The 57,671-nt window shown below is 42.6% G+C and carries 52 protein-coding genes and 1 pseudogene (1 of these 53 running past the window's edge); 39 read left to right on the forward strand and 14 right to left on the reverse strand.

Going from position 1 to position 57,671, the window contains the following annotated elements:
• The first annotated feature begins 462 nt into the window (after window positions 1–462).
• Window positions 463–2,460 (forward strand): methyl-accepting chemotaxis protein, encoded by a 1,998-nt coding sequence (locus AACW90_RS09450; RefSeq protein WP_390233567.1) that lies wholly within the window; start codon window positions 463–465, stop codon window positions 2,458–2,460.
• A gap of 101 nt (window positions 2,461–2,561) precedes the next feature.
• Here the strand turns inward: AACW90_RS09450 and AACW90_RS09455 are convergent, their stop codons facing one another.
• Together AACW90_RS09455 and AACW90_RS09460 are read right to left on the reverse strand one after the other, a co-directional pair.
• Window positions 2,562–3,101 carry a DUF3332 family protein gene (locus AACW90_RS09455; protein ID WP_390233570.1) on the reverse strand — a complete coding sequence of 180 codons (540 nt, stop codon included), beginning with the start codon at window positions 3,099–3,101 and terminating at the stop codon, window positions 2,562–2,564.
• A 226-nt stretch (window positions 3,102–3,327) separates the two neighbouring features.
• On the reverse strand, window positions 3,328–3,927 hold the full coding sequence (locus AACW90_RS09460) for a TetR/AcrR family transcriptional regulator (RefSeq protein ID WP_390233573.1): 600 nt from the start codon (window positions 3,925–3,927) through the stop codon (window positions 3,328–3,330).
• Window positions 3,928–4,248: 321 nt separating this feature from the next.
• Here AACW90_RS09460 and AACW90_RS09465 point away from each other — a divergent pair, with 321 nt between their 5' ends.
• A complete protein-coding gene (locus AACW90_RS09465) occupies window positions 4,249–5,619 on the forward strand; it encodes an MATE family efflux transporter (RefSeq protein WP_390233574.1) in 1,371 nt (456 codons plus the stop codon).
• Between the two features lie 270 nt (window positions 5,620–5,889).
• Window positions 5,890–7,575, forward strand: coding sequence for a GGDEF domain-containing protein (locus tag AACW90_RS09470; protein ID WP_390233576.1), 1,686 nt, complete (start codon window positions 5,890–5,892; stop codon window positions 7,573–7,575).
• Here the strand turns inward: AACW90_RS09470 and AACW90_RS09475 are convergent.
• Both AACW90_RS09475 and AACW90_RS09480 read right to left on the reverse strand, forming a co-directional pair.
• Complete coding sequence (locus tag AACW90_RS09475; protein ID WP_390233579.1) at window positions 7,544–7,888, reverse strand: DUF202 domain-containing protein; 345 nt, start codon at window positions 7,886–7,888, stop codon at window positions 7,544–7,546. The two genes, AACW90_RS09470 and AACW90_RS09475, sit on opposite strands and share 32 nt — an antisense overlap.
• Window positions 7,885–8,253: a YidH family protein gene (locus AACW90_RS09480; RefSeq protein ID WP_390233582.1), complete on the reverse strand. Its 369-nt coding sequence runs from the start codon at window positions 8,251–8,253 to the stop codon at window positions 7,885–7,887. The genes AACW90_RS09475 and AACW90_RS09480 overlap by 4 nt, the downstream gene beginning before the upstream one ends.
• 347 nt (window positions 8,254–8,600) lie before the next feature.
• On the opposite strand from AACW90_RS09480, the gene AACW90_RS09485 reads away from it, so the two are divergent.
• Window positions 8,601–10,250, forward strand: a complete 1,650-nt coding sequence (locus AACW90_RS09485; protein WP_390233584.1) for a putative bifunctional diguanylate cyclase/phosphodiesterase — start codon at window positions 8,601–8,603, stop codon at window positions 10,248–10,250.
• 54 nt (window positions 10,251–10,304) lie between these two features.
• On the opposite strand, the gene AACW90_RS09490 is transcribed toward AACW90_RS09485, so the two are convergent.
• Window positions 10,305–11,111: a Cof-type HAD-IIB family hydrolase gene (locus AACW90_RS09490; protein ID WP_390233586.1), complete on the reverse strand. Its 807-nt coding sequence runs from the start codon at window positions 11,109–11,111 to the stop codon at window positions 10,305–10,307.
• Window positions 11,112–11,386: 275 nt separating this feature from the next.
• Between AACW90_RS09490 and AACW90_RS09495 the strand changes: the two genes are divergently transcribed.
• From AACW90_RS09495 to AACW90_RS09520, 6 genes and pseudogenes are all read left to right on the forward strand, one after another.
• A complete protein-coding gene (locus tag AACW90_RS09495) occupies window positions 11,387–12,604 on the forward strand; it encodes a 4Fe-4S binding protein (protein WP_390233587.1) in 1,218 nt (405 codons plus the stop codon).
• Between the two features lie 198 nt (window positions 12,605–12,802).
• On the forward strand, window positions 12,803–13,660 hold the full coding sequence (yghU, locus tag AACW90_RS09500) for a glutathione-dependent disulfide-bond oxidoreductase (RefSeq protein ID WP_390233589.1): 858 nt from the start codon (window positions 12,803–12,805) through the stop codon (window positions 13,658–13,660).
• 384 nt (window positions 13,661–14,044) lie between these two features.
• Window positions 14,045–14,515 (forward strand): annotated as a pseudogene (locus AACW90_RS09505) (TVP38/TMEM64 family protein); the annotation flags it as partial.
• Between the two features lie 120 nt (window positions 14,516–14,635).
• Window positions 14,636–16,132: a dihydrolipoyl dehydrogenase family protein gene (locus AACW90_RS09510; protein ID WP_390234315.1), complete on the forward strand. Its 1,497-nt coding sequence runs from the start codon at window positions 14,636–14,638 to the stop codon at window positions 16,130–16,132.
• Between the two features lie 131 nt (window positions 16,133–16,263).
• Window positions 16,264–16,938, forward strand: a complete 675-nt coding sequence (locus tag AACW90_RS09515; RefSeq protein WP_390233592.1) for a hypothetical protein — start codon at window positions 16,264–16,266, stop codon at window positions 16,936–16,938.
• Between the two features lie 44 nt (window positions 16,939–16,982).
• On the forward strand, window positions 16,983–17,444 hold the full coding sequence (locus AACW90_RS09520) for a hypothetical protein (protein WP_390233593.1): 462 nt from the start codon (window positions 16,983–16,985) through the stop codon (window positions 17,442–17,444).
• Between the two features lie 128 nt (window positions 17,445–17,572).
• Here AACW90_RS09520 and AACW90_RS09525 read toward each other — a convergent pair whose 3' ends face one another.
• The 6 genes from AACW90_RS09525 to AACW90_RS09550 form a co-directional block, all read right to left on the reverse strand.
• On the reverse strand, window positions 17,573–18,805 hold the full coding sequence (locus AACW90_RS09525) for a multidrug effflux MFS transporter (protein WP_390233595.1): 1,233 nt from the start codon (window positions 18,803–18,805) through the stop codon (window positions 17,573–17,575).
• Between the two features lie 186 nt (window positions 18,806–18,991).
• The gene (locus tag AACW90_RS09530; protein ID WP_390233597.1) at window positions 18,992–19,636 is read right to left on the reverse strand and encodes a DsbA family oxidoreductase; all 645 of its coding nucleotides are present in this window, start codon (window positions 19,634–19,636) and stop codon (window positions 18,992–18,994) included.
• 148 nt (window positions 19,637–19,784) lie between these two features.
• Window positions 19,785–20,840 (reverse strand): alcohol dehydrogenase family protein, encoded by a 1,056-nt coding sequence (locus AACW90_RS09535; RefSeq protein ID WP_390233600.1) that lies wholly within the window; start codon window positions 20,838–20,840, stop codon window positions 19,785–19,787.
• A gap of 51 nt (window positions 20,841–20,891) precedes the next feature.
• Entirely contained in the window at window positions 20,892–21,401 is a 510-nt protein-coding gene (locus AACW90_RS09540; RefSeq protein ID WP_390233602.1) for a TetR/AcrR family transcriptional regulator, read from the reverse strand.
• Window positions 21,402–21,507: 106 nt separating this feature from the next.
• Window positions 21,508–22,380, reverse strand: a complete 873-nt coding sequence (locus AACW90_RS09545) for a DMT family transporter (protein ID WP_390233605.1) — start codon at window positions 22,378–22,380, stop codon at window positions 21,508–21,510.
• 255 nt (window positions 22,381–22,635) lie between these two features.
• A complete protein-coding gene (locus AACW90_RS09550; RefSeq protein ID WP_390233607.1) occupies window positions 22,636–23,523 on the reverse strand; it encodes a LysR family transcriptional regulator in 888 nt (295 codons plus the stop codon).
• 172 nt (window positions 23,524–23,695) lie between these two features.
• Between AACW90_RS09550 and AACW90_RS09555 the strand changes: the two genes are divergently transcribed.
• The 3 genes from AACW90_RS09555 (at window position 23,696) to AACW90_RS09565 (ending at window position 26,385) form a co-directional block, all read left to right on the forward strand.
• The gene (locus tag AACW90_RS09555) at window positions 23,696–24,238 is read left to right on the forward strand and encodes a carboxymuconolactone decarboxylase family protein (RefSeq protein WP_390233609.1); all 543 of its coding nucleotides are present in this window, start codon (window positions 23,696–23,698) and stop codon (window positions 24,236–24,238) included.
• An 89-nt stretch (window positions 24,239–24,327) separates the two neighbouring features.
• On the forward strand, window positions 24,328–25,896 hold the full coding sequence (locus AACW90_RS09560; RefSeq protein ID WP_390233611.1) for a 2Fe-2S iron-sulfur cluster-binding protein: 1,569 nt from the start codon (window positions 24,328–24,330) through the stop codon (window positions 25,894–25,896).
• Between the two features lie 30 nt (window positions 25,897–25,926).
• Entirely contained in the window at window positions 25,927–26,385 is a 459-nt protein-coding gene (locus tag AACW90_RS09565) for an HPP family protein (RefSeq protein WP_390233614.1), read from the forward strand.
• On the opposite strand, the gene AACW90_RS09570 is transcribed toward AACW90_RS09565, so the two are convergent.
• Together AACW90_RS09570 and AACW90_RS09575 are read right to left on the reverse strand one after the other, a co-directional pair.
• Complete coding sequence (locus tag AACW90_RS09570; RefSeq protein ID WP_390233617.1) at window positions 26,382–27,245, reverse strand: hypothetical protein; 864 nt, start codon at window positions 27,243–27,245, stop codon at window positions 26,382–26,384. The two genes, AACW90_RS09565 and AACW90_RS09570, sit on opposite strands and share 4 nt — an antisense overlap.
• 119 nt (window positions 27,246–27,364) lie before the next feature.
• On the reverse strand, window positions 27,365–27,958 hold the full coding sequence (locus AACW90_RS09575) for a 2-hydroxychromene-2-carboxylate isomerase (protein ID WP_390233618.1): 594 nt from the start codon (window positions 27,956–27,958) through the stop codon (window positions 27,365–27,367).
• Window positions 27,959–28,117: 159 nt separating this feature from the next.
• Between AACW90_RS09575 and AACW90_RS09580 the strand changes: the two genes are divergently transcribed.
• Window positions 28,118–28,873: an AraC family transcriptional regulator gene (locus tag AACW90_RS09580; RefSeq protein WP_390233620.1), complete on the forward strand. Its 756-nt coding sequence runs from the start codon at window positions 28,118–28,120 to the stop codon at window positions 28,871–28,873.
• Between the two features lie 27 nt (window positions 28,874–28,900).
• Here the strand turns inward: AACW90_RS09580 and AACW90_RS09585 are convergent, their stop codons facing one another.
• Window positions 28,901–30,079, reverse strand: a complete 1,179-nt coding sequence (locus AACW90_RS09585; RefSeq protein ID WP_390233623.1) for a multidrug effflux MFS transporter — start codon at window positions 30,077–30,079, stop codon at window positions 28,901–28,903.
• 152 nt (window positions 30,080–30,231) lie between these two features.
• On the opposite strand from AACW90_RS09585, the gene AACW90_RS09590 reads away from it, so the two are divergent.
• The 25 genes from AACW90_RS09590 to AACW90_RS09710 form a co-directional block, all read left to right on the forward strand.
• On the forward strand, window positions 30,232–30,741 hold the full coding sequence (locus tag AACW90_RS09590) for a MarR family winged helix-turn-helix transcriptional regulator (RefSeq protein WP_390233625.1): 510 nt from the start codon (window positions 30,232–30,234) through the stop codon (window positions 30,739–30,741).
• A gap of 24 nt (window positions 30,742–30,765) precedes the next feature.
• Window positions 30,766–32,097: a D-serine ammonia-lyase gene (gene dsdA, locus AACW90_RS09595; RefSeq protein ID WP_390233626.1), complete on the forward strand. Its 1,332-nt coding sequence runs from the start codon at window positions 30,766–30,768 to the stop codon at window positions 32,095–32,097.
• Window positions 32,098–32,337: 240 nt separating this feature from the next.
• Complete coding sequence (locus tag AACW90_RS09600; protein WP_390233628.1) at window positions 32,338–34,359, forward strand: hypothetical protein; 2,022 nt, start codon at window positions 32,338–32,340, stop codon at window positions 34,357–34,359.
• A 141-nt stretch (window positions 34,360–34,500) separates the two neighbouring features.
• Window positions 34,501–34,980, forward strand: a complete 480-nt coding sequence (locus tag AACW90_RS09605; RefSeq protein ID WP_390233630.1) for a hypothetical protein — start codon at window positions 34,501–34,503, stop codon at window positions 34,978–34,980.
• A gap of 105 nt (window positions 34,981–35,085) precedes the next feature.
• On the forward strand, window positions 35,086–35,904 hold the full coding sequence (locus AACW90_RS09610) for an FTR1 family iron permease (protein ID WP_390233632.1): 819 nt from the start codon (window positions 35,086–35,088) through the stop codon (window positions 35,902–35,904).
• The gene (locus AACW90_RS09615) at window positions 35,901–37,322 is read left to right on the forward strand and encodes an FAD-dependent oxidoreductase (protein ID WP_390233634.1); all 1,422 of its coding nucleotides are present in this window, start codon (window positions 35,901–35,903) and stop codon (window positions 37,320–37,322) included. Before AACW90_RS09610 ends, AACW90_RS09615 begins: the two co-directional genes overlap by 4 nt.
• A 54-nt stretch (window positions 37,323–37,376) precedes the next feature.
• Window positions 37,377–37,973, forward strand: a complete 597-nt coding sequence (locus tag AACW90_RS09620; RefSeq protein WP_390233636.1) for a hypothetical protein — start codon at window positions 37,377–37,379, stop codon at window positions 37,971–37,973.
• A gap of 23 nt (window positions 37,974–37,996) precedes the next feature.
• Window positions 37,997–39,355, forward strand: coding sequence for a hypothetical protein (locus tag AACW90_RS09625; protein WP_390233637.1), 1,359 nt, complete (start codon window positions 37,997–37,999; stop codon window positions 39,353–39,355).
• Between the two features lie 33 nt (window positions 39,356–39,388).
• On the forward strand, window positions 39,389–42,307 hold the full coding sequence (locus tag AACW90_RS09630; protein ID WP_390233638.1) for a multiheme c-type cytochrome: 2,919 nt from the start codon (window positions 39,389–39,391) through the stop codon (window positions 42,305–42,307).
• 44 nt (window positions 42,308–42,351) lie between these two features.
• Window positions 42,352–43,251: a helix-turn-helix domain-containing protein gene (locus AACW90_RS09635; protein WP_390233640.1), complete on the forward strand. Its 900-nt coding sequence runs from the start codon at window positions 42,352–42,354 to the stop codon at window positions 43,249–43,251.
• Window positions 43,252–43,407: 156 nt separating this feature from the next.
• The gene (locus AACW90_RS09640; RefSeq protein WP_390233642.1) at window positions 43,408–45,582 is read left to right on the forward strand and encodes a TonB-dependent siderophore receptor; all 2,175 of its coding nucleotides are present in this window, start codon (window positions 43,408–43,410) and stop codon (window positions 45,580–45,582) included.
• Between the two features lie 56 nt (window positions 45,583–45,638).
• Entirely contained in the window at window positions 45,639–46,373 is a 735-nt protein-coding gene (locus AACW90_RS09645; protein ID WP_390233645.1) for a siderophore ferric iron reductase, read from the forward strand.
• Window positions 46,361–47,128, forward strand: a complete 768-nt coding sequence (locus tag AACW90_RS09650) for an ABC transporter ATP-binding protein (RefSeq protein ID WP_390233647.1) — start codon at window positions 46,361–46,363, stop codon at window positions 47,126–47,128. The genes AACW90_RS09645 and AACW90_RS09650 overlap by 13 nt, the downstream gene beginning before the upstream one ends.
• Window positions 47,122–48,069: an iron-siderophore ABC transporter substrate-binding protein gene (locus AACW90_RS09655; RefSeq protein ID WP_390233649.1), complete on the forward strand. Its 948-nt coding sequence runs from the start codon at window positions 47,122–47,124 to the stop codon at window positions 48,067–48,069. The genes AACW90_RS09650 and AACW90_RS09655 overlap by 7 nt, the downstream gene beginning before the upstream one ends.
• Window positions 48,070–48,071: 2 nt before the next feature.
• Window positions 48,072–50,066, forward strand: coding sequence for a Fe(3+)-hydroxamate ABC transporter permease FhuB (gene fhuB, locus AACW90_RS09660; protein ID WP_390233651.1), 1,995 nt, complete (start codon window positions 48,072–48,074; stop codon window positions 50,064–50,066).
• Window positions 50,067–50,093: 27 nt separating this feature from the next.
• Window positions 50,094–50,852, forward strand: coding sequence for a DUF3450 domain-containing protein (locus tag AACW90_RS09665; protein ID WP_390233652.1), 759 nt, complete (start codon window positions 50,094–50,096; stop codon window positions 50,850–50,852).
• Entirely contained in the window at window positions 50,849–52,165 is a 1,317-nt protein-coding gene (locus AACW90_RS09670; RefSeq protein ID WP_390233655.1) for a MotA/TolQ/ExbB proton channel family protein, read from the forward strand. The genes AACW90_RS09665 and AACW90_RS09670 overlap by 4 nt, the downstream gene beginning before the upstream one ends.
• Window positions 52,166–52,176: 11 nt before the next feature.
• Window positions 52,177–52,710, forward strand: a complete 534-nt coding sequence (locus tag AACW90_RS09675; protein WP_390233658.1) for a MotA/TolQ/ExbB proton channel family protein — start codon at window positions 52,177–52,179, stop codon at window positions 52,708–52,710.
• Window positions 52,707–53,111, forward strand: coding sequence for an ExbD/TolR family protein (locus AACW90_RS09680; protein WP_390233661.1), 405 nt, complete (start codon window positions 52,707–52,709; stop codon window positions 53,109–53,111). The genes AACW90_RS09675 and AACW90_RS09680 overlap by 4 nt, the downstream gene beginning before the upstream one ends.
• A complete protein-coding gene (locus tag AACW90_RS09685; protein ID WP_390233664.1) occupies window positions 53,112–53,786 on the forward strand; it encodes an energy transducer TonB in 675 nt (224 codons plus the stop codon).
• The gene (locus AACW90_RS09690; protein ID WP_390233666.1) at window positions 53,786–54,964 is read left to right on the forward strand and encodes a tetratricopeptide repeat protein; all 1,179 of its coding nucleotides are present in this window, start codon (window positions 53,786–53,788) and stop codon (window positions 54,962–54,964) included. Before AACW90_RS09685 ends, AACW90_RS09690 begins: the two co-directional genes overlap by 1 nt.
• 92 nt (window positions 54,965–55,056) lie before the next feature.
• On the forward strand, window positions 55,057–55,506 hold the full coding sequence (locus tag AACW90_RS09695; protein ID WP_390233669.1) for a hemerythrin domain-containing protein: 450 nt from the start codon (window positions 55,057–55,059) through the stop codon (window positions 55,504–55,506).
• Between the two features lie 7 nt (window positions 55,507–55,513).
• Window positions 55,514–55,828 carry a DUF2249 domain-containing protein gene (locus AACW90_RS09700; RefSeq protein WP_390233670.1) on the forward strand — a complete coding sequence of 105 codons (315 nt, stop codon included), beginning with the start codon at window positions 55,514–55,516 and terminating at the stop codon, window positions 55,826–55,828.
• Window positions 55,809–57,095, forward strand: a complete 1,287-nt coding sequence (locus tag AACW90_RS09705; protein WP_390233672.1) for a hypothetical protein — start codon at window positions 55,809–55,811, stop codon at window positions 57,093–57,095. Before AACW90_RS09700 ends, AACW90_RS09705 begins: the two co-directional genes overlap by 20 nt.
• Before the next feature lie 105 nt (window positions 57,096–57,200).
• A protein-coding gene (locus tag AACW90_RS09710; protein WP_195705308.1) for a DEAD/DEAH box helicase crosses the window boundary here: on the forward strand, window positions 57,201–57,671 show its beginning. Its footprint extends 723 nt past the window's final position; only the first 471 of its 1,194 coding nucleotides appear in the window; the start codon lies at window positions 57,201–57,203; its stop codon lies beyond the right edge, outside the window.

Raw genomic sequence — 57,671 nt, forward strand, 5'->3', positions numbered from 1 at the left:
TGTGTTCTTTGACTCATGATACAGGTCTCATTCCAAGGCATAAGCTTCTCCTCTATGAAGCTTACACATTAACACCTGTTACCCATGTGCCCGGTCAGATCTGTTACCTATGTGGGCGGTCAATACCAAACCCACCCAGATTCCCGTTTTCACGGGAATGACGACGAATACTTTTTCTTAAGTGAATGGCATTACTATAGGGAGAGGTTCTTATTTCCCAATTTATGTCATTGTATTTTCATACTTGAGCTGATGTAAAGTAGTGTCTCATCTCGGTTAATATGCTTTTGGTCGCACTACTGGTTAGATCAGTGCGCAATTCCTTATTAATGCTACCAAAATCAATTATTTCTCTTCATTCATTAATCTGTAATAGTTATAATATAAAGCTCAATAAACTAGAAAAATGTCAACTTAGTAGTTTAATAGGCCCTATATTTATACTAAAAGCAGATAATAATAATGAGTTCAATCGCAAAAAAAGTAACACTGTCAGTGTTAGGGTTACTTGTTGGAATTTCAATTGTAACGTCGTATATATGGACAAGTAAGCGTGCGGAGCAGATTGAAACTGAAGTATTACAAGAAGTACGATTAATCACTGACCAAACCTCGAGTGCTATCCATGAGTTTTTTAGAGAGCGTTCGCGAGTCGTTAGCTCTTTACAAGCCTCGCCATTTATAACCAACTGGTTTGCCGACTATACTGTACGTGGTTCTAATATTGATGGTGACCCAATCTACAATAGTATTGTTGAGCAATTTAAAGCAATCTCTGCCCATGACTCTATGATCAAATCCGTTTTTTTTGCTCCGGCAAATACTTTTGAATATTTTGATCTTAATGGACGATATAATGACGCTAGCTATTATACAAGTAAGCGTCCGTGGTGGTTTGAGGCACTAAACAAAGATAGATTATTTATTACTAAACCTGAAATTGATGCCAATGATGGCAGTATTGTTACGTCGATTAAGACGGTAGTTAAAACGTCAGATGATAAATTGGTTGGCGTACTCGGCATTGATATTTTAGGTTCATCAATTAAAAATGACCTGATAGATAAAATGAAATACAACCAATTAGGTCATGGTTTCTTGTTCACAGATGACGGACAAATCATTTCATTTCCCGATTCGAATAAAAATCTGGATATGAGTAAATTGCCTACTCTTGATCAAATTGATCAGTTAGTACCAAATTCCGAAGGTTTTTCTAGTCTGTTAAAGCAAATAGGAACCAATGACGAAAGTGTCGCTACCGTTGTTTACAAAAATCAAGAATATATTGTTTTGGTAGAATCATTATCCGATTCGACGATAGATCTAGAATGGAATCTGGGATTTATGGTGCAAAAAAATACGATTACTGATCCTGTTCAAGAAACATTGATGTATTCGATTGGTACCTTAATAATTATATTAACTCTGGCTTGCTCTATAATAGTTTGGCTCATAAATAGGTTGTTAACGAAACCATTGAGTCAGATCGTCAACGCTATGGATGATATTGCAGTAGGTGAGGGGGACTTGACTAAGCGTTTAGATGAAACTCGATCTGATGAGCTTGGTGTATTAAGTCGTTCATTTAATATATTTGTTGAGAAACTTCAAAATTCGATTACCCGGTTAAATACAGCCTCGGTTAGTATGCATAACTCGTCGCAGGCATTAAGCAACAATGCAGTTAACACGCTGGACGAAATCCGAGAACAGCAGTCACAAGCTCATTTAGCGGCTTCTGCAATGACAGAAATGTCGGCCAGTGCCAAAGAGGTAAGTTACAGTGCTGACCAAGTAGCTAACTTGTCTCAGTCAACTGCCGATACAGCAAACAACGGAGCAAAAATTGTTTTGGACGCAGCAAACTCAATGAAAGTTTTGTCCAAGCAGCTTCGTGATGCCAGTAAAACAGTAGAAGACGTACGCTCAGATAGTGAAAAAATTGGTTCAGTACTTGAAGTTATTCGTAGTATTGCAGATCAAACCAACCTATTGGCGCTCAACGCAGCCATTGAAGCTGCGAGAGCGGGAGAGCAAGGAAGAGGCTTTGCTGTTGTTGCCGATGAAGTCAGATCGCTTGCATCAAGAACTCAAGAGTCTACCGCGGAGATTCAAGATATTATTGCCAGTTTACAGCAGCGATCTGAAACTGCGAGTAGTGCAATGACAAAGTGTTGTTCGGATTCTGAAGAAACAATGGTCAGAGTTCAGTCAGCTGAAGAGACGCTTGTCTCCATTGATGGATATATTGCCGAGCTTAATGACTCAATAGGCTTGATTTCTAGTGCCGCAGGCCAGCAGGCAGTGGCAGCAGATGAGGTTAGTATTAATGTCAATATGATGTCTGATATCTCTTGTAAAACACTAGAGTATTCGGTGGCAACGACTGATTCTGCGGAAGATCTTAATAAACTGGGTGTGGAAGTAAACCAAGTACTTTCTCAGTTTAAGGTGTAAGTAATATTTAATTAATTTGGCGTTTAGGGAATACTATCTACATAATCAAATCGACTTATGCTACCACTTTTAAAAAGTGCAGCATGAGTCGATTATTTATTTTACGCGTTACTATTATTCATACTTTTAAGTTCTGAGATCGTAGTTTGTGAGACCAATTCGCCGTCAATATAGTAGCTTACATTGTCCCCATCTTTGATGCCAGTTAGCATCGCTTCGTCACCATTGGTATAAACAATATCCATCTGCACGGTATTGTTGTCGATCTTAATCATTTTACCAGATTCAATTGTGCGATTATTAGAAAGAGGTGCGACAGGTGCGTCTTTTAAACTATCGTTTAGGTCGTCGTTTACTTTGAAATGTGTGTCTGCCTTAGAGTCAAATATGTGTGGAGACCCTGACATAGGATTTGTTCCTGTCCAAAACTCCAATGAGTTAAGTACGACATAGTCAGCAGCCATGGAGATACCATAGACAGGTGCCAATAAAAAGTTCACACCAGCGCGGGCATAGCGGTTGTCCACTACTTCAACATTAAATTTCATGACTTTACCTGTAACGGCATTGCTACCAACACATCCTGTGAGAGCCGAAGCCAATAGTGTTAGTCCGACTACCTTAAGTGCAATTTTTTTCATATGGATACCTGTATTTGTTAAGAATCTGTTCCGTTGGAATAGGTGTAGTATCCAGATTTTAAAAATTCAGTTTTACCATTTTACGCCACGTCGTATAAAAGTTTTTAAAGCAAAAAACGCCTGTGATCACACAGGCGTTTTATTATCAATATGTCCCTTTGGAGATCTGAGCACTAACTAACATCGCATTCTTCTTTGCTAATTTCTCAGTTATTAACAATGGTGTTTATGAGCAAGATTGACTAAACGGTCCGTTGCTAAACAGATCATCGATCATTTCATCACCGGCTGCTAAGTTGTTACTGGCACGGACATAAGTTCTTAACCCTATGATCTGTACCTGTACATAACGAGCGAGTTTCGCAGGATCATTTGATTTATCAAGTTCACCCTTGTCTATTGCGCTTTGGATGATGTCAGTAAATTTAGATTCAACGGCGGCCATTTTCTCTTTGGCTTGGTTTAACAAATCTTCGTGTTCGTCGGTGAGCTCTGCGATTGTTTTTACGAGCATACACATGCCGCTTGGTGCTGTGCTTTGACATCCGATAACGATATTTCTAACAAAATGCTTAAGTGCTTCAAGTGGGGAGTCGAACTCTTCTAAATACTGCTGTAGTTGAGTACCACTGACATCGGCATAGTGTTGAATGGCCTCTTTAAATAAGTTCTCTTTGCTTCCAAAACTTGCGTAGATACTACCGGGACGGAGGTCAACAACATCCTGTAAGTTTCGCATTGAGGTACCGTGAAAGCCTTTTTCCCAATATAGGTTGGTTGCTTTATCTATAACATCTTCTCTATTGAACTTAGCGTACTTACTCATGATATAAAACCTCTCTCCAAAGGTATGAACGACCGTTCATGATACCGCGGACAATCGATGAAATCTATATTAAAACTAAGGTTATTCATAAGTATATAGTTGGAGTCTATGTCCGACACCTTGCAAGCTTATGTCACTAACACATTCGAGCTCTTTTGGTTTTCATGAAATACGCGTCATAGAAAAATATATTTACTTAATGTTTTTGAATTTGTTGTAGTTAATAGTGATTTTTCTGTATTAATAATATCTGATTCATGTGGGCTCAATATCTTTTGTGTTACTATATGACGTAAGTGAAGTCTGAGTAAGCAAGCTTTAATGACGTTATCAAAAAAGTATATTAAAAGTAATTTTTCATTGGCTTGGCCATTGGCGTTAAACGCACTATTAATGCAGTCGATGTTACTGATCGATACATTTTTGGTTTCTCCATTGGGAGAGGAATCAGTCGCTGCGATGGGGGTAGCAACAACAATTGTTGCATTTGTGCTTGGTATTCAAATGGCATTGGCAAATGGTACACAGATGATTTTAAGTCGTGCTTTTGGTAGTGGGCGACCGACAAGTTTGAGTAATGCTTATTTTGGTGGATTGGTCATTGCGATTAGCTTTGCGGCTGTATTTATGTCATTGATTCTTATCTTTGGTAGTGAACTGATTGCAATGATAGTTGATTCTGAGTCATTGATATCACAAGCGAAAAGTTACTTAAATTTCTCCGTTTACATCATTCTTTTTACAGCGGTAACCCAAACAATCATTACGCTGTTTAACAGTACTGGAAAAACATCTGTCCCATTTAAAGGTTATTTGATTGAACTGCCTATTAACTGCGCATTATCCTATATGTTTATCTATCAGTTTGATATGGGGGTTTCGGGAGCGGCGCTTGGAAGTTTATCTGCGATCATGCTGAGAACGAGCTACCTTATTTACTCAGTCGTTTCGGATGACCACATAAGTTTAAAGATACCCGATGATATTCGTGTTTTTGTTAATACTACTCGGCATCATTTACATGAAATCCTCCCATTTGCAGCGAATATCACCATTCTTGCTATTGGTGTTACTATCTATCAGTTGATGTTCTCTCAATTGAATATTAACGAGTATGTAGCGATTACACTTTTGTATCCATGGATTCGAACCGGGAGTCAATTCATTACTTCTTGGTCTCATGCTTCAGCTATCTTAATTAGCCAGAAGATAGGGGCCAGTAAACTTGAGGATCTAAAAGAGTCGGTAGACACAAGCATTGATGTTGCCGTTGGTATATCGAGCGTTAGTTGTTTGTTCTTCCTATGTCTTCATTATACATTCAGCTACATCTATCCTGATCTTACTACAGAGACCTACTTGGCAATGTCGTTGATAGCCCCTCTGTATATTCTCCTTCCTCTTATACGTGGTTACAATACTGTCCATGGCAATATTCTTCGAGCGGTTGGAAAAACTAAGTCCGTCTTCAAAATAAACTTCATTGGTCAGTGGATTGTTTCACTGCCATTGCTTGCCATTATTATCTTCCTTTTTGATGGTTCCATTTTCTGGGCGTTTGCTATCCAACCTTTTGAAGAGCTTATTAAAGCGTTACCATTTAGAATATTGGCTAGAAAGACAGTGCTTGAATTCGATATGGAAATGGCTAAAAAAATGGATTACGACTCGTTTTCTGAACACAAATATTAAGAAACTGCTAAACTACATCACATATTCAATGATTATAACGTCATTATTTTCATTATGGTATTTTTGAAAGTATGCGTAAATTATTTTCATATTGATCGATGATATTCCTACTGCTCTCTGAGGCAAGTTTCAATATCTTAAAAAGCCATGTTCAGTTTTTTTGATCTGTGGGTTTTAAAACCATCTTTAATTGACTACACTCTTAAAAATTAAAATAAATATGACTATACTGCTGCATTTTATTTTTTATAGGGCTCAAATTTAATAAAAATGGATAATTTTACGTTACTTGTAACACTGTTTATTGTCGCTGGTGTTAATACGTTGTTTACTTTCGGCAATTCAAAAAATGCAGGTAGTGCTGTATCAAAGGAATGGCGACGCTCTGCGGTTTTGTTACTAATCGGATTCAGCTTTATGTTGGCTCAGTCTAGTTGGCCTAAGTTGATCTCCATTGTTATTGCTAATTATCTGCTCATTCTTGGGTTTTATTTTCAAATATACGCTGCCTTTTGCTTTGAATTTAGAAAGAGTGTTGTCTCCAAGCGTTTTCTTTTTTCAATTACCGTTGTCTATACAGTATATTTTTTCTATTTCACCTACATAGATTTTAATACTGCGTATAGAATTATCTTTATCTCCAGTCTATTAACGTTATTTTATGGCTATGCCATGGTTAAAATGCGACGATTTTGGAAGGATAAAAATAATGTTCCTAGAACCCAAGAGGTTTATTATTTGTTCTGCGCCGGGCTTTTATTCCATGTCGCGCGAACGGTTGTTACGATTATTGAGTTTGGCAAAGTAAATTCTCTGTTTGATAAAAATACCATGACGACCATCACATTTCTTTTCCTGGTAATGTTTAACTTGATTTTTTTAGTTGGGATGTTTAAAGCGACGATCAGAGAGAAGAACTTTTATATCAATAGAGAGAAAGAGAAACTCAACCATTTATTCGACTTTCTTAGTGATACGGCTAAAAACCTCAAACTGGAAGATCTATACCCTGCGATAGAGGATGTACTGAGAAAATCATTCAAGGTGAACACGGCTGCCATATTTTTGAAAGACGAAGGTAAAGATAGCCACTCGATGAGTTACGTATTTAATGACCTAAATTTATCACTTGATGAGGTGACCAGTTTTAATAAAGGAGAAGGGCTGTCAGGTAAAGCGATGGAAGAAGATAGGGTTCTCATTATTGATATTGAAACGTATCCGAATCGCCGTCTTGCGGACATTTATAAGGCGCATGATGTCACTCACATGGTGAGCATCCCGTTAAAAACAGCGGAGGGAATCATTGGGGCAATTACCGTTGTCTATACCAATAGCCTAAAAAACCAGGACGTTCTTGATAGTGAGTTTTTCTATTATTTGGGTGAACAGATTGGTTTAGTGGTGCAAAACGCACTGTTATATAAGAAGTTAACGGAACTTGCTGACACGGATTCTATGACCGGCTTATTGAATCGTCGCAAGATGCAGGAGATGTTTACCCTCGAACTTAAAAAGATGAAGCGAAGCAAAGAGAGGTTAACGGTTGCTATCTTTGATCTCGATAATTTCAAAAGTGTTAATGACAACTATGGGCACGAATGTGGTGATAGAGTGCTTAAAAATGCATCGAAGATATTTGTTAAGGAATGCCGAGAAACCGATCATGTTTGTCGCTGGGGAGGAGAGGAGTTCCTGTGTCTTTTCGTTGCAAGTGATATAGCGTCGGGATTATCGGTGACTGAGCGAATTAGAAAGGTGTTTGAAAAGCAGAACTACCCTTGTCTAGATAGAGCTAATGTTACGATTAGTGCTGGTGTTGCGGAGTATCAAGAAGGGATGACAATGGACCATTTAATTGCAGATGCAGATAAAGCACTTTATGAAGCAAAAAGAAAAGGTCGAAATAGAATAGAGGCATCTACTATAGATAATATGGTGAATAGAAATATCTAAACAGGATAGATGCGGCATAGATCAATGCAGACACAGCAATCACAACACTCAATACCTTCTTCGCTTTAATCTCTCTATCTTCGACTGCTTCATCATATCGGAGCAATTGGGTAAATCGTTTTCGGCTATAATAAAGGCCGATAAAAGCAAACGTGAGCAGTATAAAACCATTCACCATCAATATTAAGTTATCGCCATGTTTGCCGACTCGGATCAATAATGCCCCGAGACCAAACATCAACATATGAGTACGCAGCCATGACATCGACGTCCGTTCAGGCTGCAAGCCAGGATCTCTCTCGTTGTGATTCATAGTGCGATAGTTAACACAATGGTGACGGTGAGAAATAACATTACTGCACTAATAAGCTTTAAGAAACCAGTGTAGGGCAAGGCACTTTTATTGCGCATGGCTTTCTCATTTGAAGACCACCTTTTGTAAGCAAATACCGCAAGCAAACCGGAACATAGACACAAAAATATCGACAGCAAAATACGTACGGAAGGGTTTGCTAATTCAGGTGTGAGTTGGTCTATCGCTATCGCACCAGCCAAAAGCGCGAGTGCGGTTCTTATCCAAGCTAGGTAGGTGCGTTCATTTGCCAAAGAAAATCGATAGTCTGGCGCTTCGCCTAAGCGTCGCCAGTTTGTCTTTGATGCTTTGCGTTTACTATTCATAATGTTTGAAAATAGGTCAATGTTGTTGGAGTTGAAAATAGGCGTCAGTAATAATATCCCTTATATAGTAGCATCTACAACGGGTATTGTGATAATACATTGTAATATAAAGATAAAAATCATCGACGTTTTGATTCTCTAATCAGCGTATAATAATGAATAAAATTAGAAAATTTACCGCCCAAGATAAAAATATAAATTGAACTCTTGAAGAGTTTGTCTTAGTTTTAAATAGGTAGAGAGTAGAACTGTAGACAATGGCAGTAGAATAATATGTTAAATACCTCCGAGCTATTCTATGGTGGTAGACAAATAAGATCTCTCCTTATAAAACTCAGAAGGCGTGAATGAACGATATAGAACACATGTTGCTGCCTGTTTTGGTGGTAGAACAAGGTCTGGTTGCTTCGTGCAATGATGTATTCACAGAACAAGTTGGCCATAGCGAGTTAGATATCGCAGGGACGGAACTTCAAGATATCATTACATTGACCGATCAAAGTGCCCTACAATATGGCTCTGTAGGCCAACTTTTAGCCAGTGCAAACCTAAACGAAAATGGCTTACTTGTGTCTGCAACGGTAAAAAATACCTATTTTTATCCTATACCTGTGCAATTACATTGCAAAGTTTGTGAAGGCACGAGTGATTCATATAGCATTTCTTTTCGTATACTTCAAAACCGATCTGTCGACCCTGTTACTGGTCTATCAAATGGCTGGGCAATCGCTTCTCGATCAGAGCATTTACTGACCAGTCAAGATGTCAAAAAAAACAACTTCGCACTCATATTCTTAAATGTGGATAATTTTTCTACCATTAACTTTCGCTATGGTTTTGACATTGGTGACGACTATCTATTAGTGCTTGCCAAAAGAATACAAGACGTTGTTGAAAGCGACAATCTAGTCGCTCGCTTCAATAATGCCAAGTTTGGAATTTTAGTAGAAAATCGAGATGAACTGTCTAATGAAGCGTTTAATGCCTACCTTAGCTCCATTTGTGAGAGGCTTTGTCGTTTGGCGGATAAACCACTGACGTTGTTAAGAGGCATCGAGGTTAGTAAGTCTTTCAGTATCGGTGTGAGTGAGCATAGTGTTCGTTATAATAGCTTTCACGCCGTAGAGATTGCCGCCGAAACCGCGATGCTAGAAGCCAAAAAATATAGCGAATCAAAAATTCAGTTTTCCACGTCTCAAACCTTGGGCGATATACTTTCTCATAAGCTCATTATTGATGCTCTGCCGAGTGCAATTGAAAACGACAAAATAAAGATACATTATCAACCACAATATGAGATCGCGTCAGAGAAGCTTATCGGTTTCGAGGCGCTATCGCGTTGGCAGCATGATGTACTTGGAAATATTGCACCAGATGTTTTTGTCACAATTGCTGAAGAGATAGGACTGCACTTTGACTTTGACCTGTGGGTTTTCAAAAAGGTTTGTTCTCAGATAATTTCTTGGAGAGAACAAGGATTACAGCCTCCTAAAATAGCTATCAATATCTCGTTTAAAACACTCGAAATGACAACATTCGCAGACCGATTGAAAATGATTATAGATCAGACTCAATGTCCCACCGAGTTGGTAGAAATTGAAATCACGGAAACGGCTTCTGCTAAAAATTTGGTGTCCTTAAATGACAATATTGTTCGTGTTAAAGCGTTAGGAATTAGTATCGCTATTGATGATTTTGGTGCCGGGTATTCGTCCCTAAGTATGATACGAGAGTTTCATCAGTCATTAGACAAACTTAAATTGGACCGTTCATTAATTCAGAATGTCTGTAATACAGAAGTTGATAGAGAGTTTGTCAAACAAATCATCAAGATGAGTCAGGTACTTGATGTGGAAATTTTGGCCGAAGGTGTGGAAGAAAAAGCGCAAAATGACCTGTTGAAAAAACTCGATTGTGGTTATGCTCAAGGCTATTACTATGCTAAGCCGCTTTCAAAACTAGACGCAGAGCAGTTGATGTTTAAATTAACCAATTAAACCAGCCTTTAAGGTCAATAGATTTTGGCTTAATTGGTTACGCTTAGGCCTATGTTATTTACACCCTTGTAGGTATTCGTTAATCACGGTTAAAACCCCAGACTCTTGGTTGCTTGGTGCACGGTAGCGAGCATATTGCTTCACTTTCTCATGTGCATTTTCCATCGCGTAAGAGTGGTAACTTGCTTGAAGCATCTCAACGTCGTTAAAGTAATCGCCGAAACTCATCGTTTCTTCAAAGCTAAAACCAAGCGTATTTTGGAGATGTTCAATTGCGGCTCCTTTCGAAGCAACAGCATTCATGACATCAAGCCAGATTTTTGCGCTGACAACCACTTTATGGTCATGGCCGAATTTGCTGTTAATTATCGGATAGAGGTGTTCTTCCGACCCGCCGAAGTGGCAGATGGCGACTTTAATGAATTCGTCTTCAACAGAGAGTAAATCGTCAACAAATTCACAGCGATGATAGTATTTCTGTATTTCTTTGATGGCTTGTGGTGATGTGGTCTCTACGTAAGCAGACTTCTTACCACACAACACGATATGCGTATCTTCAATAGAGCGTGCTTGATTGATAATCTCTTCAACCGAGGGCTTGTCGATGGTGCAGCTATAAAGTTCCTCGCCGCGATGCATCACTAAGGTTCCATTCTCTGCAATAAACATCATGTCATGATTGGCAGGGTAGAATGTCTCTATCAAGCTGTAGTATTGGCGTCCTGATGCGGCGGCGAAAATAATGCCTTGGTCTGTTAGTATTTGATAAATATCGAAAAATTTTGGATCTAGTTTACCCATGTCGTTGAGTAAAGTGCCGTCCATATCGGCGGCAATAAATTTGATACTGTGTTGTGACATTAATGAATATCCACGTTAAGGTAAAAGTAGTGAGGGCCGAAGTTGAATGAAGGTATTGAAACAAGAACTTGAAAAAAATACTACTCTTTCTTGCTTGTTCCAAAATTCTCGGCGATTTTCTACCGCTGTCAAATGAAGAATAACTAATATCGAAGGTGCTCACGGATTTGACTTCAGCGACCATTCCTTTCTGTTCTAGACGGCAATTTATAAGTATCCTAGCCGTAATTACCGAAACATCTACATACGATGTTGTATCTCGTACGAGTTGAATTATGTCTATTTTAGAATCCGTTATCTTAATGAGCGGTTTGATTTTTTGTTTAAATTTACTGTACTGGAGTAAGCAGACGTGGGGCATGATCCTCACTATTCTTATGCTATTTGGTGCTCTGGCGGCGACGCTTTATTGGCCATTAATGTTGGGCGCGGCTATCGGGCTTGTTTCGGTGATAGCATTACATCGATTTCAACCAGAATTAGCACGTGGTGAGACCCGTGAAAACACCTTAAGAGATTGGATACAACATCTCATGTCTCTGTCTATGTTGTTGATTGGAATTCAGTATGTGGTTTATTACGCGTTGTTAGGTAATGGTGTCACTGTTGGTTTGACTCGACCAGATGTGGTGGATGCGTTTTTACCCATTGCAGGTGGCCTTGAGTTAAAAGCCATCATCATGCTAGGTCTGTGGGACCAAAATCATCCAGCCGCAGCGGTAATGTTATTTACCGTATTGATTAGTGGCGTGTTGTGTAAACGCGCTTTTTGCGGGTGGATCTGTCCGCTTGGTCATGCAGGCACCTATCTATATCAACTGCGTACTCGCTACCTTAAGGGTAAGTTTTTGCCACCAAGTTGGGTCGACTGGCCACTAAGAATGGTGAAATACTTGCTGCTTGTTGGGTTGCTTTATATCATCGTTCTCGCTATGCCAAGCAATGCTCTGCCTCATTATCTCAATGGCTACTATCAAAAAATAGCCGATCTCAAAATGGGCATGTTTTTTATCACACCAAGCCTGATTGAAGGGATATTGATTGGTTTGGTTTTGGCCTTAGTTGCATGGCAAGACAGAGCCTTTTGTCGATATTTATGTCCGTATGGCGCGGTGTTAGGTTTATTGAGTTTCTTTAGTCCGCTCAAAGTGAGAAGGGATACAGCGCATTGTTTAAATGAGACCAAAGGGATGGACTGTGATAAGTGCACACGAGCCTGTCCGGCAAGAATTAAGGTTCATACTGTAGAAACCGTTCGTACTGATGAGTGTCAGGCTTGCATGCGTTGTGTCAGCGCTTGTCCTCAGAAAAAGGCGTTGGGAGTAAGGCTGCCAACAGGCAAGAATGTTACCTCACGCGGCGTTTTGATACTTCTTTTACTCTTGATGTTTGGTATTCCATTACTCGCCTATCTTGGTGGCTTTTGGCATAGCCAAGTGAGCGACGAAACTCGAATGGAGTTGATGAAATACATTCATCAGATCAACCATTAATATTATGAATCCTTCTTCCTTCTCTATGATTCTAATCATTTATCTTCCTGTAGGAATAAATAAGAAACGTCAATTTGTACCAAAATGAACAATCGTTCAAATAAGTCTTGAATAATTGCGTCTAACAAGCTACATTTTTATCACTCAATGGCGAATCATTCGTCAACAATAGATTCAACGATACGATAGGGGCACATTATGGGAAATGAATATATACCACCAAAAGTCTGGTCTGAAGACACGGAAAGTGGTGGAACATGGGCCAGTATCAACCGTCCTGTGTCAGGGGCTACGCATGATAAACCGCTTCCTATCGGTGAACATCCAATACAGCTGTATTCTATGGGGACTCCAAATGGTCAGAAAGTGACGATCATGCTAGAGGAGTTGCTTGCGATAGGTAAAAGCGAAGCGGAATATGATGCACATCTAATTAATATAATGGAAGGAGACCAGTTCTCTTCCGGCTTTGTCGAGGTTAACCCTAACTCCAAAATTCCCGCATTAGTCGACCATTCGGTTGATGCATCCACGATGCTGTTTGAATCTGGTTCTATACTTTTGTACCTAGCAGAAAAGTTTGACAGCTTTTTACCAACCAACGGTGCGCAGCGAGCGTCTGTGATGAATTGGTTGTTCTGGTTACACGGGAGTGCGCCATATTTAGGCGGTGGGTTTGGTCACTTTTATGCCTACGCGCCGGAGAAATTTGAATATCCAATTAATCGTTTTTCAATGGAAATCAAACGACATCTTGATTTGCTGGATAAACAGTTAGCTAAAAATACCTATATTACGGGTGACGAATATAGCATAGCAGACATGGCTATTTGGCCATGGTACGGTAATCTGGTACTTGGTAATGTTTATGATGCTGCCGAATTCCTAGACGTGAAAAGTTACCCCAATCTGGTCCGTTGGACCCATCAGATTGCTGATCGACCTGCCGTTCAAAGAGGCCGAATTGTAAATCGTTCTTGGGGGGAAGCTTGGGAAGCCGTCGCGGAACGTCATAGTGCCGATGACATTACCAATGCCATGAAACTTAAGCCTTAGCATTTTCATTGTGGGTTTTTCCTGACTCGCTTTAAATACTCATAAACCTGATGGAATAGCGGCTTTTGTGCGCTCTACGAAGTCAGGTTTATTTGATCTGAACGGTTTTTAATCAGATTACATACCAAGCTGTAAAATGCACTGACCAGAAATATCGTATTAAAGCACCTTATAAAGAAATTTTCGTCCTAATGAAATTAATTATCCGTTTAACCTTTCTATTTAAAAGCCAGAGCAAGACATTAATGAGTCGCTTGTTTACTTTGAACTGAAAAAAGTAGATAACATTAGTATCTCTGCAATGAAGGTAAAATGTTGATGCCCAAAAAAAACCAGATGCTATTGGCATTAGCAATATTGCTCTGTTTAGCGATTTATTTTGACATGCAATCTTTAGTAACGCTCGATGAATTAAAAGGGTCGATTACTAAATTTAGGCAGTGGAGAACAAAGTCACCTGTTTTGGTTATAGGTGGATTTATACTGTTGTATGTTTCGGTTGCTACACTCTCTTTACCTGGTTCCGGGCTGTTGACACTGACATCAGGTGCGCTGTTTGGATTAGTCGAGGGAGTTGGTATAGCAGTAATAGCGTCAAGTATTGGAGCGCTTTTTGCTTTCTTGATCTCTCGTTATTTACTTCGAGAATTTATCAAAAACCGTTTTCCAGAACAATTAGCCACGATAAACCAAGGGATAAAAAAAGAAGGTGCCGTTTATTTATTTTCGTTACGGTTAATCCCTATATTTCCTTACTTTATTGTAAATATATTGATGAGTGTGACAGCACTGAGAGCGTGGACGTTTTATTGGGTAAGCGCGTTAGGAATGATTCCTGTGACCGCCGCTTATGTAAATGCAGGAACACAACTCGCTCAGATAGATAGTGTCTCTAGCGTCCTTTCCTTGAAGCTGATGTTGTCGTTTTCACTGTTGGGCCTTATTCCATTCATTGCAAAAATGGTAATTAATAAAATGAAAAAAGATGCAGTAAGCAAAAATTGGACAAAACCAAAGAAATTTGACCGCAACTTGATTGTTATTGGTGCTGGTGCAGGTGGGTTGGTGACCAGCTATATCGCGGCAGCAGTAAAAGCTAAAGTAACCTTGATAGAAGCCGGAGAAATGGGCGGGGACTGCCTGAATTACGGTTGTGTACCGAGCAAAGCTATTATTAAAAGTGCCAAAATGGCGAATCATATAAAAAATGCCCATCATTACGGTTTAGAAGATTCGGTTCCTCAATTTTCTTTTAAAAAAGTGATGCAACGTGTTCATGATGTTATCGCAGAAGTTGCGCCTCATGACAGTGTGGAACGCTATACTAGCCTTGGTGTTGAAGTTATAAAAGCTTACGGAAGATTACTAGACCCGTGGACTGTGGAAATCGCCTATGAAGACGGGTCATCGACTAAGCTGACCGCTCGTAGCATTGTTATAGCAACAGGTGCACGCCCATTTGTTCCACCACTACCTGGCATTGAAGAAACCGGTTATGTAACCAGCGATACGCTATGGACTGAGTTTGCGAAACTCGATACCGCACCAGAAAAACTGGTCGTGTTAGGTGGCGGTCCTATTGGTTCTGAATTGGCGCAGTCTTTTTCAAGATTAGGATCAAACGTGACGCAGATTGAGATGGCCGACCGAATCATGATTCGAGAAGATCTTGAGGTTTCAGAGTTTGCGACCAAAGCACTGCAAAAAAGTGGTGTGAATATACTTACCTCTCATCAGGCACTTCGGTGTGAACAGAAAGGCGATAAGAAATTCATTGTGGTTAAGCATCAAGAACAAGAAATTGAGATTGAATATGACCAACTTCTTTGTGCCGTAGGGCGTAGTGCTCGTCTCGATGGTTATGGGCTTGAAGAGCTGGGTATTGAAACCAACCGAACGATCGTAACGAATGAATACTTGGAAACGCTTCATCCAAACATCTTCGCAGCAGGCGACATTGTTGGCCCGTATCAATTTACACATGTTGCTGCTCACCAAGGTTGGTATGCCGCCGTTAATGCGCTGTTTGGGCAGTTCAAGAAATTCAAAGTAGATTATCGAGTGATCCCTTGGACAACCTTCATCGATCCAGAAGTTGCAAGAGTGGGTATCAATGAGTACGAAGCGCAAGAGAAAGGAATTGACTATGAGGTAACTCGATTCGAGTTTAAAGAGCTTGATAGGGCTATTACAGAGAGTGCAACCGACGGCTTCATTAAAGTGATAACACCAAAGGGCAAAGACAAAATATTAGGTGTGACCATTGTATCTGAGCACGCGGGTGATTTGATTGCAGAGTTTGTTTTAGCCATGAAACATGGCCTTGGTTTGAATAAGATACTGGGTACAATTCATAGCTATCCAACATGGGCAGAAGCGAACAAATATGCGGCAGGTGAGTGGAAACGGGATCACGCACCGCAAACTATTCTTCGTTTATTAGAGAAATATCATACATGGCGACGTGGTTAACGACACGAAGGTACTGAAATTGATATAATCTGTTCGTTAATCGTATTTATGTCAAAAGGCCGCACTGTTCCGAGCGAAGTACTGCTCAATATGAATAGTCGCGGCCAAGTTATCTTTAAAGGACTGGGAAATTGAAAAAATTTGTTAATCTTGTTGTTATTATGTTTGTCGCACTCCTACCTAGAGCATTCGCCTCTGAGAACATGAACCTTTCAGGAAAAGTGTTAGAAGCAATGAATTCAGGTGGCTACGCCTATGTGCTAGTGGAACTAGAGTCAGAGCAGAGATGGTTTGCAGGCCCTAGCGCTCAGATAAATGTGGGTGATGTTGTGTCGTTCAACGAAGAAGGCATTGGCATGACTCAGTTTCACAGCAAAAGCCTCGATCGTGATTTCGACGTTATCTACTTTGTTAATGCCATCCACAATGGCAATAGCGCACCAGTCGCTGCATCGGGTAAGGCGGCGCAGTCGGGCGCCGCTATAGACAAAATAACGCCAGCAGAAGGTGGTAAGACCGTTGCAGACATCGTGGCTCAGAAAGAAGCCCTGTCTGGAAAAACCGTTGTGTTACGAGGTAAAGTGGTAAAATTTAGCCCTCAGATAATGAAAAAGAACTGGTTACATATTCAAGATGGTACGAGTGATTCAGTAACGGGCCTGAATGACCTCACCATCACGACGGCAGATTCTGCCCGTGTAGGTGATATCGTGACGATTACAGGCACACTTACACTGAATAAAGACTTTGGTTACGGTTATAAGTATGACCTGATTATTGAAGAAGCTACCATCGTTACTGAGTAGTGAGCTTATTAAATTACCACCTGATTTTGTACAAAGGATAATCCATGAATTATTGCTTAAAGCTCATTTTGACGGTGAGTTCTCCGCTGGTGCTAGCCGGTTGTTTCAGCGAGACGAATAACCTACCTGATCAGAGGCCAGATTATGCCTATGAGTTGGATACGTGGCAGGAAAACTCTGAGATATATGAATTCACTATGAAAGCGAATCCAGAGCAAGCTTGCATTATGCTTATGCTGGATTCAGGAAAAGATATGGGGCTTTCTTGTATTCCTAAAGGGCCGCAAGGAAAATTAGACAAGTTACTACCAGCGGACTTTGCTTACGAACTAGATACTTGGGCTGCAAACTCGGAGATCTATGAGTTTACACCGCGTTCAAATACGAACTACTCGTGCCTTATGTATATGCTAGATTCTGGCAATGCTATGGGGTTACGTTGTGCTCCCAAGGCAAGCAAAGTGTTAGAAGCTCAATCTCAAAGTGAGCAGCCTTTAAGTAAATAGACACGAGTGACTAAAAATGAGTGGTCTGCGAGCAAAACCCCGCCATCGACGTAGTTGAAAAGCTGTATTGATATGTTTTTGAGCTACGTCCGAATTAAGTAACAAGGTAGGTATACCTGCATTGTTACTTAAGCCGATGGAATATCCTCCATCGCCATGTCTTTATCCGTATCTATCCACCAAGTAAGGATCAACGTACTTAGCCCAGCTAAACCGAAACTGATCACGAGTGGAAATACTGAACCATCAAAAAAGGCGCCAATTGCAAATGCGAGCAAAGCGGAAATAATGGTGGATACCGAACCAACAATTGCCGAACCTAATCCCGCTGACTCACCCAAAGGCTCCATGGCAAGGGCGTTGATATTACCAAATATCATCGCGAGGCTAAAAAATGTACCCAGCATGTAAAGGGTGGTCAAGACTAACGGTGGGTATCCACCAAAATTGATGGTAACAATAACAAATAGAGCGGCAATCAAGCTTATAGCAATAAGTGCAATACGAACAATATAGCGCATTCCATATTTCATGACGTTTTTGCCATTGATGTAAGATGAGACCCCAAAGGCAAGCGTTAGCCCAGCAAAATAGAGTGGAAACCAATGACCTAATTGGTATGTCTCGGTAAATAGCTGGGAAGCAGAACTCAAATAAAATACAAATGGACCCGAAATGATGCCCGCCGAAATAGTATAGCCAATGGATTTACGATTTTTAAGAATTGAACCCACAGCGGTCAACATAGTTGACGCAGAGAACTTAGCTCTATTTTCTGCTTTTAGCGTTTCCTCTTGTCGAATTAGATACCAACTGAGTGAGATTAGACCCACAACAAGAATAGCGAAGAAGATACTTTGCCAGTTTGCCAACGTTAAAATTAACTGACCAAACAGGGGGGCAAGCATAGGGACAAGAACAAAAATCATCATAATAAATGACATGACTCTGGCCATTGCACGCCCTTGATAGAGATCTCGAATAATGGCAACAGAGATAACCCTTGGAGCCGCAATACCGAACCCTTGTAAGAAACGACTAAAAACCATCATGTCATGATCGGTAGCGGTCATTGCCATTATACTCCCGACAATGAATACGCTATACCCAGCGACAATAGAAAGACGCCTACCTATTGAATCGGAAAGCGGCCCAAACAAGAGTTGGCCTAAAGCTAAACCGACGAAAACGGCGACGATGAAATGTTGAGCGTCTTTTGGGCTAGGTGAATGTAATTCAACCGCAATAACGTGTAGTGCGGGTAATATCGCGTCAATAGATAAAGCAACAATAGACATCATTAATGCCATCATTATGATGAATTCATTGAAAGGTAATTCTTTTCTTTGGTACTGCTTCATGTAAAAACTCGCGTAATTATTTATTCTTTAGTGAGGTTGGATTGAGTGAAATATAACAGCCATTTCGAATGTCAAAGCCACCGTTCACTCTACTTATATTGGGAGTCTAATAGTTAAAGCTAACTTTAAGTCAAGAATTTCTTTTAATGAATGTCACCATTCCAATTTACAGGAAACAGGTCTCCATTACTCTTGAGCAAGTTCCGTCAATACCCGTTTAAACGTTTCTACTGGATGGGCACCATTGAGGGCGCTGGTTCGATTGAATACAACGGTTGGTACGCTAGTAACACCAAGTTGAGTCCAGTAATTTTCAACTGTCCGGACTTCATCACGATGTTTTTTGTCATCCAAACGACGGATGGCTTCAGTTCCGTTAAGCCCAATGCTGTTAAGCTCTTTAATGAGAACTCTTCTATTTGATACGTCTTTTTGCTCGGTAAAAAAAGCGCTGAAAAGGCGTAATTTTAGCTCGGTTTGCTTGCCCATTTCTTTGGCGTACTCAAGTAAGATATGCGCTTCAAAAGTATTAACCATCTTCATGTCATCAAAATACTTGAACTCAAAGCCGTGTGCGGCACCTTGCATAGTGATGTTTTCGCGCGCGCGTGCACTATCTTCTGCTGATGAACCGTATTTTCTTGCGATATGCTCTCTTAGGCCTTCGCCTTCTGCCGGCATATCTGGATTGAGTTCGAAAGGTTGCCACTCGATCTCTACTTGATCTTGCATACCTAATTCATCGATCGCGGCCTTTAGGTGTTTATAACCTACAATGCACCAAGGGCATACGACGTCTGAGACAATATCTAGCTTTATTTTCTTTTTCATCTTCTTACCTTTACACCGTTTTTGGATGGTTAGCTCTAGATAGCTATAAATCGCGTACTTATTTAATTGAACGACTGTTCATATAAAATAATAATACACCCAAAACGGTGCTGTGAGAAGGACTCCGAGGAATTAGTTTTAGCGGTTTTTATTCATCTGAGATGGTCAGCACTATCTTTCCAACGTGCTCTTTTTTTAAGAACTCTACTTGAGCGGTATTTATATCGATAAGCGGATATGTTTTTGCAACAAGAGGAACAATATTCCCTAGCTCAATTTGATTAATTAGATTTTGGAATACATGAGGGGCCAAAACCGTACAACCAAAGAAACTCAAATCTTTTAAATATAAGGTTCTCACGTCAAGATTGACATGGGCTCCCGCAATAGCACCTGAAACAGCGTAACGTCCACCTGAGCGTAATATCTCTAAGTATTGCGGCCACTGTTCACCCGCGACCAAATCGATTACGACATCAACACTGTTCTCACCGAGAATCGTCATTAAATCGGCATTACGCGCAATCACTTGGTCTACTCCAATATCGAGCAGTTGCTGATTTTTATTTGGGCTTGTCATGGCAATAACGTAAGCACCACGAGCTTTAGCTAATTGAATCGCTGCAGAACCTACGCCACCAGAAGCACCAGAGATCAAGACAGTATCAGCCTGATTGACGTTGGCGCGCGTAAGCATATTTTCAGCGGTTGAATAGGAACAGGGGAATGAAGCAAGCTCGGTGTCTGTTAATGGCGTCTCTACGCGGTATGCGTGTTTTGCGGAAACAACAATATATTCAGCGAAACCACCATCACATTCAGAGCCCAAATACCATGGTGGGACACGAGTCTGACCTTTTACTTCATTAAGACATGGCTCTATAAGAACACGTTCACCGATTCGTTTCGTATTAACATTCTCCCCAACGGCGACTATTTTACCGCATACATCCGCACCTTGGATTCGAGGGAATGACAACGCGCTACCAGACCAACTGGCTTTATTGTCTAGAGTTTCACTTTTAGCATACCAACCAATACGAGTGTTGATGTCGGTATTATTTACACCCGCAGCAGAAACACGAATAAGAACCTCATTGTCCGATGGAGTCGGAACGGCAATGTCGTCACGACATTGAAGCATTTCAGAATCTCCGTAGCCAACAAGTTGAATGCCTTTCATTTGTTTTGGAATTTTTGTCATTAATGATTACCTCTATTTAAATTTACGTTGGCTTTAATCAATTTTTATCGGCTATTTTAGAATGTGGACGGCGGCGTTTTTTGCGGCGGTAATTGCATCACGTCCTATTAGTGGCCATGCGCTTGAAACACCTTCATGGAGTAAATAGAGGACGGTGGCTAGCTCTGCTCTTTCACTTTGGTGAACAAAAATATGTTGGACATCGAGCTTGTATTTTTTCACTGCTTGATTGATTAGCGAGTTATCCGGGAAAGCCGCAATGGCATTCATCGATAGACAACCATTAGGGGCGCTTTTTATCATCCATTGTTCAAGCTTGTCGAAGATACAGAGAATAGATTCGGTGCTATCTGTGGGTAAGTTGTCGGTTAAGATCGTTAGATACCGCTGGTGGCGATATTCGAGTGCGCCCACAATCATGGCTTCTTTTGATGGGTAATATCGGTAAAGCGTACGTAAGCTCACGTTACAGGCTGTTTTTAACTGCGCGACACTTGGCTCGGCAAAACCATGTCGACTGAAAGCCTCTTCTAGGCTTGCGGCAATTTGATCTTTCGTCATGTGGCTCTCTGAGTATAATATTGACAAGGTAGAACATTCATTCTACTTATGCAGGGTAGAATGAATGTTCTACCTTGTCAATTAAGATTGAGAACCTGAAAAGGGTTTAAGGCATTATTAATCTCTTAGCTCGATGGCTCTGAATTAAGGTATAACCACCAGAACTGACGATAAGTAGGCTACCTAATAGCGTTGTTGTATCGGGTGTTTCACCGAATACAAATACACCAAAGATTAATGCGAAAAGTAATCGACTATATCGAAAAGGCGCGACGACCGAGACGTCACCAGTGCGCATCGCGATGGTTAACGCATTATAAGCGCCAACACCAAATAAGATTGCACCGACTATTTTGAGCCCAGTAATAAGATCCATCTGCAGTGGATCGCCACTATAAACAAACATGGCTAACCCTGTTGGAATCATGACAAAAAATCCGTAGATGCCTAATTGCGTATTGGACAAAGTGGCTGGTGCAGCACGTGTGGCGAGGTCTCGGCCCGCAAACCCTACCGTTGCCACAACAGCAAAAATAGAGGCAGTTTCGAACCCTTCGAGGCCAGGTCGAATAATCATTAACACGCCAACCAAACCGACTAAAACAGCCATCCATCGTTTCAGTCCAATTTTTTCGCCAAAGAAAAATGCGGCACCTAGCATAGCGATTAAAGGCGTCGCTTGTAATATAGCCGAAGCGCTCGAGAGTGTGGTTAACGTAATCGCTAAGGCGAAAGAAAGTCGGCCAGAGACTTCACAAAAGGCACGAATAATAATCGGGCGGGAAAGAATGGCAGGGTGAAAAATGACTTCTCCCTTCTTTTTGGTTAATAACGCGAAAATCAACGTTCCGCCTAATCCAAATAACGCCAATATTAACCCGACGTTAGTGGTACTTGCAGCGGCTTTTATCAGCATGTCCTCAATGGAAAACGCTGCCATGGCGAGAACCATAAAGATACTGCCTCGAGTATTGTTCAAAAACGCGCTCCTATTCTTCCTTGAATTCTCGCACTAGCATAACCTAAGCGACAAGGTTCAATAACCCCGCGTTGTATTTTTTCTTAAATACCTATGCAAATTTAACGGACACCATGCCTATATCGTGCTTTGATGAGTCTATAGACCACAAAACCATCAATGACAATATTTTAATCAAGGGTGTGAGTTATTGGAAAGCGCTTGTCGAGCAGCAGCTGGTTAAGTCGGTTCTTTAGCCTGATGACAATATCGACCTTAATCTGCACCAAATCGTTCAGCCATAAGGTCGATAAAACTCCTCACTTTCGACGATGAAAATCGACTTTCTCGATGGATAATGTGTATGGGTAATGGGGCCGGTTGGTATGGCTCTAATACCGTGACAAGACGATTATCTTTGCGCTCCTCGACGACTTGATAGGAAACGGCTCGGGTAATGCCAAGCCCAGCCTTCGCCGCTTCTATAGCGGACTGATTAGTCGTCACGGTAAGCCGAGGCTGAACATGAAGCTTGGTTTTTTCACCGTTATACGTAAACAACCAGTCACGAGAGAAGTTGTTTGAAGAAGAACTGATAATCGTGTGATGCTTCAAGTCTTTTGGCGTTACAGGGCGACCAGTTTTCGCTAAATAGTCGGGCGAGGCCACGAGTATTAAATCAACCTCCCCTATCTTTCGTGCCCTCATACTTGAGTCTGCTAATTCTCCAATACGAATACCCACATCGAACCCTTCTTCTAGTAGGTTTACGGTCCTATCCAAAAAAGCCGCGTTAACATTGGCTTCAGGAAAACGGTTTAAATATTCCACCACCACTGGCATTACATGCTTTTGACCAAACATTACGGGTGCGGTAATACTCAAATCGCCTTTAGGCTCAGAGTTGATGCCAATCGCCGCTTCATTGGCAAGTTCAACGTCTTGCAAAATCCGACGAACGTCCTCTAAATAACGTAGACCGACATCCGTTGCTCGTACATAGCGAGTAGTACGGGCGAGCAGTTTTATCCCCAAGTGTTCCTCCAAAGAAGAGATGGCTCTGGTTACTGCTGGTGGAGACATATTCAAAACCCGTGCTGCCGCAGCAAAACCTTCATTTTCTGCTACCGCTACATAAACTCGCATGAGGTGTAGTTGGTCCATATCGTCGCCCTATTATTCCATTTAGTGGAATAATCAATTGTGCATTATAGATATTCTTTACTCAAACGATTTTTGGCAAACTGTTTACGTCGAGTGAGGTAGGCCTCACTAAATAACACTCAAACATAAAAATATTGGTTGAGTGTCACTATTCAAATTAAAAGGAAATCACATGAGCCGCATCAATCTAGTGTCAGAAAATCAAGCAAATATCGAACAAAAAGAACTTTACTCCGCTATACAAGACCAACTGGGTGCCATTCCTAATTTCCTAAAAGTATTTGCTAATTCACCGGCAGCATTAAAGGCGTTTCTCGGGCTACATACTATCGCAGGTGATGGCAGTCTAGATGCACAAACTCGTGAAAGAATAGCCCTTGGGTTAGCGGAGCAAAATGCTTGTCAGTATTGTGTATCTGCGCATACGGCTATCGGCCGAAAAGCGGGTTTATCTAATAGCGAGATGCTTGAAAATCGAAAAGGGAGCAGTGAAGACAGTAAAGCAGCGATAGCCGTAAAATTTGCTCGTTCATTAGCCGATAAAAATGGCGAAGTGTCGACAGCTGAGTTATTGCAGGTAAGAAATGCAGGGTATAGCGATGCGGAAATCGTAGAAATTATTACCCACGTGGGTATGAATGTATTGACCACTATTTTAGGTAAGGCGAGCCGAGTAGAAATCGATTTTCCAAAGATTGATTTATATAACGCTTAATACGCTAGCGGGTATTCAATACAAATTCGAGCTTTCTTGATTAGCTTTCATGAAAGCTCGGGTGTAATAAAATTAATGAGGGGCAAAACATGCCACATAAATACGCAGAGTTGATGTTTACCAATGATGTTAAGCAGGTACAACGTGAAATGGGCAGCCGCATTGGTTACGAGTCAATGGAACACGGCGAGGATTATAACTTTCTGTTTTCCGATGTCGAAGCGTCATTTATTGAAGGCCGAGATAGCTTCTATATGGCGAGTGTTAACGATGCGGGTTGGCCTTATGTTCAGCATCGCGGTGGACCCCAAGGGTTCATGCGCGTACTCGACAATAACAAGCTTGGTTTTGCCGATTTTAGTGGTAACCGGCAATACGTCAGTGCGGGTAATTTTCGTGGAAATAATCGAGTGTCGTTATTTTTCATGGATTATCCGAATCAACGTAGACTCAAACTGAGCGGTAGGATTGAACAGGTCGCCGATGACGACTGGGATACCTTAGTCCGTTTGGAAGTTGAAGGGTACCCGGCTGCGGTAGAGCGCGGTTTTGTTATCCATGTGGAAGCATTTGATTGGAACTGCCCTAAGTACATCACCCCTCGATTTACAGAATTGGAAATGTCGGATGTGATCACGCCTCTTTTGGCAGAAAATAAACGGTTAAAGTCGATGGAGAATAATAAAGATAAACCAGATAGCGTTGGAGAGGGAGAACTGCCTTTGGTTGTTACTGGTATTCGACAATTAACACCACATATACGAGCCTTCGAATTGCGTCATCGAGACGATATTCCGCTGCCGGCTGTGTCGGCTGGCGCGCATTTGTCTATCCCCGTCGTCCTTGAAGGTGGTGAGCAAATAACACGTCGTTATTCTGTCTGTTCTAACCCCAATCGCAGAGATATCTATGAGATCGCGGTAAGACAAGACCTTGAAGGAACAGGCGGTTCTAAAGCGATTCACGAACAGTTCACCTTAGGTTTGAACCTTAACTGCGGCTTGCCTGAAAACTTTTTTGAGCTTCATTCGGATAACAGACCAACGGTGTTGATCGCGGCAGGTATCGGTATTACCCCAATTAAGTCGATGGCTCAGCAGCTTGCAAAGCAAGGAAGAGAATTTTCGCTTCATTATGCTGGAAAGCGACGAAGTGAAATGGCCTTTCAGGATCGATTATCAAGGGAGTTTGACAGTAAAATTCATTTTTATTACTCGAAGGCTCAACAGCGTCTTAGTTGTGAAAAAATTCTTACTCAAGCGCCTAAAAACAGTGTGTTCTACGTTTGTGGCCCACAAGGATTGGTTGATGAAATGCTCGCGACGGCGACAAAGCTAGGTGTAGATATAAGACGTATTCATTATGAACGATTTTCGGCGCAATCCACCACGAATACGCACGCATTTACGGCAGAGCTTGTTAAGTCAAACGTGACTGTAGAAGTGTCGGAAAACGAGAGTCTGTTAGAAGCAATTCTAAAAGAAGGCATTGCTATCCCTAGTAGCTGCAATGCTGGGGAGTGTCGAAGCTGTGTCGTCAAAATAGGTCAGGGTGAGGTTGAGCATAGAGACAACTGTTTGACGGTGTTGGAGCGAGAGAGCTTGATGTGCCCGTGTGTATCGCGAGCAAAAGGTGGCTCTATAGCGATCAATATCTAGATGATCAATCATTCCCAAAAAGAGACGAACATGAAAAACTTAACACAAGCGTTAACGGCTGGATTTGGCGCAACGTTAGCCATTCTTATCTTAGCTTATTTGCGAGAATACTACGGAATAGACCTATGGTTAATGGCCCCATTTGGTGCGACGACGGTGTTGGTGTTTGGTCTACCAACAAGTCCTTTAGCACAACCTAAAAATGTGATTTTTGGCCACCTGATTACGAGTGTGATTGGCTTGGTGTTTGTCCATTTTGTTGGCACCGAATATTGGGCACTAGCGCTTGCGACAGGAATGGGTGTATTTGCCATGTTAGCCACAAAAACGACTCACCCACCCGCTGGTGCTAATCCTATTCTGATTATGCTCGTACACCCGAACTGGAGTTTTTTGATTAACCCAGTCTTGCTCGGGGCTGTGGCGATTGTCTTTGTTGGCCTTGTATATCAAAAATTTATTCAAGGTATCATGACTCCATCAAATTAAACCTTCGCTTTTACCCTTAGATCGAGGGCTTTCGGGTGCTCTTTCTTTGCGTAATAGCGTACAGCGTGCCTAATAACCCATTTCAATTCTTTAGTGGCGGATCTCAGCCACTCATCGCATAACTCAAACACCAGATCAGGATGGTCCTTTGCAATATCGCCTAAGCTGTTAGCAACACTTCTTTGGACATAAAGGCTGGAGTCGTTTTTTAGTGATTCCAGAATGGGAATGATGGGCGACGGATCCTGAACAAAATTCGGAATGTTTTTTCCCCATGGCAATTTAGGGCGTGAACCTTCTGAGCAAAGCCTGCGTACATCTTCACTTGGGTCGTTTAACCAACTGTTAAGCACGTTTAGCGTTCTTTCTTGTTGCTCGATAAGAAAAGGACGTATCGAAAACTCAGCCGTAAAACGTTTGGTTAATTCGACCTGTGCTTGCATCGACACATCAAACGGATCGTCTCCGTCGTTATACGCTGGGTCAAGTCCATAGTCGGCAATGTAGGTGCTAAAGGGGAGGTAGTAAAAAGCGGCGATACCTAAGGTTTCATCTGGCTTGGAAGGGGGTAACATACTGGCGACGATTATGTCCATTGCGTCGCTGTAATTGCTTGGTAAGGTATGGCGTAAACTTGTCGCAATGTGTTTAGCGCGCCCCATGATTGATAGTTCTTCCAATCCGTCAATGGCCTGTTTAGCGAATGTTTTCGCATCAAATTCAGAATGTACCAACTCAATATTTCGAGCCATAAATCCGATAGCTTTCTCGTTCAGCTGCTCTTTAAGTGGTACGCCTTTAACAATACCCCGTGAAGCCGTTGGAATCTGAGGGTTTAAATAGTCTGGAATTTCAATCATTGTTGTAACCTAAAGAAGAGTGGGTCATGTTGCTCAGCCGAAAGATGTTGTTCGGCTGAGTAATAAACTGAATATATTATACTAAACAAAAACGTGTATTGCGCAGTTATTCCGTGATTTTAGATGAGCGCATCTTTGAGAAGCTCCAATCTATCCTGACCCCAGAATTGCTCGCCATTATAATAATAGGCTGGTGCACCAATTGCGCCTTGTTCGATGGCCTCGGTGGTGTTGGTTTCATAGATAGCATGGGTCTGTTCTGTCTTGGCTCGGTTGATAACTGCATCTGCGTTAAGTTTTAGTTCCGTCAGTATTGTGTGTAACACCGCTTCAACTGCAATATCTTGTTCCTGCGACCAGCATGCCGCTTGCGCTAGACCAGCAAACTCCCCAGCATTAATCCCCATCTCTTGTAGAGCGATGATGCACTTGTCGGCGAGGCTTGGATCCGTTGGGAAATGAGCTGGATGCAAATTTGTAGGCAGTTGTCGTTTCGCTGCCCATCGCTCTATCTCTACCAAACGATAGGCTTGTCTACACTTAGGGCGTTCATGTATTGGTAGAGTGCCTGTTGTCGCAAAAACTTGACGAATTATGAAAGGTTTAAAATGAATAGTGGCGTTGGTCTCTTCTGCTATCTGAAGCAATAGTGAATGCCCAAAGTAGGTAAATGGTGAAATACTGGTGAAGTAATAATCTATTGTTTTGCTCATGGTATCCATATCCTTAATGTGTCATTTAACGTGTGCTGTAATCTATTTCGTGTTTCTGATGGTTAGAATGCGATAAAAATGTCATCATTATGTCCGGTTATTATGATAATTAGTCCGATTTTTTTTCAAATTCTTTATCAATAAATTTAGAAGGTGTTTATGGCAAGGCTTGATCGTCTTTCAGCTCTTATCGCTCGGTTTGAACTCCAAGCTGAAATCGCGTGTTGTCCGGAACAGGCGAATCTATATCTACTGGCTGATGCAAAAAGCGGTGAGCTTTCTCGGATAGAATTTTGGCCGATTGCACAAGGCGAACTTGATTCGATATCTGAGAAAGATGACCTAATGGTTGCCGCGTCAATAAATTTAGGTGGCGAAGCGAACCCGCTTGCTCGCGCTTTACCAAGCCGGATTACACTTTCAATAAATGAAGAGAGTAATTTAAAAGACCTTGCTCAGTTGATTGTAGGTGAAGTAAATGAGACGCGTTGTGGAAGAGCGACAACGTTACAAAGGTTATTTGAAGTAATGATCATTATCTTGCTAAGAAGAGCGATGAAAGAACATTCCGGTGAAAAAGGGCTGCTTGCGGGTTTAGCGGATGGTCAAATAAGCAAAGCGATTGTGGCGATACACGAAAAACCGGAGTTTGACTGGAGGATAGAGGACCTTGCCGATACCGCGGGACTATCCCGTAGTCAATTTATGCAGCGCTTTAAAGCGCGAGTAGGGCACACCCCTGCTCAATACCTGCGTGATTGGCGACTGTCACTTGCAAGGCAAGACTTAGAGAAAGGAGACCGAGTAAAAGTGGTGGCTCAACGATATTGCTACGGTAGCCAAGAGGCGTTGAGCCGAGCATTTCATCAGCGCTATCAATACAGTCCTGCTCAGGTTAGAAAAACACTGGCATAAAATACTTAAGAAATGCCTAGCTTGTGCTTATTGATTGGAACGAATCAGAGGACTCTCATGTTTAATCGAAGGCATAATTAGGTTTGCAGCGATCGTCACAAACATCAACATACCTGCAACAGGCCAAAGGCTACCGTCATAGAAAACGGTGGTTAGCCAGCCTGTGATGGACGAAATAAAGAACTGGTTTGCACCAAATAGAGCAGAAGCGGATCCGGTATGTTCTTTAAAATGGCTGATATATATGGCATTACAGTTAGGCATAGATGCACCCAACGAGCCAATCATGCAGATGATACTGATTGCTTGAATCTCGACAGGGGCGTCGAAGTAAGTCAATAAAACAAAGAGAGCCACAAATAAGAATTGGAATCGCAATGCCCATTTCAATAGAAAGTTGGCCATATAGGTAGAGAGTAGATAATTGTTCACCCTATTGATGAACGCCATTGCCACAACATTGGCAGCGAACACGAGGGCAAAGACCTGATCGTCAAGACCGAAATATTGTTGATAAACAAAGGATGCGTTGGTGATAAATATCATCATTACGCTCTGTGAAAAACCTTGTACACCGATATACCGAAGAGCAGGTTTATTGCGTAAAACAAACCGGTATCTTTCTATTACTGACAGCGTTTGGTGATGTTCAATTTTGTCATTTGGCAGTTTTAGTACCGTAAGCAAGATAACCAACATGCCGTAACCGAACAGGGCATAGAAAATAATCTGCCAATCCGCTACCAAAAGTATCAGAGCACCAATACTTGGCGCTAATGCTGGTGCGCCAACCAAAATAAGTGTAACGAGTGCGAACATTTTTGCTGCTTGATTACCTGACGCTCTCTCTCGAATGAGTGCCGGTACACAGACAACGGAAAATCCGCCACCTATCGCCTGAACAATTCTCATAATCTGTACTGTCAATAAGGTGTCTGCTTGAGCAATAACGAGTGTGGTAATGGAGTATATGGACAGCCCTAAAATTATCATGCGCTTTTTGCCAAAGCGATCAGCGAGTGGGCCTCCAATTAACTGACCGATCGCCATGCCAAAAATGTAGTAGCTGATTGTGGTGGCAATTTTGTCGGGTCCAACATTGAAATATTCCGCCATATAAGGCATGGCAGGAAGGTAAGTATCCACCGCAAATGGAGATACTCCGATGATCATTGCCATTAATATGACAAACGTTTTTTGAGACATAGCGGTTACTCTTAGTTTCTAGCCGGGCTTAATTACTATCCGAACTTGGTCTATAACGATAAAAAGGGGGAGGTTATTATCTTTCCAGAAAGATAATAACTTGAATTAATCTTTCTGGAAAGATATTATTTGGGAAATTATTGAGGTCCATTATGTCGAACAAACAACTAAACGTTGATGACTTCATCAGCCTGATGAAAGAGAACTGGCCTACCGCCTTTCAATCTCTTTATCCACTTTTCCCAAGAATTCGTCGTATTGAAGAACATATTAACGCTGATAAAGCGTCAATAATGGCGTGTCACGGCCTTCATAGTTCAGATTTCGATCTATTAACCGCACTGCGCAGAAGCAACAAGGTTGCCCCGTATGAACTTATGCCAACCGAGATATGTGAGTACATGCTTTTTAGCTCCGGTGGGTTGACCAAGGTGATGAATAGGTTGGAAAAGAAAGCCTTTATTACTCGGGTTGAAAGCGACCATGATAAGCGAATTAAAATGGTGAGGTTAACGACCGAAGGCGAGCAACTTATAGAAGAAGTGGTTGAGCAGTTTCAAGATCTACATACCACCTATCTGGATGGCTTTAAACAGGAAGACGTTGAGCAACTCGATTTTCTGGTACGCAAGTTACTAAACAATATAGAATCAAAAAAATAGCGTCGTTTATTCAAAGGAAAGTACATGGTTACGTATGACAAGCATTCTCTGGAGAGTCAATTCCCACTGTTAAAGCGATTGGTTGCATTGGAAGAGATCAGTTGGTTCAATCCTAGCAGTACCACTTTGGAGGCTGCATTACCCTTTGTTGGTCTTGATGAGAAAGACATATGCCATGCGAGCCAACGACTTAAAAGATTTGCGCCATACATTGCTGATGCCTTTCCTGAAACTGCGGTTTCTGGTGGAATAATAGAGTCGGAAGTGGTGGAAATAGCGCAAATGAAAGCGGAAATGGAGCGGTTATATAACACGCCTATCCTCGGTCGCTTGATGCTCAAAAAAGACAGTCACCTTCCTATTTCTGGGTCAATAAAAGCGCGTGGGGGTATCTACGAGGTGCTAACTCATGCCGAAAAACTGGCGATTAACGCTGGGATGCTCTCTGAAGAAGACGATTACAGCAAACTGTCTAGCGAAGTGTTGAAAACCTTCTTTGGTCAATACAGTATTGCCGTGGGTTCGACTGGTAACCTTGGATTATCTATCGGAATTATTAGCGCAAAATTGGGCTTTTCTGTCTCGGTTCATATGTCTGCTGAGGCGCGAGAATGGAAGAAGCGTAAGCTCCGATCCCATGGTGTCAATGTTGTAGAATACGAGCAAGATTATGGTGTAGCGGTTGAGCAAGGTCGAAAAGAATCCGAAAAAGATCCGAACTGTTTTTTCATCGATGACGAGAATTCGCAGACGCTCTTTCTTGGCTATTCTGTCGCAGGGGAACGAGTAAAGGCGCAGTTTGACCAAATGGCTATCATCGTTGATGACGATCATCCACTGTTTGTCTATTTGCCTTGTGGGGTCGGTGGTGGTCCTGGAGGCGTTGCTTTTGGACTAAAAATGGCCTTTGGTGATCACGTGCATTGTGTTTTTGCAGAGCCGACACATTCTCCATGCATGTTGCTTGGTGTTCACACTGGGCTTCACGATAAAATATGTGTACAAGATATTGGCATCGATAATGTAACGGTGGCCGATGGTTTGGCAGTGGGAAGGGCATCTGGGTTTGTTGGTCGAGCAATGGAACGATTGCTTGATGGCTACTACACCATTTCAGACCAGAAAATGGTTCGCTTTCTGAGTCAACTCAACCAATGCGAAGGGATTCAACTTGAACCTTCCGCATTGGCCGGAATGTTAGGTCCCATTATTGTTACGAACGCGAGTGAATATCAGAAACGCTTGGGTTTAGATGATCGGCTAATGGCAAATGCCACACATCTTGTTTGGGCCACGGGAGGAGGGATGGTGCCAGAAAAAGAGATGACATCTTATTTGGCCAAGGCAATTGGTTAACGTCACTTATTCCCAGATAATTGAACTGGTTCATAATTAAGCTTCTTAACACCTCCTTACTACATATTCTTGCTGACCGTACATCTTCAAATGGTAATAATACTCATTTTTGTTTGATCTAGAACAAAGAGACTATACATTTACCCCTAAAGTGGTATATTAAATGCGAATCAATCTCACTATCATTTCGATCTTAAATTTGTTAATGAATAACTCAACCAAGAAAAATAAGGATTTCTAGTGAAAAAGAGCATTTTAAGTTTAGCTGTATCTACTGCCGTATTTACGTCAGTTTCTTCTGCAGCCCCTCAAGTCACTATATTAGATGTAACGCATCAACCCGCAGGGAGTTTTTTGGCTTATACCGAGTTTGAATTGTCAGGAGAGCCTTTAGCCGAATCTCTTGGTTTAGATTTAGATGTTTTAGACCCGAATGTTGTTGATGACCCAACCCCTTTTGACTTCGCCGCTGGTATTGAAAGTTATGAATACTCAGAAGAAGCGATGTACGCATTAAATTATCAATCTCAAATGGGTCCTCATATCGTTAATGGGCCTCTAAACCGCAGTCGTGGTGGAAAGATGGAGAACTTAGGTAAGCGCGTTATTGAAATGGCCAATGCGGTTGGCTTCCCAGTGAATGAAGTTCCGCAAAATATGTACCCAATTTCTATCCCTTATATTTCTGGTAGCCCAGAGTTTGCAGAGGCCCCAGACACAACAACCGTCAACGGTGATGAAGTTGAAATTACCACTGCCAAAGGGACGAGCAAAAAGGTTCAGGTTGTTGTACCTGCCTATTTCCGTGACTACAAATCTTTGGCTTGGGATCCAAGCTCATTTGACAAAACACTGAACCCTGCTGCAACGGGTGGTATCTTCCTTAAAGAAGTGATGTGGTCTCAGGATTTCCTTGGTGGCATGCACGTAACTGAAACCGACGAAGAAGTAGAAGCCGATTCTGCCGTGATGGATCAAGATGGTGCCCATAGTTTAGGTGTGTCAGCAGCCGATGGCTTTAATGGCATGATGTTGACTGAAATGTCTATCGATAAACTTCAAATCATGCAGGCACAATTAGGGTTCGACGGTAAGAATTTAGGTATTAAATTTGGCCCTGATTATGACCCTAAAAATGGCCCTGTTTGGTTTGCACATAAGGTTGCCGTGAATGAAGGTAATGAGAATCAAGTCAAATCCATTGCATCGCTTAAGGTAAGTGATGGGTCATCTCAGTTACGTGACACATGGTTAATGTTGTGGCCAACGGCGGAGTTTTTCGCTTATACGGATCAGCGCACAGCGAACACAGCACAAAATCCAGCCTTTAATGCCGTATTTGACGGCGCACCTTTTGCAGCAGCGCCAAAAGAAAATACAGATACCAATACGAACAATGATGTTGTCGGTACAGATGCATTCTCACTGGCAAATAATATCTCGAATTTGTTGTTTAAAAACATTGCCGCGCTTCATTTCAATGAAGACAAAGGCACGTTCGTCACCGAATTCAATAATGGCAAAATGGGCAACAACGTTGACCTTTACGATGCCGCTTATTCTATGGTTGCACTTTCGGTTTACCAGCGTGCGAAGGATGCGTTACCTGTAGGTTATGCGACGGCAGAGTCAGGTGACCTGAACCTTAAATCTGAACAAGGTAAAAAAGCGCTAGAAATGATCCAAGCGCAAGCCGATTTCATTCTAATGAACTTGGTTGGTAAAAATGGATTGGTATACGACGGTTTAACGTTAGACAAAAAGATGAACGTTGATAGCAAGCAATCTTTGGATTCTCAATTTGCAGCCATTCGTGGCTTAGTTGCCGCATTCCTTGCGACAGAAGATGACAAATATAAGCAAGCGGCTCGCTCAATTTATCTCGCGGTTGAAAAGAACATGTTTGATGAAAAAATCAATACGTGGGCAACGATTCCGGGAACAGAGACAATCCATACGCCATACACTGCGGCTGCAATTTCTGCGGGTCTGCGTGAAGCGATTCTTCACCTTAAAAATGAAGAAGGCGAATCTGAACCTGCGCTTGAACTATCAGCATTAACCAATCGTTATGTTAGTTGGTTTAAAGGCGTGATTAATGGCGGAATGCAATTGGCTGAATGGATGGGTGATTCTGGAGAAAACCAACTTAAGGGCAGTAACTCAACCGATACGGATGAAGATGGTGTTCAACAGATTATTGCTGCTGGTGGTAAATTTGGTACGGCAATGACAATGGCAAATAAGGCCAGTGTTAAGTAAAAGCTAACCGAGTTTATTCGATTTAAGCAGCGATATTTTGTCGCTGCTTTTGTCGTTTCAAAAATCGATTCGGTGATATTAAATATGGTGCATTTAATCCAAATGACTATTTAATAAAACTGACTGTATATAGGTAGAAAAATGTCGAGTCATCAGATTGCAGAAAAGGGTTCAGACAAAGGGGTGTTTAGCCGCTGGTGGTTCTATCTGGCTTATCATCATAAATGGGCAGAAGGGATGCTTTACCTTATGTTTATTTCTGGCCTTTTGTTATGGGATAGATTGGATGTAGGTTGGCAAGTAGAACGAATTACATTGCTTCTCCATATGCTGATTGGACTCACCCTTTTTGTTGTTATCATGGCGCCATTTTGGCTTGCTCACCGTCGTTTAATTAGTGGCAGTAAGAAAGCCTTTCTTCGTAAAACAGGGTCGATAATTGAATGGCTCTTAGTGGTTTGCACATCAACAGGATTTTATCTTTTTTTCTTCGGTATACCGGGTAACACAATGGGTAATTTAATGGCCGACGTTCACTTTTATTCGTCATGGTTACTTGCTCCTCTGGTGTTTAGGCACGCGATGCGCTGGAGCGTATTAAAAATTATAAAAAATAAATAACACCAACGATTAAAGGCTGTGGGCATAAGTTTATGTTGACCCACTAACCCTACGATTGGGATTAGAACAGAAACAGTACGTTTCATTGAAAGACACTGAGGATTTATGTTTGCAAGTTTTCTTATCACTCTAAGAGAAGGGTTAGAAGCCTTTTTATTAGTCGGTATCGCGCTTTCTTATCTAGGGAAGCTTAATGCCCGTCACTTAAATAAATATATCTATATAGGTGTGTTTGTTGGCCTTGTTATGTCCCTAGCGATTGCGTTTGTTTTTCAAGTAGTCGTGGACCAGTTTAGCAACGAACGTTACCAAAACTACCTAATGGCGGGAATATTGTTGTTTGCCACTATTGTGCTGACCTATATGGCTATCTGGATGCAGAATCAGGCCAAAAATCAAGTTGCACAGATGCAGGAAAACATCAACAGTATGGTGACAACAGGTAACCTGATTGGGTTGGTCTCTCTATCTATGCTTGCCATTCTGCGTGAAGGGTTTGAAACCATCCTGTTTTTCTCTGCACTGATGTATTCCAGCCTTGGAGAACTAAATGCACAGGACGCGATTCTGGGGGGGCTTTTGGGCCTATTTGTGGCGTATGGCTTGGTCTGGTTCATGATGAAAAGCACCAAGAGAGTGCCATTGGCGCTGTTTTTTAAATGGACAAGTTTGCTCATTATCATTATTGCGGCGGGACTGCTTTCTTCTGCTATTAACATGCTGCAAGCGGGTCATCTTATCCCTATATACTATCCGCAGGTTTTTGATATATCGCATATTCTGGATGATAGAGACGTGTTTGGTACCTTTTTGAGAGCGTTATTTGGTTACAACTCATCACCTGGTTTATTACCGCTCACCGTCTGGTCAGTATATATGTTGATTTTCGTTCGCTTTTGGCAACAAGGATATAAACAAGCATGAATGACAGTAAGAAAAAATCCGCGGTAGTTTTGGGGGCTGGGCCTGCTGGTTTAATGGCAGCGTGGGAGCTCGTGGACGCGGGTTTTGATGTCACCATTATCGAAAAAGAAAACTTTGCTGGGGGCATGTGTGCAACCCAAAAATTCACCGGTAAGCATGGTGACTATCGTTTCGATTTTGGTGGTCATCGCTTTATCACCAAAAACCCTAAGTTGCTCTCATTTGTCGACCAACTTATGGGAGAAGAGTTGCTGTACGCGCAAAGAAACAGTGTTATTCGGTATCGAGGTCGAATTTATCAATACCCTCTTGTACTGAGCGACCTAATAAGAAATGCACCGTTTTCGCTATTAATCGGTGGTGGTTTTGACCTTGTGAAACAACTCTTTAAGCCCAAACCACAAACGCGATCAAAGGTCAGTTTTGCGCAGTGGATCGAGAGCCGATTTGGTAAAACACTCTACAAACACTTTTTCGAAGGCTATACCGCGAAACTATGGGGAATCGATCCCAAAAATCTGTCAGGGGATTGGGCCTCACAACGTATCAGTCTTATCGATTTGAAAGATATCGCTCGTCGTATGTTACCGGGTAAGCGTTCGAATGTGCGTACCTATGCTCGTCAATATCGCTACCCTAAGTGGGGGTTTGGTCAGCTCTACAGCCAGTTAGGGACGGAGCTAGAAAATCGTGGTGTGAAGATAATCTTTAACGCTGAAGTCACGGGCTTAGTGCTGTCTGAAAAGAATCAGATTGAAGCGGTGAAGTTTGTCACCAATGATGAAGAGGATAGCATCGACACAGACAACATCGTTGCCACCCTGCCACTCCCGATAATGACAAAGTTGACCGGTTTTGATAGCGGTTTAAGTTTTCGTTCATTGCGTTTTATGAACATGCCAATGGAAACGGACAATATCTCCGATAATACGTGGCAATACCTTTCTGATCCGGAAATTATTGGTACTCGACTTCAAGAACCGAAACGCCGTTCAGCGTATATGGCTCCCAAAGGAAGAACTTCGGTGATGGTAGAAATACCATGTAATAAAGATGATGAGGTGTGGTCGATGGAAGGCGAAAAGCTTCGCGATAAGGTTTTGCAAGACCTTGAGACCCTTAAGGTTGATCCCAATTTGGCAACTGGGGAGTTCTTTACCTCATACAGCGAACACGCCTATCCGCTTATGGATATGGAGTATCAAAAGAAGCGTGAAGCCGCGATAACCCACCTTTCCCAGTTCGAAAACCTGATCATGACGGGTCGACAAGGCACGTTTAGATACATATTTACGGATACGGCAATGGAGATGGGTCTGATGGCCGCGCAATCCATCATCGATGGCGTTGACCGCCGTCGTGAGATCTTTGATTATCGAAATGAAAATATCGTAATAGAGGTTCAGAGTGTGGCTTAACGGGTTGTTATCTCGCTTGAAACACGTTGAATCATGGATTAAGGAAGTAGTTAGATGATGTTTACAGGTAGTAGATGTAAGAAAATTTTGTTCTCTTTTGTTCTTATTGTCGTGGTGTTTTTACCTTCGGTCTCGTTTGCATATTCTTATGCAGCAGCAGGTAAAGAACCCCTGATTGATGGCAGAGAAGTGATATTGCAAGCGTTGCAAGCCAATGATTACTCAGCGGTTGAAAACGCGGTTTTGGGGCTAAAAGAAGAATTTGATTATCTGTTGAGTGATCACAATGTGGACCTTCTTACCCCAATAAAAGCAGCAATAGAGAATGAAGATGGGGTGAAAATTGAAGCGGTTATTGACCATGCCGTGGTCGAGGAGATTGTTCGTCGCTTAGAAGGGGCACAAAACAACTTGGCAGATTATCAGGTCGCCAAGGTACTCGTGGTAAAAAGTAAACTATTTCTCGACCTTATTATGCCAAAACTGACAAGCACTCAGCGGGATCAGGCCAACTTGGCGATACAAGGGATTTTGGAATCGATTGGAAACCCAGGCGTGTTTGGGGTGGGTCAAGCGCCTGCAAATCAAGAGCAGTTTAAAACAGAGCAGGCCAAATTACTCAGCGCGATTCAGGGAGTCAGACAACACTGATGCTGGAACGTCTAGGTCGTACAATGAGTATACAGTTTATCCTCCTCTATGTTGTTTGGGTGATGTGGCTGTTCGCCTACCCATTTCAATTGAATAGTGATGATGCCCTCAATTTTTATCGGGCGATTGAGCGGTTTTCAGTACTAGAGTTTCGTCCGCATTTTCCCGGGTATCCAGCCTTTGTTGGTGCCAGTTGGGTGGCCTCGCTTCTTAGCCCAGAAGCCGTAGCGGCAAATGTAGTGGTCTCGTTTGTGTCTGTATTGCTGCTCCCTATTCTCGCGTTTGTGATTGTGAAGCAGCTTAGCCGATCAATTTTTTCGGCGGCTCTAGCGGGCATGTTGGTGATGACACAATCGATAATGGGCGCACTCGCACTCAATGGGCTCTCGGATTCTTTGGCTTTGGTGTGCCTACTGTTCGCTCTACTGATGGCGTTGGGTAAACGTTATATGCTCACGGGTGTTTGGATCGGTTTGATGTTGTCTACGAGGCCTTCTTATTTTTCGTTGGTGTTGGTCTTTTTGATGGTTCCTATGATAACCGAAGCAAAAGGGTTAAGAGTAACGGCATACCTAAAGGCGGGCATTAGTGTGGCGTTGATAGGGGTATTAAGTCTGTTGTTTATTTGGGTCAAGGACGGTGCCGCGTACATAGAAGAGGGTATACGTTTTACAACAGGGCATTTCACTATCTGGGGGAATACCGTTTCAACGCAGGACGCCAGCGTTATTCAGTGGATAGATGTGCTCGTTAGTGAATACTCTGCAATGAGCCTAATACTGATACTTTGCTCTCTTCTTTATGGACTCTCAAGTTTTTACCGGTTCTCGGGCATGAACACGAGTGACAAACTTGATGGCAGGGACCAATGTTGGCAAGGCATTATAGCAAGCATAGGTCTGGTCTATTTGGTTTGGATGCTATTGGCCCAAAACCCGGAAAACCTGCGACATTGGGCGCCCGTCGTCCTACTTTTTTGTATTGTGTTATCGCTTCAGCTAAATGAGTTGTTGGATACAAAAAGAAATACCGCCCTAGTCGCGTCGGTATTCGTGCTATGTGGATTTGCCATCATCGGCTGGCAGAACATAAATTTGAGACCTGACGTTGCCCCCGTACAACAAGCTATACGGTGGATAAATAAACACCCTGACAATAAGTTTGTAGGCTCCAACTATTGCGTCAATCTGCTAAAAGATCGGCTGACAGACAGTGTGGTTTTTGACATGTACTACCCCAGCAGCGCAATCGCGCTCAATAAAAAAAGTGACCGTGCATGGCGACTTTCTAATACTGAGTTAAAACACAATGAATTAATCACGCAGTTTCCAGCAAGGTTTAGTGGCGAGCGGCGTTTATATTTATACAAAATGAGTCAGTAAATAAACTGGCCTAAACGATGAGCAAAGTTGAAAATGCTAAGTAGTAAATACAAGTTATTGAAAGGGTTAACTTTTTTGTTAATGGCTTTGGTTTCACATAACGCCATAGCGGGTGATAAAAGCCGCTCTCTGCGTTTTAATCAAGATAAGTCACGTATCTACAGTGCGAACTTTGACGCGGGTAGTGTCAGTATTCTTTCCCGTGACGATGGCCTGATAGTAAAGGAGAAAACAATAGGGCGAGATATTCGACGTATTGCGTTTAGTGATGACCAAACGTTGCTCTTGGCGACGGATTATCTACAAGACAAAGTGGTGATGTTAGATGCCAACTCGCTTGATGTCTTATCGGAAACTCCCGTACCTGCACGCCCTTTTGGCGTGGTATTCAGCCCTGAAAATCAGATCTTTTACGTCACTAGTTTTGAAAAAGACAAATTACTACTCATCGATCGCTCTGGTGCACTGATTGAAACGGTAACGACTCAGCCTTCGCCACGAGGATTGGCGTTGACTGACGATAACCGTTTATTGGTAACCCATGCCTTAACGGGACAGGTATCGATCTATGATGTATCTGCGAAAAAACCTGCGTTGTTGAAGGTGATTCAACTCGCCGATAGCGAGGAAAATAAAAGCAAAACCGTGTCGCAGGGCAAACCACGGAAACTCGATAACATTGTTATCTCCCCAGATGGTAACACGGCGTGGCTTCCTCATGTGCTCTGGTCTTTTGGGCATGATTTTCAGTTCCAATCAACGGTATTCCCTGCTATCTCCATCCTAGATCTAGAGGTTGGTAACGAACATGAGATTGAACAAGAGCGAAAGCAACTGTTTAAGCAAATCAATATCATAGAGAGTGGAAATCGTACCAGAATTGTTTCCAACCCCCACGATGGTGAGTTTAGTGACGACGGCAAGAAAGTTATCTTTACGTTGGCAGGTTCGGAAGACCTTTTGGTTTTCGACCTATCCAGACAAGGAAAGAAAAACAAAAATCGCCACCGTCGTAAGAAATTTCAAGGCGGGGTCAAAGCCACCCAGATATATCGCAGTGTACCGGGTGATAATCCCAAAGGATTATTGATCAGCGGAAGAGAGCTGTATGTGCAGAATGCGATGTCATTGAATATTGTCAAATTTGATACCGGTGAATCGGGGCCTTTTGCTAAAGTAAAACTTACCGAAGGCAATTTCGCCTCTTTGGTCTTATTCGATCCATTGCCAAGCCAACTTCGCCTAGGTAAAACGCTATTCAATAGCGCTAACACCGCGGATTATGCCGAGTTTCCTATGGCAGGCGATTTTTGGATGAGCTGTAATTCTTGTCATATCGACGGATTTAATTTCACAAACCGTCAGTTGATGGAAGATGGCAGAAAAAATCGATTTGAGAACGCTTTGACGGGGCATGTTGATGTAAGAAAAATGATTGCAGGTGACCCTGTTGGGGCGTATGTCGATATCATTCAAAAGACTCAAGGTGGTATGGGAGGAGACTCGCGGGAGGGTGCTTCTGCATTGGTTGACGTTGAAAATCCGCCAGTAAAAGTGGCGAAAATGATGACCGCGTTGAATGAGTATGTACGCGCTCAAGAGAACCTACCGTACCTCTCTACGTGGCTGAGATTAGATGACAAGAAACGTTATACTCATCCGGATGAATGGATCAACTCGGCTGAATGTGCGGACTGCCATACCACGATCTACGATCAATGGGCAGATTCGAATCACGGTATGAATATGGATCACCCTTACTATCGTCAACACGAAGATCTAGCCGCAAAAGTTGAAGGCGAAGAATTTAGAGTGTTATGCCGAGGCTGTCATACGCCACAGATGGTAATTAATGGTGACAATAAGCCGTTAAAAGAATTTGGCGATATGTACGAAAAAGCAGGCGAATCTCTGGTTGAGGCGTTTGCTCATGGTCGTTCGGTCAACGAAAGAGGAACAGGGTGCGTGTTCTGTCATCGTATCACCAAGGCAGAAAATGCCGGTGGCAATACCGACATGACGGTTAATCTTAAAGACAGAGAAGCGTATATTTTTGAGGATGCCAATACCAGTTTACTTAAATGGTTATCGGAAAAACAGATAAATGCCGCACCAGAAAAACACAAAGCGTCTTACTCGAACCCAGAGCTGTACCAAAGTTCACTCTATTGTGCGACCTGTCATAACGAATTCACCACCGGACAAGGGGCAATTATTAATGACAACTTTGGTGAGTGGTTAGCGTCACCGTTTAATTCGCCTGAAGATCCGTCCAAACACAAAACTTGCATCGATTGTCATATGACGCAGGATGTCACGGACTTCGATAATCGCGTTGCAGGCCAGTCGACAGACGACGGTCCTATTAAGCCGAATATGCGTTCCCATCATTTTGTTGGCGGTAACTACTACTTTACTGGAATGAGAAACCCAGAGCATAAGAAACTGAGTATCGATATTCTTAAAACGGCACTTACGTTGCAGGTGGAAAAAACAGGCAATCAATTGACCGCGAGTATCACTAATGTTAACTCAGGACACGATATGCCAGGTGGCGCACGTAGACAGGTTTGGTTAGAAGTGATTGCGACAGACGCCAATGGTAAAAAGGTATTTGAAAGCGGTGTGATGAAGGACGGATATATTCCTAAAGACGCCCGCAAATTCGTTAAGGTCGGCGTGGATAAAGAGGGCAAGCCAGTAGGACAACTTTTCTGGCGATACGTGAAGATCGGAAAAGATACCCGTATAAAATCGGGGCAAACTCGTCGCGAAGTATTTGAGTTGCCGACAGAGGTGGAATATCCCCTTACCGTGTCAACGCGTGTGCTTTATCAGGTGTTCGCTAAGGCGCTGACGGAAAAAGTGAAGAAGGCGTTTCCTGAAGAGAATATCCCACCCCCTGAAGTGATTGAATTGGAAAAAATGGTGTCTGTATATGAGGCGCAATAAATGACTTTTAATTCAGCTATGTTAACGGTAAGGGAATCTGGATTGTGAACGCGAAGATACCCTATACCAGAATAGAAAAATTGCTCGACTATATACATGACAATATTCAGGAGCCATTAAGCCTAGACGAGTTAGCCGCGAAAAGCTGCTGGTCTAGGTGGCAATTGCAAAGAGTTTTTCAGGCGTATACCGGTTTCAGTGTGGCGCAATATGTTCGGGAAATTAAGCTAAGTCAAGCGGCATTAATGGTGCTTGATGGAAAGCACCGCATATTAGATGTGGCGTATGAATTTGGGTTTAATTCCGAGATAGCTTTTAGCCGAGCCTTTAAGCAATTCTTTGGTGTATCACCTAAACGCTATCAATCGAACGGATTAAAGACGGGAATTAAAACGCCTTTGACCAAGCCGATTAAGAGCAGTGAATCCGTATTCTATCCAGTAAATACGCTCTATCAAGTTCGCTTGGAACACAAAAATGCTTTTTCGATCAATGGTGTACCGTCGATAATTAGAGGACTTCAGTCGCCAGAACCCGATTTTTCTAGCACGGTTCCTTACGCGTGGGAGACATTCTTTAAGCAAACGGATCTCACTAATGTGGTTAACGTACCCCATATAGGCATCATTGATATGTCGCCTAGTCAGGTAGATGGAGAACTTATCTATTGGGCGGGCGTCGAGCAAATAATGGCAGAAAAGTCCTCAAATAATGGATTAATTTGCAAGAAGCTAGAAATAGGAGAGAGCAGCTACGCAGTCCTGCCATATCAAGGCGATGTTGATGAATTTCATAAAGCCGTAACTTGGTTAATCGCAATGTGGCTTCCTAAATCTGGGTATAAAGCGGTAGACAATGCGTTTGAGATGGAGATTTATCACCCGCCTTTCGATAATGATCAACGAACGATACTTGCCGAATATTGGTTGCCTATTTATCAATAAACCTTGTCTAACTGTAATAGAAATATCAGTGATAGTTGCACCAAATTGTTATCTTTTTTCTATCGATTTCGTCTATTATCTGCATGATAATGATTCTCATTAATGTTAAGAGAAATCAGTACATATGTTAATACCGTTCTTATTATGCAGGTTACTATGAATAAAAATCACAACAATGCTGGGTTCAAACTCAGTGCAATCACAACGGCGATAGCGCTCACTTTTAGCTTCTCATTTTCTGCTAGCGCACTTGCAGACTCGACAGACTCTCAATCGAATACAGAAACGATTCAGGTGCTAGGCCAATCGTACCGAAATACAGCTACAAAAACCTCATTGAATCCAGAGGAAACTCCCCAAGGTATTACGGTTATCGATGCTGAAGAATTAGAACAACGCAACGTTAAATCGCTAAATCAAGCACTTCGTTATGCCCCCGGTGTAGTAACCGAGACGAAAGGTGGTGCGGTGACCATGTATGACACGTTCACTATTCGTGGATTTAATGCGACACAAAGCTATTATGATGGATTGCTCTTACAGTCCTTAACAGGCTGGAACTTACAACCACAAATTGATCCCATTGCTCTACAACAGGTGGAGATATTTAAGGGGCCTTCATCGGTGCTTTATGGCTCAATGCCGCCGGGTGGAATGGTGAATATGATTGCTAAATCACCACAAGAACAATCTGCGAAGAAGCTTGGACTTGCTACAGGTTCGCGAAATCTGGTTGAAGCCTCCATTGATACCACCGGCCAGTTTGGAGATAGTGATCTCAGTTATCGATTTATCGCGTTAGCACGTAAGCAAGATGGGCAAGTTGATTACACCGAAGAAGAACGTTTCGTTATTGCCCCTTCGGTTGACTGGCAAGTCACCGATAAAACCTTGATCAATTTTAATCTGTATTATCAGAATGACCCTGCGATGGGTATGAACTCTTCATTACCTGCATCCGGGATGATTTACCCTAATTCGAATGGCGCAACCAGTTCGTCTACCTTTGCGGGTGACGAAAACTGGAGTTCGTTTGAGCGAGAGTTTTTGATGATGGGGTATAAAATCAATCATGAGATAAGTGATAACTGGTCGTTTTTGCAAAACTTCCGATATACCGACGCAGAACTTTCGCAGAAAAACACCTATCACCGAGCGTCAAGCTTTGACGAATCGACAGGGACATTAGCTCGAAATATCTACAGTACCGATGAAGAGTCAAAAGGCTATGTTATCGATAACCAATTGTCTGGCTATGTATATACAGGTGATATAGAACATAACCTATTGTTTGGATTGGATTATCAGCGTCTTGACGGAGAGTCCGCTTATAAAGAGTATGCGAGTTCTTCTGCTTCGTTCTATGCGTTTAATATCTACTCACCGGACAATAACCTGTTAGACCGAGACTCATTGAGTGAAAATTATAACGCGAAATATGATATTTCAGTTGAGCAAATAGGCGTCTACTTTCAAGACCAGTTACGTTGGGACCGTTTAGTTATGATTGCGGGTGGTCGATATGATAATTATGAAAGTAAAAGTGTTCAACACGTTGTTGGCAGTGCAAATACGGATACGAAAGCCGACCACGGTCAATTTTCTTATCGGTTAGGCGCTCTGTATGAATTTGACAATGGCGTTGCCCCTTTTGCTAGCTATGCGACCAGCTTTGAACCTGCTACTGGTCTAAATAGTGACGGCGTTGCTTACGACCCTGAAATGGGTGAGCAGGTAGAGGTCGGCGTGAAATATCAATCCGCGGATAGAACGATTAACGGTTCTGCCTCTGTATTCCACATTGTTAAAAGTGATGCGTTAATGGCTAACCCAAATGATATTTGGGGAGCAAAACTTCAGTTAGGTGAAGTGGTATCGCAAGGGGTTGAATTGCAGGGACAAGTTGCGATTACACCGGCGTGGGATATTCGTGCGAGTTACGCCTATATCGATATGGAAATCACGGAGGATAGCGTTGGTGGGCTTGAAGGGACAACACCGATTTATGTTCCAGAGCATAGCGCCAATCTTTGGTCAGATTATCAGATCTCCCAAGGTGCCCTTGCGGGGTCAAGAGTAGGAGCCGGTGTACGTTATGTAGGCGACATGCAAATAGATGCGGCAAATACCGGTAAAGTTCCAAGCTACACCTTGGTTGATTTGTCCCTAGGGTATGACTTACAGGGCGTATCTGAATCGTTGCAAGGTGCAACAGTGAATCTCTCTGCGAGTAACCTGTTCAACAAAGAGTATTACACCTGTTATGACACGGCGAACTGTTGGTATGGCGCAGAACAAACCGTTGAACTTAACGTCAACTACCAATATTAAAGGGCGTTAACTTACGAGCGCTGCCTACTAATATAGGCCGCGCTCGCGATTTGAATATGAATATTATTGAAACACAAAATAGAGAACGATTTAAGCAGTTAGACGCGCTGTGTCAAACCGTTACGCCTTACCTAAAAGGCGGCTTAGCGCCTTTTGATTCAACAATGTTAGTTGGAGAATCAAGCGACCTCACCGTGATTAAACATCTGTATGGTGCTATTGAGTTGGCCCATCCAGAAGCAGGTCATGCGTATTGGCTAACAAGAACGTGGGAGTTGCTTTGCTGGCAGCCTATTTACATCAGTGTGATATCTATCTATGGGCTGCAAGCATTACCTGCTTTTGACGGTTTTGCTCAACAAAGAGAAGACGCCTATATCATGGGATATCGTTTTCAGACACTCGACTTTATAACGGATGAGATCCCTAACTTGGTTAGTAGAGCTGGTATTCAATTAACGCATATTTTTGAACACTACCGATTACTGATCGACTCGTGGTTACGGTGTCGCCCTGGTTTTACGAGACAGATTCTCGCGGATGCATTGCTTGAGAGTTTAGTGAAACTGCGGGTAGCAAGGCCAGATATAGATAACCAGACATTGTATCACCATGCTGAACTATGGCTCTCTTCATGCCGACTGCCACTCAATAATCTACGGTCATATTCAGAGTCTAAGGACGGGTCGCTGCGATTTGTTAGGCGCAGTTGCTGCCTTGTGTACAAAACAGAACAAGGTCAGCTTTGCTCAAATTGTCCTAGAAAAAGAGAACGAATATGTACCAGTTAGAGAATATTAAGGTGACCAGAGACCAAAGAGTGATCTTAGATGTCGATCAGCTCTCTATTGACCCCAAAGCGCTCACGATCGTAATGGGGCACAACGGCTCAGGAAAGTCGACGCTTGTGAATTTATTGGCTAACCATATACGGCCTGATGAAGGGAGTGTGAAATGGAAAGGTACATTGTTACGTCATTTAAGTAGTAAAAAACTGGCCCGTGAGATTGCGTACCTGCCACAGACATTACCAGAAGTGGCAGGATTAAGTGTTGAAGAGCTCGTCCGTTTAGGTCGATATCCTTGGCGTGGCGTGCTTTCTCGTTGGACGAAAGAAGATGGTTTATATATAGACCAAGCGATAGAACAAACTCAGATCGGCAAATTTCGACACGCCCTTGCCGACGAACTTTCTGGTGGAGAGAGGCAGCGTGCTTGGATTGCGATGTTGCTTGCACAGCAGTCTGGCTTGCTCATTTTGGATGAGCCTACGTCCGCGTTAGATGTCCAATATCAGTATCAGATAATGGATTTGTTACAACGATTAAATCAAGAGACAGGGAAGGGCGTAGTGGTCATTTTGCATGACCTCAACTTAGCCCTTAGATATGCCACAAAAGTCATCGCCTTGAAGCAAGGTCGCATTGCATTCGAAGGCGATGCGAGCGTTTTACACGATGAAAATAGACTCACCGAGTTATTTGCTACCCACGTCCAATTAATCAATCACCCAAATAAAAACGCTAAAGTGGCGGTTATATGCTAATTAAATCAATATTAATAACACTATGCTCTCTTTATTCTGGCTATTCTTTTGCCCAAATAGAGCCGACGTCTTCTCAAATACAAATAGAAGACACTAGGGGTCTACAGATACTTTCAAAAGTGCCAGTTAAAGTGGCCGCATTGAACTGGGATATAGCAGAACAGGTTTTGGAATTGGGTGTCGTCCCAGTGGCAATGCCCAATATTACTGGATATAGCGAATGGGTCGTGAGGCCAGAGGTACCCAGTTCAGTACAAGATATTGGTACCAGAGTGGAACCCAACATAGAACGCTTGGCAGAGCTAAAACCGGATGTGATCATTATTTCATCACCACAAGTCGATCTCATTCCGAGATTAGAGCGCATTGCGCCCGTGCTTACTTTTGAAACCTTCAGTGCCGAGCATGACAACGTGAAGGCGGCCATTCAAAACTTCCGTAGTATTGCGAAAGTACTGGGTAAGCAAGCGTACGCGGAAGAAAAACTAACGGATATGTTTTATGAACTAGAGCAACTAAAGCATGGTTTAGACACGGCTTACAATGGGAAGCTCCCAACCGTTGCCGCCTTTCGATTCTCTAACACTTCATCGATCTATTTGTATGGTGATAACTCGATTACACAGTTTGCGCTGCAGCAGTTAGGGGTGTCACCAGCATTGCCTCAACCTGCTACTCAATGGGGGGTAACTCAAAAAAGGTTGAAAGCGTTATTCGAATTAACGGATGCAAGCGTAGCACTTTACTTCAAGCCTTTTGAACAAGAGGATAAGGTGACAAATTCGGTGTTATGGAAGGCGATGCCATTCGTAAGAAATGACAGGGTGAATAGTGTGTCTGCGGTATGGAATTACGGGGGTGCCATGTCGATTCTCTATAATGCTCAAGTGTTATCAACCGCGTTGTTAGAGATCGCGCCTAACACCGTAAAAACGAATTAATCATGGTCAAGAAACGTTATTTTCCCGCTCTAATCTTTCTACTTCTTGGTTTGATATTGTCGCTACAGATAACCAGTGATATGAGCGTTCAGATGCAAATGAACGCACTGCAAAAATGGTTTTATGGCGCGAATGAAGAGTTTGATTATGTTTCAATTCTATTTCTTGAATCTCGATTGCCTAGGCTAGTGATGGCGCTGGTGGTGGGTGCCACACTGGGGTTGGTGGGCAGTTTGATGCAGCAGTTAACCCAGAATCCCTTGGTCTCACCATTAACCCTTGGTTCGGCATCAGGTGCATGGTTGGCGCTTGTCGTTTGCAACATCTGGTTCCCAGCACTAGCCAGCGACTTTTCAACTATTTTCGCTTTGCTAGGGGCGATGCTAACTCTGTTGCTGGTGATCCTTATTTCTGGTTTGAGAAACCTATCTGGGTTACCAGTGGTGCTCGCCGGGATGGCCGTGAATATTCTTCTAGGCGCTATTGCTACCGCGATTATTTTACTCAATGAACAATCCTCTAAGAATCTGTTTATTTGGGGTGCAGGCGATTTAGCGCAAAATGGTTGGGATCAAGTAAAGTGGTTGTTGCCTAAGTTAATGCCTGCTTTGCTGATTTTTGCGTTCGCACCACGAGTGTTAGCTTTACTAAGATTAGGGCAGACGAATGCCGCGGCTCGGGGTTTGAATATCGTTCCGATGTTTCTGTTGTTAATTGGTTTGGGTCTTTGGGTTGTCTCTGCCGTCATCTCTACCGTTGGCGTCATCAGCTTTATCGGACTGTTAGCGCCAAATATAGCGAGGAAATTAGGGGCGAGAACACCATTGGCGGAGCTAAATTTAAGTACCGTTTTGGGGGCGTTTTTACTCGTATTTACGGATACATTAGCCATTTGGTTGAGCTCGCTTAGTTTAGATATTGTTCCAAGTGGTATAGCGGCGGCATTTATCGGGGCTCCGGCTCTGATCTATTTTTCCCGTACGCAATTGAAAGCGCAAGATAGCCTTTCTTTCACCTTACCTAAGACCAACTTTATGTTCAAAATAGAGACGATAATCGGTGTGGTTTTCGTTTTGATAGGGGTTTTCTTTCTCTCCATTTTTGTTTCTAAACAGGTGATAGATCAAAGTATCGTATGGTCACTAAAATGGCCGAGTGAGTTTGGTTTAGAACTCCGTTGGCCTAGAATGTTAACGTCGTTATCCGCTGGTGCTGGTATAGGCGTGGCAGGGGTGTTGTTGCAACGTTTGATTTATAATCCATTAGCGAGTCCTGATATCTTGGGTCTTTCCGCTGGTGCGACATTTGCGCTAGTGGGTAGCAGCCTATTTTTAGGTTTTAATATATTTGAAGCGGCACCTTTAATTGCCTTTTTTGGTAGTCTACTGGCTCTCGCAATTTTGCTTCTATTGGGTAGAAGACATCACTATGCGCCATCTATGATGGTACTTATTGGGATTGCCTTAACGGCTCTGATAGAGGCTATGGTCCAGTTTTCATTGGTACGTGGCGATGAGAACTCTTATGTTATTCTAAATTGGTTAGCGGGCTCTACCTATAGAGTATCCCCCCAATACGCTGTCATCTTAGCGGTGATGGTTGCGATATTGATCGCCTTCGTTTTCCTAACACAGCGATGGTTGACGCTTATCTCTGCCGGTCGAGTTTTTGCTCAATCGCGCGGAATTAATGTTGGCAGAGTCTTTATCATTTTACTCTGTTGTGTAGCATTACTATGTGGTGTGGTAACCAGTTTTATGGGGCCAGTGGCATTTGTTGGATTGTTAGCTCCGCATATTTCGGTCATGTTGGGTGCAAGAAAGGTAGGACAGCAATTAATTACTACCGCTTTGATAGGGGGCACACTTATGCTCTTTTCAGATTGGTTAGGACAAAATATAGTGTATCCATCGCAAATCGCGGCGGGTACGATAGTGTCCATCATAGGTGGCGTCTATTTCATACTTCTGCTCATTAAAGGGCGAACAAAAAACTAATTTTTTATGAATAAACATGGAAATAAAATGCGATTAAAAAGCATAGCGGCGTTAGGCCTCGTGGCAGTAACAGGATTCGTTAATGCTGGTTCTCTCGCTGAATCGGCGAAAGTAGAGCAAGCTATTATTAAAGACGCAGGGCGCAGTCAACATGTTGTGAGCGACAGTTCAGACCATGCTTTTGATCTACAATCTGAAATTGACTCGCTGAAGGCTGAGGTGGATGGACTTACGATTTATAAAGACCATCTTGGTAATTTAATTCTTAGCCAAGAACAGGAGCTCACCAGCGTAGAATTGCAATTAGATGACATAGCGGAAACGAGGCAGAGTATTGTTCCGTTGATGTATCAGATGTTGGATGGCCTAGCGACATATATTGAACACGATATGCCGATACGTCTAGATACACGCGATGATAGAGTGACGCAACTGCGTCAGCTTATGATACAAGCCGATATTAGCGATGCTGAAAAATTTCGCCGTATCTTAGAGGCTTACCAGATAGAACTCGATTACGTAAACAAACTTGGAACCTATACCAGCGCCATAGAGATTGATGGCGTGGTTCGCGAGGCTGAACAGCTTTATCTTGGACATGTTTCATTCATTGCTCGCAGCCTAGATAAGAAAGAATACTGGGTTTGGAGTGACCAAAAGAAGACATGGAATTCGTTAAATTCGGCGTTAATTAGTGATCTAGATAATGCGTTTTTGGTGGCGAATAAACGTGTAGCACCCACTCTTTTGTTGTTGCCCCTCTCCACACAGGAGGTAAGCAAATGAACAATATAATCAGTTTCGTTTTGCTGTCCCTTTTGGTTTCTCATGTTCAAGCGCAGTCCGATCTATTGGACACGACGAAACAGGTTCGTGTCGAAGAAAATGTCGCCAATCAAAACAGGGAGCAATCCTTTAAAGCACAAGAGCAAACGTTGATTCAATTACGCGATGAGCTGTTAGTAAAACGTGCGACGTTGCAAACAAATATAGAGAGAATCAGTGACCAATTTAGCCATAATGAACAAGTCCTTGCGGAAACAGAGAAAAAGCTTCATTTAGAGTCTGGCAGCTTAGGAGAACTTTTTGGTGTGGTTAGGCAGGTTGCTAAAGAGTTTCAATTTGTTCAGAAGAGTGCAATTACCGCGATTGGGGAGGCCAATTCTTTACGCGCTGTTGACGCAATCGTTGCCGCAAAAACGTTACCTTCCAAGTCTCAGTTATATTCACTTTGGCATGCGTTTGAACGTCAGCTAGAAGTGGGGTCAACGATTACAGAGTTAGAGGTACCGTACGTTTTACCTGATGGTATTGTGACCAGTAAAGGCGTTGTGCGTATCGGCTCATTTGGGTTGTTAGACAATGATGGTTATTTAGATTGGTCGGGTGAACAAAGAGGCGCTAAGCCTTATCAAGTTCAACCTCAATATCTACCGCAGGTTGGCCTCGCTGAGGTGAACTCGGCATTGTTCGCCTTCGACCCATCTGGTGGCAAGTTACTAGAGCAACTTTCATTGACCCCGACCATAAAGGAAAGAATCGAGCAAGGTGGTATTATCGGTAAAGTGATATTAGCACTGCTCTCCATCGGCTTGCTTATCGGTTTGGTTCAAGGGACGTTCCTATTTATAAGCCGACACAACATTAACGTACAACTGAAAGATAAAGATACCATAGGAAATAATGCACTAGGTCGAGTCTTAGGTGTGTATAAGTATGATCAGTCACCCAACGTAGAAGCATTAGAACTGCGCCTGTATGAGACGATATTAGACGAGCAACAGAAGTTAGACCGAGGCCTTTCTATGCTCAAACTCCTTGCTGCTTTATCACCCATGTTAGGTCTGCTCGGTACGGTGACAGGGATGATAGAAACATTCCAAGTGATTACTCAGTTTGGCAATGCAGATCCACGAATGATGGCATCCGGTATCTCTACTGCACTCATTACCACCGTACTTGGCTTAGTCGCCGCTATGCCGCTGCTGTTTATGCACAATGTATTAAGCTCACAAGCCGAAAATGTACGAACACTGTTAGAAAAACAGGGCGTAGGCCTAGTGGCCCAACGCGCTGAACAAGATTTGAGGCAGAGCTAAACGTGGAATGGATGAGCCTATTTTCTGACCTTGGCTTTGGAAATGCATTGGTGCAATTTATGTCCAAAGGCGGCCCAGTACTTTGGTGGTTAGCTTCCCTTATCTTGCTGTTTTGGCTTATTGCCATCGAACGGGTTCTCTACCTGTTGGTGACGTTTCCCAAAAGGCAAAATGAGTGGCTAAAAAATTGGGGTACAAGGGGTGACCACCATTCCTGGTACGCACAAAAACAGCGCGATGCATGGGTCAATCAAGCACACATAGAGCTGTTTCAGAATATCAATCTACTTAAATTAATCATCAGTCTGTTTCCTATGCTTGGTTTGCTCGGTACGGTGACAGGGATGATTTCCGTTTTTGATGTGCTAGCGGTAGAAGGAACATCGCAACCAAGGCTGATGGCATCGGGTATATCCATGGCAACGCTACCAACAATGGCGGGTATGGTTGCTGCATTGGCTGGGGTATTTTGTTATTCCCAACTGTTTGCCGCATTGGAGAAAAGAGAAGTGCATTTAGAGAAGTTAATGAGGAGCCGAACATGAGATTAGGCAGCCGAAAAAAAAATCAAGATGAAGCGCAGATAGATATGACGTCGATGCTCGATATCGTATTTATCATGCTGATTTTCTTTATTGTCACCAGCTCTTTTGTTAAGGAATCAGGTATTGAGGTCAATCGCCCTCAAGCCTCTAATGCCGTTAGTCAAAAAGAAGCGGGCATCTTCATTGCGATTACCGCCAATAATGAGGTCTATATCGACAAGCGTATCGTAGATAAAGAGAGAGTGCAGGCTAACTTAGAGCAGCTTTTAACCGATCAGCCTAACGCGTCGGTGGTAATTCAGGCCGATGAATTTGCGTTTAACGGTACGGTAATTTCGGTTATGGACTCAGCCAAGGGTGCCGGCATTGTTAATATCGCTTTAGCGACGGAGAAGAAATAGATGTTTCGCTTCCTATTGGCTCTGCCGGTTGCGTTATTCGTAAGCTATAGCCTTATGGGTATGATGGCGTGGATGGTGGATCTCAATACCATAGAGAGCAAGCCAGAAAATGAGTCGATACGATTTGATTTCTTTATGAATGAAACTGAGTCGCTAAGTCAACGGAAAAGTCGTGAACTCCCTAAACCGCCGGAAATGAAGCCTTTACCTCCCGAGCAGGTATTGGCTCAGCCTCAGCAGGATGTCTCATTGAATACGCCGACGTTAGCGCCAGTTCCAGAGATAAACTTAGATCTGTCTGTGACAGACATGAAATTTGCCGTCGTCGTGCCTAGTACTCCGAGTCCAAAGGCCACAAACACTCAATTGGTTCAGCAACCAATACCAGTGCAAGTGGGACAAACCCAACAAATAATGCCTTTGCACCGCATGAATCCGATCTACCCAAGAAAAGCGCTGCAGAGAAAAATAGAAGGTTATGTGGTGTTTTCCTTTGATATTGACCGCGCTGGAAAGCCCCAAAATATTAAAATAGAAGAGTCTTATCCGTCGCGAATATTTAACCGGGAAGCGCTAAAAGCATTAAAGCGATGGAAATATCAACCAATGATGGTGAACGGATTGGCACAAGTCAGAAGTGGTCAACGAGTAAAACTGGAGTTTAAAATCCAGTGATGAAACGTAAATCAATCTCGATTCTTTTTCTAGCGATGCTCTATTGGTTACTGGCTTCACCTGTCGCATGGGCGGAATCAAAAGAGTTATCGCATCGCACGGCTCGGCAGGTGCAAATTGCCTATGAATTGCAGCTTAAAGAAAAACCGGATGAGGCGATCACCGTACTAACAAATCTAAACCCAAGCGGACAATATGACCTCGCGTATGTCAATCGCATGCTAGGTGGACTTTATTGGCAAACTCAGCAATCACAACTGGCAATCAAAACGTTGACGTTGGCCATCAATCAGAAGGCATTGCCTGCCGTTCAGTATCGAGATACACAACGAATGTTAGCCGACATCTTATTGGTGGAAGGTCAGTATAAATTGGCAGAATTCCATTACAAAAAATTATTGCCCGCGTATGAACAAGCAGACGATCTGGAATGGCTATGGCTTCGAATCGCTCAAGCACAATATCAACAACAGAAGTGGGCAGGAGTCGAGATGTCGATTGGTCATCAACAGCGATATCGTCAACAAGCAAAACTTCCGTTGAAAGTGATGCCGCTCAATATGCTGCTTGGGGCCCAGCTTGCACGGAAAAAATGGAAAAATGCAGTGCCAACAGCGTTGTCTTTGAGAACATTAGAACCAGACAACTACGTATGGTGGCGTCAACTGATTACGCTCTATATTTACACGCAACAGCAGCAGCAAGCACTGATTACCTTGCAACAGGCGGATCGTGTGGGATTTGAGTTGAGTGATCAATATCTGATGTTGATGGCCCAATTGTATGCACAGGATGGGGTCCCCATAAAAGCGGCACAAACCTATGCAAGGTTAAAAGGGCTAAACAGCAGTGCCGCATTATTAGCTCAACAAGCGGAGTATTGGCAGGTGGCGAAAGAATGGGATAAGGCCACCTCTGTTTGGCTTAAGGCAGCACAAATTGACAATAAGTTTTATTGGCGGCATGCGCTTTTGTTGCTGAAAATGAGGGACCACAAACGAGCGCTATTTAGTATTGATAAGCTGACTAACCAGACAAGCCAAATGCTGTTGGCAAAAACGCAAGCATTGAGCGCGATCGGAAAAAAGGAACAAGCATTACAGGTCGCCACTGAGTTACACAAGATAGAATCGAGCGAAGAAAGTCTGCGTTGGATTAAATATTTGAGTGAAGATTGATGATCGTCGGTAAAATACGCCTTAAAAGGTATATAATTCTAGGCCATTAATAATTATATTGATTCTTTGCAATACGACTTAAGAGGTCCTCGATGTCTTCTATCCAAAATTATATGACGGAACACCACAAAACGTGTGACAACCTATTGGTTGACGCTGAAGGTTTATTGGCTGATAAAAATTGGGTTGGGTTTAGTCAAGCTTGGCAGATATTTGAGCAAGAGACAGTGGCGCACTTTACAGCGGAAGAGGAGATTCTTTTTCCTGCGTTTGAACAAAAAACCGGTATGACGGGTGGCCCGACTATGGTTATGCGTTCAGAGCATAGCCAGGTTAAAGGGATGTTCGAACAGATGAATAACGCCATTCAAGATAAGAACCTAGACAGAGCCATGGGCATAGTTGAAAGCGTCATGTTGTTAATCCAACAGCATAATATGAAAGAAGAACAAATGCTTTATCCTATGACGGATATGCATTTGCCGAACAATGATGAAGTCGTATCCCAAATGGATAGCCAATTGTCAACTTCTCGAGGTTAATCGAGCGATGGTTAATGACGGCACGACAAATGTTCAGTCACCTAATTTGCCAGATATATTCAGGCTCGATGTGAGTATTTTGGAGCCTCCGCATCCTATGACAGAGATAACCAAGGTGCTATCTGGTTTGCCGATGGGGGGTCTACTACGGGTTTCACACCGGCGAAAACCCGTACCTCTGTTTGAAATTATCCAATCTAAGTATTTATATCGGCATGTTGAAGTAGATGAAGGCAAACACCTTATATTTATCTGGCATAGAGATGATGCTGGTACAACAGAATACGTGAGGACTCGTAGTAATGAGAATGACTGGACTTAATTTCGATGCCATTCCTAGACTCGATGTTCCACTACGTTTTTATCTTACCGCCCCAATCTTTGCCCTCCTTGGCTCTATTTTACTCATAGACCAAGGTAGCCAGATCTGGTTGACCCGATGGATGCCTGCTTCACTTGCTATTACGCACTTGTTCGCTTTAGGTGTTATGGCAATGATAATGATAGGCTCACTGTTTCAGATAATGCCTGTGTTATGTGGCGCGCCAATCACCATTGAGACATCGCGACTGGCTTTGATGCACACGGGGATGATAGCCGGAACCTTAACGCTCGCCGCCGCGTTTTTGGGGTGGGTTAGTTTTGTATTTGGCTTTGTTTTCCTCGGTCTGAGTATCGGCTACTTCGTGCTGACATTGGCATGGGTTTTAATTAAAAATGCCGGAGGAGAGCAGACAAGACTACCTATTTTATTGGCGGTTTTCTCGTTAGGGTTGCTACTGATTGCTGGCTTGTTGCTTATCTCAGGCTACTTATGGGGAATTCAACCTGCCGTGGGTAAAGCGTTAACCAATTTCCATGCGAGTATTGGTATCTTTGGCTGGGTGCTGCTACTGGTGATGGCCGTCAGCTTTCAAGTTATTCCTATGTTTCATGTCACCCCAGTCTTCCCCAAAGTTTGGCGTAATACACTCGTCTTTGGTGCCGTATTTTCGCTGGTCATGATGACGCTAGCTACCTTCGCAGGATTTAACCTCTATTATGTCGCCGTGTTTAACGCTTTAGTTGGCATCGCTTACGCTGTAGTTGGCAGTGTTCAGCTTAGTAAGCGAAGAAGAAAACTGCCCGATGTGGTGATCAACTATTGGAGAGTGGGTTACGGTTGCCTTGCCATTGGCTGTTTGTTTATTATCGCCCTGCCTTACTTCCCTGCGGATATAAAGGGAAAACTAGAGGTTCTGTTAGGGTTGGTGATTGCTCTTGGTTTTATTCTTGGTGTAATACAAGGAATGCTGCTCAAAATTGTCCCTTTTCTGATCACGCTACACCTGCAGAAAGTTGCGATGGCGAATCCCGCCTCTATGATGATGTTGCCCGATCACTACAGCTTGATTAGTCGAAAGCAAGGTAAGGTACAGTACTGGCTATATTTAGCCGTCTTATTATCGATTGTGACCAGCTTTTTTGTACCACAACTTACCATCAGTATTGGTGTCTGTATCATGTTGAATTGGATGTGTATTGGTTATAATTTGCTAAGAGCATTTATTCTACACTCGAAACTAAGAGAAAAAATGCTTGCTGCGTAAGCAGTGGATTTTAAAATTAAAGCCGCTACACTGTGCGACAATTAACATGTTTTAAATATCGTGAGCTATGGTGCCCGCGATTTAACAATTTACTAGAGACGGACAATGTCATTTTCTAAGCTTGGATTAAGCGATCCTATCCTAAAAGCCGTAGCCGACCTTGGTTACTCATCGCCAACAACGATTCAAAAACAAGCCATTCCAGTGGTTCTAAAGGGTGAAAACCTTATTGCAGCGGCACAAACGGGTACCGGTAAAACAGCAGGCTTTGTTTTACCTATACTGGAGATGCTGAGCAAGGGAGAAACGCAAAAGAAAAAACGTTTCCGTGCGCTTATTCTCGTCCCTACTCGTGAACTCGCGATTCAGGTAGAAAGCAGTATCGTGCAATACGGTAAACACCTTGGTCTTAAATCTTTGGCTATGTATGGTGGTGTTGATTACCATCCTCAAAAACAGGCTCTGATTGATGGCATTGATATTCTGGTGGCAACACCGGGAAGACTGATAGATCTTTACGGTCAACATGCAGTCCATTTCGAAGAAGCTGAAATTCTAGTATTGGATGAAGCGGAC

This window comes from Vibrio frigidus (assembly GCF_042465995.1).
GTDB lineage: Bacteria > Pseudomonadota > Gammaproteobacteria > Enterobacterales > Vibrionaceae > Vibrio.

Excerpts from the sequence above, each read along its gene's own strand:
- AACW90_RS09570 (WP_390233617.1), bottom strand. The coding sequence starts at position 27,245 with ATGATTGAAATTCCAGACTATTTAAACCCTCAGATTCCAACGGCTTCA.
- AACW90_RS09680 (WP_390233661.1), top strand. The coding sequence starts at position 52,707 with ATGAGATTAGGCAGCCGAAAAAAAAATCAAGATGAAGCGCAGATAGAT.
- AACW90_RS09700 (WP_390233670.1), top strand. The coding sequence starts at position 55,514 with ATGGTTAATGACGGCACGACAAATGTTCAGTCACCTAATTTGCCAGAT.
- fhuB (WP_390233651.1), top strand. The coding sequence starts at position 48,072 with ATGGTCAAGAAACGTTATTTTCCCGCTCTAATCTTTCTACTTCTTGGT.
- AACW90_RS09550 (WP_390233607.1), bottom strand. The coding sequence starts at position 23,523 with ATGGACCAACTACACCTCATGCGAGTTTATGTAGCGGTAGCAGAAAAT.
- AACW90_RS09610 (WP_390233632.1), top strand. The coding sequence starts at position 35,086 with ATGTTTGCAAGTTTTCTTATCACTCTAAGAGAAGGGTTAGAAGCCTTT.
- AACW90_RS09645 (WP_390233645.1), top strand. The coding sequence starts at position 45,639 with ATGAATATTATTGAAACACAAAATAGAGAACGATTTAAGCAGTTAGAC.
- AACW90_RS09650 (WP_390233647.1), top strand. The coding sequence starts at position 46,361 with ATGTACCAGTTAGAGAATATTAAGGTGACCAGAGACCAAAGAGTGATC.
- AACW90_RS09620 (WP_390233636.1), top strand. The coding sequence starts at position 37,377 with ATGATGTTTACAGGTAGTAGATGTAAGAAAATTTTGTTCTCTTTTGTT.
- dsdA (WP_390233626.1), top strand. The coding sequence starts at position 30,766 with ATGGTTACGTATGACAAGCATTCTCTGGAGAGTCAATTCCCACTGTTA.
- AACW90_RS09670 (WP_390233655.1), top strand. The coding sequence starts at position 50,849 with ATGAACAATATAATCAGTTTCGTTTTGCTGTCCCTTTTGGTTTCTCAT.
- yghU (WP_390233589.1), top strand. The coding sequence starts at position 12,803 with ATGGGAAATGAATATATACCACCAAAAGTCTGGTCTGAAGACACGGAA.
- AACW90_RS09585 (WP_390233623.1), bottom strand. The coding sequence starts at position 30,079 with ATGTCTCAAAAAACGTTTGTCATATTAATGGCAATGATCATCGGAGTA.
- AACW90_RS09615 (WP_390233634.1), top strand. The coding sequence starts at position 35,901 with ATGAATGACAGTAAGAAAAAATCCGCGGTAGTTTTGGGGGCTGGGCCT.
- AACW90_RS09560 (WP_390233611.1), top strand. The coding sequence starts at position 24,328 with ATGCCACATAAATACGCAGAGTTGATGTTTACCAATGATGTTAAGCAG.
- AACW90_RS09695 (WP_390233669.1), top strand. The coding sequence starts at position 55,057 with ATGTCTTCTATCCAAAATTATATGACGGAACACCACAAAACGTGTGAC.
- AACW90_RS09490 (WP_390233586.1), bottom strand. The coding sequence starts at position 11,111 with ATGTCACAACACAGTATCAAATTTATTGCCGCCGATATGGACGGCACT.
- AACW90_RS09555 (WP_390233609.1), top strand. The coding sequence starts at position 23,696 with ATGAGCCGCATCAATCTAGTGTCAGAAAATCAAGCAAATATCGAACAA.
- AACW90_RS09465 (WP_390233574.1), top strand. The coding sequence starts at position 4,249 with ATGACGTTATCAAAAAAGTATATTAAAAGTAATTTTTCATTGGCTTGG.
- AACW90_RS09625 (WP_390233637.1), top strand. The coding sequence starts at position 37,997 with ATGAGTATACAGTTTATCCTCCTCTATGTTGTTTGGGTGATGTGGCTG.
- AACW90_RS09630 (WP_390233638.1), top strand. The coding sequence starts at position 39,389 with ATGCTAAGTAGTAAATACAAGTTATTGAAAGGGTTAACTTTTTTGTTA.
- AACW90_RS09605 (WP_390233630.1), top strand. The coding sequence starts at position 34,501 with ATGTCGAGTCATCAGATTGCAGAAAAGGGTTCAGACAAAGGGGTGTTT.
- AACW90_RS09535 (WP_390233600.1), bottom strand. The coding sequence starts at position 20,840 with ATGACAAAAATTCCAAAACAAATGAAAGGCATTCAACTTGTTGGCTAC.
- AACW90_RS09455 (WP_390233570.1), bottom strand. The coding sequence starts at position 3,101 with ATGAAAAAAATTGCACTTAAGGTAGTCGGACTAACACTATTGGCTTCG.
- AACW90_RS09665 (WP_390233652.1), top strand. The coding sequence starts at position 50,094 with ATGCGATTAAAAAGCATAGCGGCGTTAGGCCTCGTGGCAGTAACAGGA.
- AACW90_RS09655 (WP_390233649.1), top strand. The coding sequence starts at position 47,122 with ATGCTAATTAAATCAATATTAATAACACTATGCTCTCTTTATTCTGGC.
- AACW90_RS09705 (WP_390233672.1), top strand. The coding sequence starts at position 55,809 with ATGAGAATGACTGGACTTAATTTCGATGCCATTCCTAGACTCGATGTT.
- AACW90_RS09590 (WP_390233625.1), top strand. The coding sequence starts at position 30,232 with ATGTCGAACAAACAACTAAACGTTGATGACTTCATCAGCCTGATGAAA.
- AACW90_RS09640 (WP_390233642.1), top strand. The coding sequence starts at position 43,408 with ATGAATAAAAATCACAACAATGCTGGGTTCAAACTCAGTGCAATCACA.
- AACW90_RS09525 (WP_390233595.1), bottom strand. The coding sequence starts at position 18,805 with ATGAAGCAGTACCAAAGAAAAGAATTACCTTTCAATGAATTCATCATA.
- AACW90_RS09470 (WP_390233576.1), top strand. The coding sequence starts at position 5,890 with ATGGATAATTTTACGTTACTTGTAACACTGTTTATTGTCGCTGGTGTT.
- AACW90_RS09540 (WP_390233602.1), bottom strand. The coding sequence starts at position 21,401 with ATGACGAAAGATCAAATTGCCGCAAGCCTAGAAGAGGCTTTCAGTCGA.
- AACW90_RS09565 (WP_390233614.1), top strand. The coding sequence starts at position 25,927 with ATGAAAAACTTAACACAAGCGTTAACGGCTGGATTTGGCGCAACGTTA.
- AACW90_RS09485 (WP_390233584.1), top strand. The coding sequence starts at position 8,601 with ATGAACGATATAGAACACATGTTGCTGCCTGTTTTGGTGGTAGAACAA.
- AACW90_RS09685 (WP_390233664.1), top strand. The coding sequence starts at position 53,112 with ATGTTTCGCTTCCTATTGGCTCTGCCGGTTGCGTTATTCGTAAGCTAT.
- AACW90_RS09580 (WP_390233620.1), top strand. The coding sequence starts at position 28,118 with ATGGCAAGGCTTGATCGTCTTTCAGCTCTTATCGCTCGGTTTGAACTC.
- AACW90_RS09495 (WP_390233587.1), top strand. The coding sequence starts at position 11,387 with ATGTCTATTTTAGAATCCGTTATCTTAATGAGCGGTTTGATTTTTTGT.
- AACW90_RS09460 (WP_390233573.1), bottom strand. The coding sequence starts at position 3,927 with ATGAGTAAGTACGCTAAGTTCAATAGAGAAGATGTTATAGATAAAGCA.
- AACW90_RS09450 (WP_390233567.1), top strand. The coding sequence starts at position 463 with ATGAGTTCAATCGCAAAAAAAGTAACACTGTCAGTGTTAGGGTTACTT.
- AACW90_RS09530 (WP_390233597.1), bottom strand. The coding sequence starts at position 19,636 with ATGAAAAAGAAAATAAAGCTAGATATTGTCTCAGACGTCGTATGCCCT.
- AACW90_RS09510 (WP_390234315.1), top strand. The coding sequence starts at position 14,636 with ATGAAAAAAGATGCAGTAAGCAAAAATTGGACAAAACCAAAGAAATTT.
- AACW90_RS09575 (WP_390233618.1), bottom strand. The coding sequence starts at position 27,958 with ATGAGCAAAACAATAGATTATTACTTCACCAGTATTTCACCATTTACC.
- AACW90_RS09480 (WP_390233582.1), bottom strand. The coding sequence starts at position 8,253 with ATGAATAGTAAACGCAAAGCATCAAAGACAAACTGGCGACGCTTAGGC.
- AACW90_RS09675 (WP_390233658.1), top strand. The coding sequence starts at position 52,177 with ATGAGCCTATTTTCTGACCTTGGCTTTGGAAATGCATTGGTGCAATTT.
- AACW90_RS09520 (WP_390233593.1), top strand. The coding sequence starts at position 16,983 with ATGAATTATTGCTTAAAGCTCATTTTGACGGTGAGTTCTCCGCTGGTG.
- AACW90_RS09475 (WP_390233579.1), bottom strand. The coding sequence starts at position 7,888 with ATGAATCACAACGAGAGAGATCCTGGCTTGCAGCCTGAACGGACGTCG.
- AACW90_RS09690 (WP_390233666.1), top strand. The coding sequence starts at position 53,786 with ATGAAACGTAAATCAATCTCGATTCTTTTTCTAGCGATGCTCTATTGG.